The sequence below is a fragment of the Paenibacillus chartarius genome, from assembly GCF_042432825.1.
Lineage (GTDB): Bacteria > Bacillota > Bacilli > Paenibacillales > NBRC-103111 > Gordoniibacillus > Gordoniibacillus chartarius.
The window spans coordinates 1-57,021 of record NZ_JBHLWN010000014.1 but is presented as its reverse complement, the minus strand read 5'-3'; the positions used below and the strand labels follow the sequence as shown (position 1 = coordinate 57,021).

Below are 57,021 nucleotides of genomic sequence, written 5' to 3'. Positions count from 1 at the left end.
CCGTATATGCGAAAGAACTTGGGATGTCGGCCTATGCCAGCTTCTTCTTTATGGTGTTTGCGGCGATGATCGTCGTCTCCCGGCCGTTCACCGGCAAGCTGTACGACCGCCGCGGGCCGCATGTGCTCGTGTATCCGGGCTTCGTCTTGTTCGTGGGCGGGATGATTGTACTCAGCTTGGCAGGTACGCCGGCCGTACTGCTCGCGGCAGGCGGCATTCTCGGCCTTGGATTCGGCGCGCTGCTGCCCAGCTTCCAGACGATGGCGATCGAAGCGTCGCCGCCGCACAGGAGAGGGCTTGCGACAGCGACGTATTTCATGCTGTTCGACACGGGCTACGGAATCGGATCGGCGCTGCTTGGCGTCGTGGCCGCCCACAGCGGCTACAGAACGATGTACGGTACGGCCGGATTGGCGGTTGCGTGCGCAGCGGTATTGTACTATGCGCTTCCGCATCGTATGATGAATCGCAGGAGACGGCAACAGCTTGTATGAAGGAAAGGTGTGACGGAACGGGAGAATGGGGACGATACTGCTTAACGATTGGAGGCCGCTGCTCGAAGATCAGTTCGAGGAGCCGTATTATGTGCGCTTGCGGGAGTTTTTGAAGGAGGAGTACCGGACACGGCAAATTTATCCGGGGATGCACGATATTTTTAATGCGCTGCACTTGACCCCGTACGATAGCGTGAAAGCTGTCATTCTGGGCCAGGACCCTTATCACGGAGCGGGTCAGGCGCACGGGCTGAGCTTCTCGGTGAAGCCGGGCGTCGATGTGCCGCCGTCCCTGCAAAACATGTACAAGGAGCTGCAAAGCGATCTCGGTGTGGAACCGGCGCGGCATGGGCATTTGGTCAGTTGGGCGGAGCAGGGCGTGCTGCTCCTGAATGCGGTGCTGACCGTGCGCGAGGGGGAGCCGAATTCGCATAAAGGCCAAGGCTGGGAACGATTCACGGACCGCATCATCGGTTTGCTGAGCGAAAGGGAACGGCCGATCGTCTTCCTGCTGTGGGGAGCCAACGCCCAGGCGAAGGCGGGGCTAATCGACGGCACGCGCCACCACATCATTCGCTCGCCGCATCCGAGCCCGCTGTCCGCACACCGAGGCTTCTTCGGATCGCGCCCGTTCTCGCGGACGAATGCGTTCCTGCGCAGCATCGGAAGCGAGCCGATCGACTGGAGGCTGCCTGAGAGGTAGCAGCGCTTTCAAATTTGTTACACAAATGAAATAATTCTGTTATACAATCCTAACGAACGCTGTGTATTATAATAACCAAGACCCCCTTTTAATATAAACACCTTAGGACCACCGCCCCGAAGGCGATGGTCCACTTTTTTTGTTTGGGGAAGGAGGGGGAGCCGTTGACCAAAAAAACAACGGTATTACTTGTTATCGTCGTTGTTTTACTTGTTGTAGGGTTATTAACTTTTCGCGGTCCAAAGCCATTATACGGTAACGACAAAGAGTCCATCGTGAAAGTCATTCGCTCCCTTAAAGGATATGAAGATAAATGGATCGAGGTTGTCGATTATAAAGATGTTGATGACGGAAGAATGGTCGGATTTTTATCTAACCAAAGTCCCGGCTACATACACTTTCAGAAAAACGAGGATGGAAACTATTTGTGGCGACATATGGAAGTGGCGGATGGCAAAAGATTCGGTGTCTTCACCGCGGAGCTGCCTATGTTCATCATTGTTACGAATCATAAAAGTAAAGTGGCGAGAATGCAGTTAAGTGTAAATGGACAAATCGTAGAGCAAGATTTTACGCCTGATCAAGCGAGCGTTACCTGGGTCGAGTTTCCGAAATCTGAGAATAACGAATATACGTTCCGAAACTATTCCTATTACGATCAAGATGGAAATATCATGAATGAATAGTAAGAATGAGAAGCATCTTCCTCACGGCAAAATCCCCTGAAGGGCGAGGCTTTCGGCGATGCTCGTCCAACCATCCGCAGCGCCATTCCCCTACTTATACCGCTCCTTAATGTGCTTCTACGGCAAGCCGAATAAAAAAATTCCTCGACCGCAGTGCTTGCAGGCGAGGAGGGATTTCGATTTGAGATAGGCTTTTACGACAATTCCTTCTTCATCTCCATCGGCTTACCCGAAAAAAGCTGGGCGATGCGCAGCAACAGAGCCGTCCGTTCCATCCATCCGATGAACCAGATCGGAACGAGCAGCCCGATCAGTGAGGCGAGCACGGCTAGAGGCAGCGCCCACATTGTCACGGGATGCGCAAAGAAAGGGATCAGCGATACGGCCAAGATCGGGGCGGCGTTCCACTTGAAAAATTGGATGAGCAGAATCGTACAGAATGCCGTAAAGAAGAAGGATGCCGCTCCGGGGCTGATAGCGTACATGACGCTTCCGATCGTTACGGAGATGGCGGCTCCCATAATGATTCTCCCGACTTCGCCGATGCGGTCCGCCCGATGCATGAACAAGAAGCTGAATGCGCCGAGCGTCGGATAGAACACCATCTTCAGCGAAGGATACTGGACGGATACCCAGTAAGCCATCATCAGATAACAGCAAACGATCACAGAACGCAAAAACATGAGCTTACCATCCTTTATGTACACGAAAATACGGTCTGGCCAACCGGACCCTACTTATTGTACATAAGGTACAATCCGCAGGTCAAACGAAATTATTTCATTGTCCCGCTTCCGTTCCCATAGAGAGAGAGGGGGGGAGTAACGTATAAAAATGTTGCCAATCTTGGAAGTTTCTCATGTATAATAGCACATGGGAAACCCATCTTGGCCTATTGGAGGAATGGATGTGCACAAAGCGATATGGAGGCCGCTGAGTGTCGGTCGTGTGATCGACCGCGGCTTTCAGTTGTATCGAACTTACTTTGTTAAGCTGATGATGATTGTTTTGATGACGTACGGACCGTTCTACTTGCTCAGCCTGCTGGTGCAAGGAGGCGGCCAGGAAGCGCAGGGCAGTCTGCTCGGTTCGCTGGGTGATACCGATTCCTTGATGGAATGGGTCGAGAGCTTCAACAATCAGAATGCGTCGATGTTCGAGGGCTGGCGCGGAATCGTATATGTACTTGTCATTATTCCAATCGGCGTGTTCTTCTTGTTTCCATTAGCGACGGGAGCCGTCGTAGGGCTGGTTCATCATGCCGTTCACGGCGAGGACATTCCGTCGGCCTGGACGCTCGTGAAACGCTCGCTGAAGCGGATCGGGCTGCTGGCCGGCAGTACGTTTCTGTTTTCGCTGATGTTTATCGCCGTGTATGCTGCGGCGGCCGGCGGGATCATCGGTCTCATGATTGCCGTGTTTGCCGGAGGAGGCTTGGCGGGAGGTGGAGCGGGCTCCAACGTCGCTCTGGGCATCGTGCTGATGCTGCTGTTCTTTTTATTCTTGTTCGCTCTCGTTATCGTGCTGGTATGGCTGGCCGTCCGCTGGGGCTATTTTCTCCCGTTCGTGGCGCTTGGCGAAGAGAAGATCGGGTTTCGGCGCAGCTGGCGGCTGACGAAGCGGAATTTTTGGCGGATGCTGCTGATGTGGATCGTTGTCGGCGGCATTTTGAATGTGATCACGATGGTTTTTCAGCTTCTGATCATCGCTGTGCTTGGCGGGTCGATCTTCGGGTCGCTGCTCGAGGCGATTGTGAGTATGCTGGCTATGCCGATTTACATGCTGCCGTATGTCGTCAGCTTCTACGATTTGCGGGCGCGTAATGAAGGGTACGGGCTGGAGGAGCTGATTCGGCGCACGCTGTCGGCGAATCAGGTACCGCAGGATCCGCAGCAAGACATGCGGACGGAATCGCAGGAGCTGCCTGGATTGCAGCCGGAAGAATGGCGGCCGAAGTATGAGTAGCCCGGGTTCCGAAAGCACTGCTGTACAGGAGGAGCTGGAGCAGCTGGAAAGCATCTTGTCGCGGGAGGAGTATACCGTATATTTGCGGCAAGCGAAAGGGGACGGCTTCGATCTGTTCGAATGGATCGGCCGCCAGCTCAGCAAGCTGTTTCCTACATTTGAATTGCCTCCCGGTACGGGCAAAGCTTTCGAATATGCGGTATATATCGCGCTTCTTGCTATTATCGTCATCGCGATCGTATGGCTGTCCCGCCAGCTTGTGCGGCGGGGCCGCATTCGTGCCTGGGCGGAGCTGCAGGAGGAAGCGGCCGGCCGTTCGCCGCAGCAGTATTTGGAGCTGGCGCAGCAGCTGGCGGCGGACGGCAAGCTTCGCGAAGCGGTGCGCAGCGGCTTTCTCGCCTTGCTGCTCGAGCTGGAGCGCCAGACGCGGCTGAAGATCGAAGGCTGGAAAACGAACTGGGACTATGCGGAGGAGCTGCGCCGCTCCGATGCGGAGGCGGAAGTCCGGTTCCGCGAGGCTGCGGCTTTGTTCGATCGAAGCTGGTACGGCTACGGGGCTGTAACGGCCGGGGAATACGAGGAGCTGTATAAGCTGGTGACCGAGCTGATGCGGAGCGGAGAGGAGGCTCGCCATGCGCAGATGGAATAGAGGGGCGCTCGGGCTGGCGCTCTGCATCGCCGCTTTCATCGGGCTCGCCTTGTGGATGCTGAGGCCTCAGCCCGTCGACCAGCCGGCTTACCTGTCGGTCTCCGCCGATACCGACGGGACGAAGGCGGTCACGGAACTGCTGGAGCGGAGGCGGGAGGGCGGCGTAAAGCGCTGGGAGCGAAGCTGGGATGAGCTGCCGGGCGAAGCGAACCAGACGCTGCTCATCGTCGAGCCCGGTACGGTGTCGGACAAAGAGCGCGGTCAGCTTCGTCAGTGGCTGGAGCGCGGGAACGAGGTGCTGCTGTTCGTTCGCCGCCCGACGGAGTGGCAATCGTTCCTCGGGGACAAGAGCGAATTTGTGCGAATAACGCCGGAAGCCCCTCCTCTTATCGGCCCCCGTGCGCCGGTTGCGCTTAAACGCTTTGGGGAGCAAGGTCAACAGGCAGGCGAGGAGCTGAAGGGCGTCGTCTCCTCCGACCTTCGCCTGCCTTCGGGCAGCGGGGTCGTACCTATGCTGGCGGATGACAAAGGGGTGTTGGCCGGACGGATCGCCGTAGGCCAAGGGGCGCTCGTCATGGTGCTGGAGCCGGACTGGCTGACGAATACCTGGATTGCGAAGCACGACCATTATGCGCTGGTGCGCGACCTGCTGCTGGCCAGCGGCCGAGGATTGTGGATCGACGAGTTCCACCACGGGCTGCGCGCGCAGCCGGGCTTCCTGGCGGTGTATCCCGCCTGGTTTGTCTTGGGCTGCGTGCAGCTGTCGCTGGCGCTGCTGCTGTGGGTGTGGCAGCACGGCAAGCGGCTCGGCCCGGTATACACGCCGCGGGCCTGGGTGCGCCGGCGCGGCGACGAGACGCTGCTCGCCGTCGCCGGCTGGTACGAGCGCCGCCGCTTCGCGGCCGAGGCGCTCGGGCACCAGCGGCAGCAGCTGCGGCTGCTGCTGCAGGAGCGGCTGGGCGTGCGGCCGGAGGCCACGCCCGAAGAGGCGGCCGCCGCCGTGCGCGGCCGCTGGCCGGCGGAGCAGGAGGCGAAGCTGGCCCGCCTGCTCCGCGAGGAGCTTCCGGCGCCGCAAGGCAAGGCGTTCGTGACGCGTTCGCGCGAGATGAGCGAAATGACCGACCGACTGGAGAAGGAGTGAGCGTTCGATGAAAGCGATATTGGAAGCGATGGAGAGCAGGCTGTACGGGCAAAGCGTGAATGTGCGCCTGCTGCTGGCCGGATTGCTCGCCGGAGGGCATGTGCTGCTCGAAGGAGCGCCGGGACTCGGCAAGACGAAGATGGCCCGCACGCTCGCGGAGCTGACCGGCGGCGATTACAGGCGCGTGCAGTTTACGCCGGATTTGATGCCCGGCGACATTACGGGCGGCGTTATATTCAATATGCGCGAGAATGATTTCAAAACCGTGCTCGGCCCGGTGTTTACGAACGTGCTGCTGGCCGACGAAATCAACAGGGCCGGACCGAAGACGCAAGCGGCGCTGCTGGAGGCGATGGAGGAGCGGCAGGTGACGATTCAAGGCGTGACGCATCCGCTCCCGGACCCGTTCTTCGTCATTGCGACGCAGAATCCGGTTGATTATGAAGGAACGTATCCGCTGCCGGAGGCGCAGCTGGACCGGTTCCTGTTCAAGCTGAAGCTCGACTACCCGGCGCAGGCGGATGAAGATACGATGCTGAAGGCGCATGTGCCGCATACGGCGCAGCAGGAGCAGACGCTCGCCGCGCTACTGACGCCAGAGCTTGTCCGGGAGGAGCGGCGCCGCGTAGCCGGCATCGTCGTTGAAGATTCCCTTATCCATTACATTACGACGCTGATCCGCAAAACGCGGGAATCGAACCGCATTCAGCTCGGAGCGAGCCCCCGTGCGGGTATCGCCGTACTGATGGCAAGCAAGGCATGGGCGCATCTCGAGGGGCGAAGCTACGTAACGCCGGACGATATCAAGCTCGTGGCGCGGCCGGCGCTGCGTCACAGGCTGCTGTTGTCGCCGCAGGCGGAATTGGAGGGCGCTACGAGTGACCACCTCATCCAAGAGACGTTGGCCGCTGTTCCGGTTCCTCGCTGACCGGCTCGTCCATCAGTTTGCTGCACCGACGAACCGGCTGCTGGGGCTTGCCGCCGCGGGCGTCGTGCCGCTAGGCATCGGCTATGCGCTTGGCGCCGGAATGGCTGCGTTCTGGGGCTGGAACGCTTTGCTTCTGGCACTTAGTATCGCCGACCTGGCGATGCTGCCCCGCCGCAAGGACGTACAGGTGCGGCGGACGCTGCCGGAGCGGGCCGATTTGCAGCAGCCGTTCACAGTCGGACTGGAAGTGAGCAGCTCCGATCTGCGTCCGCTGCACGTGGAGCTTGCCGACGACTTGCCGATTACGTTTGCGGGAGCGCTGCACTGGAGGAAGAGCTTCGATGAGGTGCCGGGGACGCCGGTGCATCGCATTCATCTCAAACAGGGAAAAGCGAGTGTGACGTACGAAGCGAAAGGGATGGAACGCGGCAGCTACGCGCTTCGGTACGTGTGGATGCGTTACTGGGGCGGCCTGGGATTGTGGAAACGGCAGACTCGTATCGAGTGCCTTGGCGGCGTGCGAATCTATCCGGATATGTCGCGGGTACGGGGCATCCTGGGCTCGATGCAGTCGACGCTGCTGCTCGACGGCCGCAAGCTGGCCCGTAAGCCACGAAGCGGCTCGGAGTTTGAATCGATCCGGGATTATCAGCAGGGAGACGACGTACGCCACATTCATTGGCAGGCGACTGCCCGGACCGGAAAGCTGATGACCAGCGTGCGGCAGCCGGAGCGGGGCAAGACGGTAACGATATTGCTGGATTGCGGAAGAATGATGGGCGCGGAGCTGGAGGGACAGACGAAGCTGGACCGGACGCTGGAGGCGGCGCTGACGCTCGCGGCTGTCGCTTTAAAGCAGGGGGATCAAGTGTCGCTGATCGCCTTCTCGGGCAGCGTGCTCAAGGCGGTTCCGGCCGGCAAAGGACTGCCGCATCTGCACGACTTGACGGAGGCGGTGTTCGACCTGCAGCACGAGCCGGCGGAAGTCAATTACGGAGCCGGATTCGCACAGGTCATGCAATCGCAGAAGAAGCGGTCCCTGCTCGTACTATTCTCAGATATGGAAAGCTATCTTCACGACCGCGAGCTGCCGGCGTACGCCCTCCGGATGCGGCGCAGCCATTCGCTGCTGCTGCTGTCGCTGAACGATCCGCTCGTGCACGAATGGTCCCGCAAGCGGCCGGACGATACGCGAACGGCGTTCATCCGCAGCGCGGCGAACCACTTTGAAGCGGATCGCCGCAGCTACGTGCGCCGGATGAGCGCGCAGGGCGTGCCGGTGCTCGATGTGCCGGCCGGCCAGCTGGCGCTCAGTGCGGTCAATGCATATTTGGAGCTGAAGGCGCGTGACGCGCTTTAAAGCTGCCGTAGTAGAAATACAAGACAACGAGCACGAGCGTCGCCCCGGCAAAAGCGTATTTGGCGCCCAGCGGCAAAGTCGACGGGGTGATGTAGCCTTCGATCACGCCGGCGATGACGAACAGCGGAATCGTTCCGATCAGCAGCATGACCGACTCCTTCGCCGAGCGGAGAAATTGCGCCTTGCGCGGATACGGGCCGGGTACGAAGAAGCGGTAGCCCATATAAAGTCCGGCGCCGCCTGCGATGAAAATCGCGGTAAGCTCAATAATACCGTGCGGTAGGATGTAGGCCCAGAACACGTAGCTGCGTCCGGAATGCCAGAAGACAGCAGCCAACGCCCCGACGAGCAGTCCATTGTATATCATGAGATAGACGGTGCCGATGCCGAGCGTGGCGCCGCTGATGAAGGCAAGCATAGCGACCCGGATATTGTTGGTCATAATGGCGGTAGAGACGAGCGGGCTATTCCAGTTATCCCGGGGCAGATCGGTTTTGGACGGATCGACGGCAGCGGCGATGTCGCCGGGAAGGACGATGTGGGCGTTAAGCGGGTTCGCGAGCACGGCAAGGAAGCCCGAAACGCCGCCGATCAGCATCAGCAGCATCGCCAATCCGACGAACAGCTGCCTGCGCCTCAGCATATCCGGGAAGATACGGCCGAAAAATTCGCGCAGCTGCATGGAGCTTTTGTTATTTTCCTGATACATGAGATGGTGTGCCCGGGATACGAGGTGGTTCAGGTAGACGGCCGTTTCGCCGGGGTTTCGGGCCGAACGGATGGCCGACAGATGGGCCGAGGCCGCCCTATACAGCGCAGCCAGCCGGTCGATATCGGCGGCCTGCAGCGAGCTTCGCCGCTTGGCAAATCGGCTGAGCAGCTCTTCAAGCTCTGTCCAAATCGGTTTGTTCGTCTTAATGAAACGGGCCATATCCATGATGGCGGCTTCCCTCCTTTGTCCTTCATCGATCATACCATTAAATCGTTAGTTCGAGGAGTATGATTATGTACGATACGTTAAACAAAGAGCTCGTTGTAACGACGCCCGAGCAGGTGCAGCTGCGGTTTCAAACCGCAGGGATCGGAAGCCGTGCGGTAGCCGGCATTCTGGATTTGCTTATTCTCGGAGCGGTCAATATGATCCTCTACCTGGCAATTATCTTTATTGCAATTCCTATGCAAGCGGCCGGCAACGTCCCCGCGGAATCGTTTGCTTACGGCATTGCCGCTATTCTGGTCGTCTTCGTGCTGCTGAATGCCGGATATTATGTCGGCACCGAATATTATATGGGCGGCCGTACGATCGGCAAACGCATTATGGGACTGCGCGTTCTGCGCGACAACGGCCAGCCGGCTACGCTGCTGTCCGTCATTATCCGCAACATCTTCCGCTTGCTCGACATGCTGCCGTCGTACTATATGCTCGGTGCCATTACGATGATGTTCAGCGCCAAGGATAAGCGGATCGGCGATATGGTCGCCGGTACGGTCGTTATCGTCGAGCAGCAGCGCGAGCGGCAGAAGCGCCGCCAGCGCATCGACAACGCGCTGTGGCGCTGGGCGCAGGTCGCGCCGCCGTTCCAGCTCGGCGAGGAGCAGCGCAGCCGAATCAGCACCGAGGAATGGGAGCTTCTGTCCGCGTGGGTGGACTACGTTCCCGTCATGCCGCAAGAACGGCTTGGGGCGCTCGCCGAGCCGATGGTCGAACATTTGGAGCGTAAGCTGGAACAGCCGCGCGGTACGGTCGATGCTGTTTCTTACCTCGTCATCGTATACTTGCAGATAAGGACGGAATGGGACGTGTAAACGTCCCGTTTTTGTTTGCCGCCGGAAAATTATACTTTTTGTGTATACCCAACCGCTGTCCCTACGCATCTATTGCGTCCCCGCGTACAAAAAAGGCGCACCTCCATGAAGGCGGTGCGCCAAGAAGCTATTTCTTCAAATGATACGGCACCGTCGTGACGATGACGTCTTTCCGGTACAGCAAGTAAGCCCGAATCATGAGACTCGTCTGGTTATGGAGCAAATGGTGCCAGCCCTTCTTCGGGATAAATTGGGGAATGATGACGGTGACTTGATAATGGGCTTCGTTGGCTTTCCGCTGCACCGTGTCGATAAACTTGCTAAGCGGGTGGATGATGCTGCGGTAAGGAGAGTGCAGCGTGACGAGACGAACATCGGGACGCCACTGGTTCCACTTCTTCTCGAAAGCGGCTTCCTCATCCCGCTCAAATGGAATATATACCGCTATGATCTGGTCGGGCTTCAACGACTTTGCGTAATCGACGGAATGCTCCACAACATGCGTTATGCCGGATACCGGCAGCACGATTACATTGCCTTCGATGGGGACGTTCGGCTCGCACGTTGTAAGTCGAAGCTGATCGCCTACGGCGACGTAATGCTTCTTAATTCGATGGAACAGAAGCACAATGCAGGGCAGGAACACCAGCACCGGCCACACCTGTGCGAACTTGGTCACAAAGAACATAAGCGTGACGACGAGACAAATGACCGCCCCGATCGTGTTAATGACCAGCTTCGGCAGCCAGCCTTCGGGCTTTTCGCGGAGCCACTTGAGCATCATGCCGGTTTGCGCCAGCGTAAATGGGATAAATACGCCTACCGCATAAAGCGGGATAAGCTGTTCCGTTTGTCCTTTGAACGCCACGATCAGCAGGATGGACAGTATGCCCAATGAGATAATGCCGTTGGAGTAGCCGAGCCGGTCGCCGCGAACCGTGAACATGCGCGGTATGAATTTGTCCTTGGCCAAATTGACCGCCAGCAATGGGAAGGCCGAATAACCCGTATTGGCCGCCAAAATCAAGATGAGCGCTGTCGTGCCTTGAATAAAGTAATACATGAAGCTCCGCCCGAACGTCATTTCCGCGATTTGCGAGACGACCGTCTCCTCCGCCTTCGGCACAATGCCGTAGGAATAAGCCAGCAGCACGATGCCGGCAAACAGGATCGCGAGCAAAATCCCCATGGCGATTAACGTCTTCGAGGCGTTGTTCGGAGCCGGGGCCTTGAAGTTCGGAATCGCGTTGGAAATCGCTTCGACACCGGTGAGCGCCGAGCTGCCCGAAGCGAATGCCCGAAGCAGAAGAAATAAGCTGATGCCTGCCATCGGTGTGCTTAACGGTACATGTACCGTTCCGTGCACGCCGCCGGTAACGGCGTTGTACAAGCCTACCCCGATCATGATGAACAGCGCCAGTACGAATAAATAGACCGGATAGGCGAGGATTGAGGCGGATTCGGTCACGCCCCGGAGATTGAGAATCGTAATGAATACTACGAACGCAATCGATATGGCTACCGTATGCTCATGCAGAGCCGGAAAGGCCGACGTTATGGCGTCGGTGCCGGCCGAAACGCTGACGGCGACGGTCAAAATGTAGTCGACGAGCAGGGAACCGCCGGATACGAGACCCGCATAAGTCCCCAGATTCGTCTTCGACACCACGTAGGCCCCGCCGCCTTGAGGATAAGCGAAAATAATTTGCCGGTACGATAAAATTAAAGCGAGCAGCAATATGAGCACACCGGCGGCAATCGGTAAGGAATACCAGAAGGCCGCGGTGCCTACCGTTATCAAGACGAGAAGGATTTGCTCCGGACCGTACGCGACGGATGACAGAGCATCCGACGACAATATCGCCAGCGCCTTCTTCTTGTTCAGCTTCTGCTCGCCAAGCTCCGTCGATTTTAAGGGCCGTCCGAGAAGCAAACGTTTGAATGTGACCACCGGGTTCACCGCCTTGTAGGAGTTTCGACGTCACCAGCATCTGTTACTATTCCCCGTTGTCGGCGGTTTTGTTCACATTCGGCCATTTTCATGGCTTACGCAACGTCAATGAAACGATCATAGCTAGATGCAAACAGGAAGTAAAACGTTGAATTTGTGCAAAATGCGGCGTTTTCCGGAGTTATTAAACATGTATGCGGATACATAACGATCAATCATATCGTAGGGAACAGAGGTTCCCCGCCTCCCCAAAAACCAACGGCGAGCCGCTCTAAAGAGCGACGCGCCGCTGCTGCTTCTCCTTATAGTAGACCCATTCCCTGTAGCCGATTTCCTTGAGCTTCTGCCGCACCTTGTCGAAGTCTTCGCCGATCCGGCTCGGCTTGTGGGAGTCGGAGCCGAACGTAATGTCCACCCCGTAATGATGCGCCCGCTCGAGAATATCGTCCGACGGATACCAGCCGCCGACATCCTTCGTTCCTCCGGACGTATTTACTTCAATCGAAACCCCGCACTCCGCGATCACTTTAAGCGTCTCGTCCACCTTCGGTGTCGGAATTGCCGAGAATGCCGGGAAAAATCCTTTCATCGCATCGATATGGCCGAGAATGTGGAACATGCCGCTGCGCGCCGACTGCTGAATCAAATCGTAATATTCCTCTTTCGCCGCGATTTTCTGCTTATCGTTCAGGCCGTTCCAGCGCCGCTTGTTGAAGATGCTGACGCCCCCCGATTGATGTACGGAGCCGATAATATAATCGAACGGATATTTCTTGTATTCCTCTCGGTACAGCTCCGCATGCTCCGGGAAAAAATCCGACTCCACCCCGAGCAGCACGTCGATGCGCCCTTCGTATTCGCGCTTCAGCTCCAGCACTTCGGCGACATAACGCGGAAATTCGCTCTTGGCCATCGCGATGCCGGGATGCAGCCGGTCGACGCTGCTGTAAAAGTAAGGCGAATGGTCGGAAATCCCGATGACGTCAAGCCCCCCCTGAATCGCCGCTTCAATATATGCACGGATCATACCGTCTGCGTGACCGCACCGTTCGTGATGCGTATGCAGATCAAATTTCATGTTCATGTCCTCCTTATTCCGAGCCGAGGAACTGCGTCTCCGGCATCCCCTTCAAATCGCGCAAAAACTGCTGCATGGCCGAGCTCAAATATCTCCCTGACTTATAGACGACGCCGACCGGGTGCGTAATATCGAGCTCCGTCACATTGAGCACTTTTAGCGTACCCAGCCGCAGCTCGTTTGACGCCGACATTTTGGAAATGATCGCCGCTCCCAGGTTCAGCTCGACCATCCGCTTCACTTCCTCGCTCGAGGACAGCTCCATGACGATATTCGGCGTAATATCGAGGTCCTTAAACAGCTGATCGACGAACCTGCGTCCGGCTGTTTCGGGAGACAGCATAATGAACGGGATATTGCGCAGCTTGTCTAGCGTCAGATGCGAGAACTTGGCCAGCGGATGCCGGGGCGAGACGATGAGCTGGAACGTGTCGTAGTACAGCGTTGACGTTTCCAGCGCCGGGTTCTTGTCCGGCAAATACGTAATGCCGAGATCGACGTTGCCATTCTCCACCGCCGCCATAATTTGCGAGGAGGTCATGGAATGAATCGTCGTCTTGATTTTCGGAAACGAGTCTTGAAAATAAAACAGCACCCGCGGCAATATTTGCATCGCGATCGATGTGGTCGTGCCGATATGAATATGTCCCTGCGGCGTCTGCTGCAGATCGGCGAGCCGCTGCTTCAGATCGTCGACGGTGCGCAAAATGAGTTCGGCATGCTCGAGAAACACGCGGCCGCTGTCGGTCAGCGTAACCGGCTGATTGCGGTCGACGAGCGTTACGCTGAATTCATCCTCAAGGCTTTTGATTTGCGCCGATACGGCCGGTTGGGTCAGATTGAGCAGTTCGCCCGCCTTGCGGAAGCTCATCGTTTTCGAAATGGTGAGCAGCGTCTCCAATTGGTTCAGGTTCAGACAATCCACCTCCATTTACAGCATATTTATAGATAAATTTTATCAATCGGCGCATTCTGTCTATATTTCTATTATAGGCGCTTGGAGAGGGTGGGGCAACCGGTTCACCGGGAGAAAGGCGTAAAGAAGAACCTTCACATCCATGTGGAGCATGGAGATGAAGGTTCTGTGGGGACGCGCTATTCCGAATTCTACATGGCGAGCGGAAGATCGACCCAGAACCGGATTTCGCCGTGCTCCGATTCGGCCCAAATACGGCCCTCGTGAGCTTCGACGATGCTCTTCGCTATAGCGAGGCCAAGGCCGGAGCCGCCGGTTTCCGAGGAGCGGGACGAGTCGAGCCGGTAAAACCGGTCGAACAGCCGCTCCAGCTGCTCGCCGGTCAGCGCCCCGCCGCGGTTCGTGACGCAGACGCGGACGCGGCTCCCCTCCCTCGTCATCCGTACGCGCACTTCGCCGGGCTTAAGGCTGTATTTGATCGCGTTGGTCAGCAGGTTCTCGAAGACGCGAATCATTTTATCGGGATCCATGTGTACATACAGCCGGTCCTGCGTCAGCTGGCGCGACAAGTACAGCCGCTCGCTTTCGGCAGTGGTGACAAGCTCCTCGGACAGCTGATCGAGCATCTCGTTCAGACAGACGGTCTCCATCCGCATCGGAACGCCGTGATTGGACAGCTTCGTATAATCGAACAAGTCCTCGATCAGCTTCTTCAGCTTCTCCGCCTTGCTGTACGAAATATTGAGATATTGCGCCGCCTGCTCGTTGTCTTCATAATTGCGGTCCTTCAGCAGGCGCAGGTAGCCCATGATGAGCGTAAGCGGCGTACGCAGGTCGTGCGATACGTTCGTAATCAGCTCGCTCTTCGTCCGCTCGGCGCGCCGCTCCTCTTCGATAGTTCGCTGCAGCTCCTCGGCCATCAGGTTAATGTGCGAAGCGAGAGAGCCCAGCTCGTCCTTGGATTGCTGCGGAACCCGGTAATCGAGACGGCCGCGCGAAATTTCAACGAGCCCGGCGGCGAGCTCCTCCAGAGAGCGCATCTTCTTGCGTGTCATCCAGTAGAACAGGGCGACGAAGGTGATGAGCGCGGCGAGGAAGGCGAACGGGCTTTCGCCCCGCCGGGTGACGATAGTCGGTTCCTCATAGCCGGAAGCGACGAGCAGCAGCTTGCGTCCGCCAAGCTCGACCGGGCGAATCGCCGTGACTTCGCTTTGCTCGCCTCGATCCGTATCCAGCTTGCCGAGCAGGGCGAATGTATCGACTTTCGTTTCGCTGGCAAGTCGGTTTTTGTACAGCACGGTTCCGTTCATATCGGTCAGCAGCAGCTTGACGTCCGAGCTGTAATTGTCGAACCTTTCCCGGATCCGTTCGTCAAGCGAAGCGCCGATCGGCGCTTCGGACGTGCCGGAGTAAGCGTCCTGGTTCACCGTGGCTGGCAGCGCGGGAGGGCTCGCGATTTCGGCTGCCTGGGCGGGAGCGAACGGTCCGCTGCCGTCAGTTCTGACGGCTTGCGTGTTCTCCCCGTTTCGGCGTAAGACGCTGCGGCTCTCTTCTTCCAGAGCGCTCGCCATGTTGTTGGCTGTGATCGGAATTTCTCGCGAACGGTTGGAATAGTCGAGATAAGCAGTCTTCGTCACTTCGCCGAACATTTCATCAGCGACGGCAAAGGAGGCCATGGATGCGACCGTACAAACGGCAAACGTCAGGATGAGCTGAATGCGGATGCTGCGGGCGACGTTCGTTTTGATCAGCATCAGCACATCGACTACAAAATGAATAAGGCCGCCGATCATATGAAACGGAAAACGCTGGGACAGCTTCTTTTTCGGCTTTTTCGGCGGCGGGCCGAAAGGCTGCGGCGGCTGTTCATAGTTACGCATCGACTTTATACCCTACTCCCCATACGGTTTTGATATATTTCGGCTGGCGCGGATTCGTCTCCAGCTTCTCGCGGATTTTGCGGATATGCACCATCACGGTGTTGTCGGCTTCGAAGAAAGGCTCGTTCCATACTTTCTCGTAAATGTTCTGGGCGCTGAAAACAATTCCCTTGTTGCGGGCAAGCAGCTCCAGGATGGCGAACTCGCGCGGTGTCAGCTTGATTTCGCGGCCGTCGATTTTGATCTCGTGGGTTGCGGTGTTCACCGTCAGGTCGTCGACCTCCAGCACATTGTCGGAGGCAGGCTGAGCTACGTTAAGCCGCTTGTAGCGGCGCAGCTGGGATTTGACGCGGGCGAGCAGCTCCAGCGGGTTGAACGGCTTCGTGACATAATCGTCGGCTCCGGTGCTGAGCCCCCAGATTTTATCCATGTCCTCGCTCTTTGCCGACAGCATGACGATCGGTACGTTGCTGATTTTGCGCATTTCGAGACAGGCGGCGATCCCGTCGAGCGTCGGCATCATGATGTCCAGCACGATCAGATCGATTTCGTTGGACTTCAGCATGTGCAGCGCCTCGGCTCCGTTGTAGGCGTGAAGGGTGGCGTAGCCGTCGTTCTTCAGATAAATATCCAGCATATCGACAATTTCTTTCTCGTCATCGACGAGCAGGATCGTTTCTAGCGCCATAAAGCTTGTGTTCTCCTCTCGATAAGTTGACAGACGTCCGGACGGCGATGCGGGCCAGCTCGACGACGATAACGGCGCCGACGGCGTCCATAAAGACGTGCTGCTTCAGGAAAAATGTCGACGCTATGATCAGCAGCGCAAAGGTGGTTACAGCTGTTCGAATGGCCGGGCCTATTGTGGCTTTGCTTTCCGAGTAGGCTCTAAGCAATAGGTAGGACGACGCGGCATGTATGCTGGGGAAGCAGTTGTACGGCGCGTCGTTCACTTGCATGAAGCGGACCAGCCTTGCGAACACGTCTTCGCCGAGTACGGGCGGACGCGGGACAGTCGTTTGATAGCCAAAATATATAACGTAACATGTAAGCAGCGTTACGGCTAGTGCGGCTATGGTTTTGCCGTAGAGGGGCAGGTCGCGATAAGCCAGAAGGGCAAGTCCGCCGAACAGGAAGCCGTACCACAGCAAATACGGGACGATAAACGCCGGGATGAACGGCAGCGCCTTGTCAAGGTCGGTGAGCAAGCTGTGGACGCCGCGGTCGTCGTTGTTCAGCTGGACGTAAATCGTATTGAGAAGAGGAAAGATGAGCATCCACAGCATGGCGAAGACGGCTCGCCGCCGGGAAGACGGGCCGGGTTGTTTCGGAAGAGACCTCACGGATGCTGTGCCGTTCGAGGTGTTGGGAATGGGACTCATTGGGGAACGCTCCTTCGATTCGATGATGCTCCCCAGTATATCGTGAAGATCTTAAATCCGTAGTGGCTGAAATCTTAACAAAATCTGAAGAAACGGTGAAGAGAGGTTAGCCCTTCGTCAGCTCGTAGTTCAGCTTGTTGATGAAGATCCGCTCCGCTTTGGAAAACCTCTTCTCCTCCGCACGTACATACCCCAAATAGATCGGCTCCGGGTCGGCCACCTCCAGATCCAGTACGACAAGGTCGGCTTCGGCGGCTTCCTGGTTCATCACCAGAGAGAAATCGAGGCCGACGGTCGCCACGTTCTGCTCTTTCAAGACGCGAAAGATGGCCTCGATGCTATTCGTTGTGAACAAAATGTTCACCTTGCCGTAAGTTTCCTGGAACTGCTCCATATACCTTTTGACATATTCGTCGTTGTATAAGACGAGCGATTGCTTGCGCAGCTCCGCAGGGGTGATCGATCGCTTGAGAGAAAGCGGCGACGTCTTGCCGACGCAAGCGACCATCTTCCCCTCCAGGAGCTTGCCGGTTGTGAGCCCGTTCAGATTTCCAATCAGCTGCTCGGATAAAATGATGACGCCCAGATCGATTTTGTTGTGCCGAATGTCGTCAATGATCTCCTGCGTCCCTTTTTCGACAACTTCTACGTTAATATGCGGATATTCTTTCTTGAAGCTGATCAGGGCGTCCAGATACAGAGACAGCGGGCCCGGAATGGTCGCAAGCCGAAGCTCGCCGGTCTGCGTATTCGAGAAGCCGGACGCTTCGTCCCGCAGCTCCTGAACTTTGGATACGACCTCATAGGCTTTGCGAATGATCACCAGACCTTCCGCCGTGGGAGCGGCACCCTGCCGGGAGCGGGTAAACAAAGTGACGCCCAGCTCCGTCTCCAAGCCGGAGATGGACTGGCTGACGGCGGACAGAGTGACGTGGAGATTTCGCGAGGCTTGCGTGAGCGAGCCCGTCTTGGCGACTTCAATGATCGTTTCCAGCTGTTCGATTTGCATAGGATCCCCCAACGATAGTTAAGTTTTACTTAAGATACAATTAGGTTAATTAAATTTACGTTAATGATATCAAATTGTACAATACATTTCATGCAAAGGATTCCGGATAACAAGAAAAGCGGAGGTTCGAAAACATGAAGTGGGTAAGACCGGTTATGTATGTGGCTATGGCGGGAATTATCGGAAGCAGCGGGTACTTGCTGAGCACGCAAACGGCGGCCAGCTCCGCAGAAGCAGTCCAATCGATACATCCGACGGCATATATCGAGTCCGATACGGCAAGCGCCAGCTTCAAGGTAGGAGGGCGCATCACGGAGATTCTGGTGAAGGAAGGCGATGTTGTCAAGAAAGGCCAGGTGCTGGCGCGGCTTCAGAACGCCGAGCTGGAAGCGAAGGTGCTGCAGGCGAAGGCGGCCGTAGCCTTGACGGAGGGGCGGATCGCCGAAGCGAAGGGCGCTGCCGCGACGGCGCAGGCGAAGAAGCAGCAAGCCGCTGCGGGCGTACAGGTTACGGCGGACACGGCCGATCAGCAAATCGCGGGGGCGCAAGCGGCGGTCGATGCGGCGCAAGCGAAAGTAGACGCGCTGCGCAGCGGGGCAAGGCCGGAGGAGCGCAAGCAAGCTGAGATCCAGCTGCAGGCGGCGCAGGAGGTATTGAGCATTGCCGAACGGAACTTGAGCCGGATGACGTCGATGCTGGAGCAGGGCCTTGTTGCCCAAGCGGATGTCGATAAGAGCAAGGTGAGCTATCAGGAAGCGAAGACGAAGTATGACCTGGCCGAGCAGCAGATGAAGCTGGTTCAGCAAGGGCCGCGCGATGAAGAGGTGCGAGGTGCCGAAGCTCAATTGGCGCAGGCGAAAGCCGCGCTGCAGCTGGCCATTGCGAACAAGGAGCAGGTGAAAGTGCGGCAAGGAGACGTAGCGGCGGCGGACGCTGCGCTGCAGCAGGCAAGCGGCGCCGTCCTGTCGGCTCAGTCCGGAGAACAGCAGGCGAAGGCGGCGCAGCAGGAGGCCGAAGCGTACTTGAGCTACACGGAGCTGACGGCGCCGAGCGACGGCGTCGTGCTGTCGCAGTCCGCGCAAGCCGGCGAAATCGTCGGAACCGGATTTCCGGTATTTACGCTGCAGGACGCCGGGACGCATTGGGCCAAATTTTACATGCCGGAAGGTGCGGCAGCGGGACTGAAGCCGGGCGATAAAGTATCACTGGTGCTGGCGGCTACGCAGGAGCCGGTCGAAGGCAGCGTGAGCATGGTGGCACCGGCCCCCGATTTTGCCGTAAAAAAGGCGACGCAGAGCTCCGGTGAAACGGATATTCGTTCTTTCGGCGTCAAGGTGACGCTGCCGGCGCTGCCGCCCTCGGCTCTGAACGGGATGACGCTGCGCTGGAACGGTAAGGCGGGGTGAACGCGATGAAACCGACCGTCCGCTCGACCATTGCCGAGGAATGGGCCCACATTGTTAAGGATAAGCGATTGTTCGCGATGCTGTTCTTCATACCGATCGTATACACGTTCCTGTTCGGCTCGATTTATTCCCATCATAAGGTGACGGAGCTCGATACGGTCGTCGTCGACCAAGACCGAAGCCCGCTCAGCCGTCAAATTGTGCAGGCGTTCGAAGAGAGCGAATCGTTTCGAATTGCGGGGGAGGCGTACAGCGAGGAGGATGCGCGGGCGGAGCTTGCCGATGGCAGAGCGAAGGTTGCGCTGATCGTGCCGTTCCGCTTCGAAACGAGCCTGAAGCAAGGGCAGACGCTGCCGCTCGTTACGCTCGTTGACGGCAGCAATATGATTGTCGCCAATACGGCGACCAAAGGTGCGAACGAGGTCATCACGACGTTCAGTATGGGCCTCTCCGCCAAAAAGCTGCAGCTGCAGCAAGGTCTTCAAGAGGAGCAGGTAGCGAATGTGCTGTCGCCGATTCCGTTTCGATACAGGACGCTCTATAATCCAACGTTCAATTACAACGAATTTATGCTGTTCGGCTTGACGGGAGCCATTCTTCAGCAGGTGCTGTTTCTGGGAGTGGCGCTAACGGTTACGCGGGAGAAGGAGAACGGGACGTGGGCCCGGTTTCACGTGTGGAAGCGGGATCCGTGGCTGCTGGCCGCCGCCAAGACCGTGCCGTATTTCCTGATCAACCTGACCAATACGATGATCGCCTACGTGATTTGCGCCTTCGTGTTCGACATTCCGATACATGGACAATTGACGGCTGTGCTGTCGCTGGTGGCGTCGTTCACATTGGCGGTAAGCGGTTATGGCTACCTGATTTCGATGTTTTCGGGAAATCAGCTGGGTGCAACGCAGATTGCCATGCTGATCGCCGTTCCGTCGTTCATGCTGTCGGGCTACACCTGGCCGCTGGAATCGATGCCGCAGGCGCTCCAGACGCTGAGCCACGGGCTGCCCTTGACGTATTATCTCGACGGCTTGCGCAATGTTCTGGTCAAGGGCAACGATCTGCAGGCGATTTGGCGGGACTGCGTGTCGCTCGTGCTGATGGCTGGAATCACTTATGCTGCAGCCATGCTGCTGACCCGGTTTGTCATGTTCCGCAAGATGGCCGATGCGGACGATGCGATGCTGCCGGACGGGCTGCCGGAGGGGGCGGCGGCGCCGGTGGTGCCGGCGGTGCGTACCGGCGGTTCCGGCATGACCATATAATTCAGGATTCAGGGGGATATGTATGCGTAATGTGAAAATATTTAGCTTCATGACGGCGGTGTCGATTGCGTTCAGCGTGCCGGCTTCCGCGACGACGCTCGACCCGGTCACCGGCAATCGCGTTCAGAACATGTATGTCAACGATGCAGAGCCGGATCATCTCGATACGCTTGATCTGGATACGGTGCTGGAACGGGCCATGAATAACACGTATAACTTGAACCTGCTTCTTCTGAAAGCCGCGGCGCAGGACAGCAAGCAGAAGGATCTGGATCAGCAGAGAGCAGACATGCCCGGCGTATCCGTACCGAGCGGCCATCTGCCGGCGACGCCGGCGGAAATTGCCTCCGTTCCGGGCATGCCAGTGCTGGATCCGGCGGTTGCTCCGTGGATTATCATGACGAATACGGGCGTCAATCAGCTGACCGGCGGCGCCGGCCAGCTGGCCGGCGGGATGGGGCAGATCCTGTCGGCCCAGCGCAATCAAATGAAGGAGACGGCCCATCAGCTGGGGACCGACAGGGACAATACGTACCTGCAAAGCGACGAGGCGAAGGCCGGGGTGCGGCTGCAGCTGACCGGCCAATACGTTCAATTGCTCGCACAATCCAAGCAAATCGAATTTATGAACAGCTACAAGGCGGTGCTGGAGAAGGAGCTGCTTCGCACAACCCTGCTCCAGGAGCAAGGGCTCGCTTCAGCGGATGACGTGCAGAATGTCGTCCGGGCGATGAACAAGCACAAGGACGACCTGACGATGCTGACCAACAACCACCGGCTGGCTCTGGCGCAGCTCTGTCTGGATATCGGCGTCGCCTACGATCCGGCGATTGTGCTGAAGGAGATCGGCGACATTCCGGTAGAGCCTGTGATGCGGGACGATACCATCGAGCTGCTGAAGAACTCCTACGGGATGAAAATCGCTGCCAACAATATTGACGAAGCGGTGTGGCAGCAGCAATATTCCGTGACGAAGACGACCTACGGCGAAACATACCTCGGAGTCAACGGAGCAATCTCCATGCAGAAAAACAATCAAGCTAGGCTGGAGCTGACCAAGAAAATCGAAACCGCGTATAACGAGCTGGAGAACGCTTATCAGGCATGCCTCGCGGAGAAGCGCGGGCTGAACGAACTGAAGCAGGATCTGGCCAAGATGGAAAGCCGGTACGAGGCAGGGGTGATATCGAAGCACGATGTCCATAAATTCGCCTTGAAAGTGCAGCAGAGCGAGACGTCGACGTATGCCGCGAAGATGAGATACTATGTGCTGCTCCAGAAGGTGAAGGAGATGAAAGCGGGCGCTATTCTGTAGCCGCCGATAGCGCCGAGACGAGCGGCGCGAGCCGAAGCAATGCCCAGCTGCGAGGAGATTCGCGGCTGGGCATTTTTCAGCTGTAGAAAGGTTGGCAGCTGTAACCGGGGCCGCAGCGGGAACTCCGGCTAAGCGTGAGAGGAGTCGGCTAGCGCGCGGAAGGAGGCGGCGGATCCGGCGGATCCGGCGGATCCGGCGGGTAAGCGAGACAAGGGCGACGAGGCAGACGTTGGCTGCCTCGTGGCTGGCGGCGGGCGAGCCGCCGTTACAAGCCGAGCAGGCGCGCGAGCTCGGCCAGGTCGTCCGCGACGACGTCGGCAGAGACGCCGGCCGCGGCGAGCTGCTCGCGATAGTTATCGCGAGTGGCGAGCCCCGTCAGTACGAGCGCCGTGCGGTAGCCGGAGCGGAAGCCCCCGGCGATGTCGGTGGCGGCGTTATCGCCGACCACCCAGACATCGTCTGGGGCCAAGCCCAGCTTGTCGACGGCGTAGCCGAGCAGAATCGGCGACGGCTTGCCGATGACGACGGGGCTGACGCCGGAGGCGGCCTCGAGCGCAGCGCCCAGCGAACCCGCACCCGGCGTCAGCATGCCGTCCTTCGGCAGCAGGCGGTCCGGGTTCGTAAGCACGTAGGCGGCGCCTGCGCGCAAGGCGTGTACGGCACGCTCCAGCTTGCCGTACGTGAACTCGCGGTCGATGCCCTGCACGACCGCGTCGGCGCCGAGGCCGTCTTCGTCCAGCTCGAAGCCGGCCTCGCTCAAGGCGAGGCGCAGTCCCGCCTCGCCAACGCAGTGCACGCGGCTTACGCCGCCGCGGGCCTGCAGCCAGCGCGCTGCCGCCTGTGCGCTGGTCAGCACGTCGCCTGGCCCCGCGTCAATGCCGAAGCCGCGCAGATGCGCCGCCACGTCGTCCGGCGTGCGCGACGAATTGTTCGTCGCCAGCACGTACGGCAGCCCCTTCCGGCGCAGCAAAGCTACAAAATCGGCGGCGTGCGGGATCGGCATCGAACCGCTGTATAACGTACCGTCCAAATCCAATATGAATGCCGGCATCTCCAAAACTCCTTTTCTGTATCCTATCCTGACAATTCCGCTTCAAATGAACGTCTGTGTATGGTTGACTATCACTTACCTTACCACACCTCTCGCCGGCTCACTACCCATTTGGCTCCTTGTTTGCCGGAAAGGTCGACAGATTTGGATCGAACGCCGTCGATTACAAGGAAAAACAGGGCTGGGGACATATTCCATTTTTTCTTATAATCAAACAAGCAGGAAAAAGTGTATACGATGCGCGAAAGATTAGGTATAATGTAGGAAAAGCGACGAACTTCCTGCAGTCATCTTTGTGGCAAAAGGAGACCAACAATGAAGGCTGAATATATTAATCCATTCCTAGAATCCGCGAGGATCGTTATCGAGCAGGTCGCATGCATCCGTCCTGCAACGGGGCAAATGGGCATTAAGGAAATTCAATTTGTTTCCGATTACATTTGGATTCAGATCGGGATGACGGGCCAGATGCAGGGAGATATTTTATTCGGCCTGCACCAGGAGGTTGCCCTGAAGGTCGTGTCAGCCATGATGGGCGGGTTTGTCCTTACGGAGATGGACGAGATCGGACGAAGCGCCATATCGGAGCTCGGCAACATGATCAGCGGCAATGCCAGCACGATGCTGTACAACCAAGGTGTACGGGTCGACATTACGCCGCCGAAGCTATATGCGCCGGAGGACGGGGTCATGCGCAAGGCGCTGACGATCCCGCTTATTATGGAAGGAATCGGCGAGCTGGATATTCAAGTGCTAATCGCGCAAAATGACATCATTGTCGAAGACGAAAGTGGAGCTCGGCAACGGGCATCCACTTTTTTGTGCATGTACAAGAACCGGATAGAAGGGACGAGGGCTCGTGCAGCTTAGCGGAAAAATCGTACTGATTACCGGTGCTTCCTCCGGCATCGGAGCGCTGACCGCCCTGCGGCTGGCGGAGAGAGGGGCGGTACCGATTCTGACGGCCCGTTCCGAGAGCAAGCTTCATGCCGTGGCGGCAAAGCTTCCCGGCCGACATGCGGTGCGGCGGCTTGATGTAACCGATGCCCGGCAAATCGAAGAGACAGTACTGGACATCACGGCGGAATTCGGCGGCATCGACATACTCGTTAACAACGCCGGATACGGCGTGTTCGACTATGTTGCCGAAGCGTCTTTGGAAGAATACGAAAGCATGATGGACGTCAACTATATGGGTACGGTCCGCTGTACGAAGGCGGTTTTACCGCAAATGCTGGCTCGGGGCAGCGGACATATCGTTAACGTCGCTTCGCTTGCCGGCAAATTCGGCTCCGCCAAATCGGCGGGATACAGCGCGACGAAGCACGCCGTGCTCGGCTTTACAAGCTCGCTGCGGCAGGAGCTGTTCGGCACGGGAGTCGGCCTTACCGCCATAAACCCGGGGCCGATCGATACGCCGTTCTTCGATAAGGCCGATCCGAGCGGCAATTACGTGAAGAACGTATCCTGGCTCTTGCTGAAGCCGGAAACTGTCGTAGCTGCGATGCTGCGGGCGATCGAACGGGGCACCGCCGACGTCATTTTGCCGGGCTATGCCGGGATTGGCGTGAAGCTGGCCCAGATGTTCCCGCGCTCGTTCGACCGGTTTGCGCACAAGCTGCTGAACAAGAAGTAGCGAAGGCAGGGCGGTCCGGCGGCGGCTGCAAGAGGACTTCAGCTGTAGAAGGGTTACAGCGATGGTCATCGGCCAGAAGGTAGACAGCGAAATGGTGGCCATGTTCGGTGGAGAGACGACAGAAGCGGACGCGAGAATAGGCTCACTCTCTCTCCCGCTGGACCAAAGGCCGGCGCCCCGCCCTCCCGCCAAATGCAAAACGACGGACCCGCTCAGGATCCGCCGTTTCGGCAAGATGCACTGCTTACCTTTATTGCGCTGCGTTGACGCGGCTGCTGACCTGGCGGACAACTTCGTCCGGAGACAAGCCTTCGCAATTGATGACCGACGCCTGCGTGTACGTGTCGGCAATACCCATGACGTTCTTGTCCTGCCCGCTGATGACGCAGCATGCCGCGTTGCCGGCGTTTTCCATGCCGACGACTTCGAAGCCGTTTTGCTGCAGCGCTTCCTTAAAAGTGCCCAAACCGTTCTCCACTGCCACTTTAGCCATTGTGATCCATCTCCTTGTAGGTTCAATTGATCCTGGCTTATTTTGGCTGGCGGCGGACCGTTTTATTCGCTTTCTTTGCCCGCGGCCGAAGCTTGGCGCAGCGCTTGGTTTTTGTCGCGGATTTCCTCGAACAAAGCGCGCACCTCGGCTCTTGCTTCCGGGTGCGACTGCGACCAGTGGGAGGCAAGCGCCGGCATCGTTTTGTGAATATGGTTGTAGATCGCCCATACTTTGATTTTTTCGATCATGTCCTCGGAAGTGTCGCCCGTTGTGAGCTCGGCGAGCTTCTCGACCAGTGCGTGAAATTGGGTATGGAATTCGGAATTCATACAATCCGCCTTTCTAGTCAAAATAAGGTTATTCCCCAGTGTAACGGAAGGCGGCTTCCAGTGTCAAAATCGATTGCAGACCTAGCGGAGGTGAGCGGATGGCGGACATGACGACGATCGAATACAAACCGGGAGGCGAGCCGATGGAGACAATGATGCCTCCGCAGCTGCTCGGGCCGGGGGGTGACGTGGGGGAGCAGACGCCTGGCGGCGGGCCGGAAGAGCGGGGGATCGGCTGCAAGGATGACGACGATACGGCTGCTCAGCCGGAAGCGTTCGAAGTGAAGCTGCCTGACGGCGCTCTGGTGGAGCGGGTACGGACGCGATGCTTTGCCCGCAATGTGGCGCTGTATGTGGTCACGTATATGAGTCAAGGGCTGAAGGTGAAGGGATACTTGGTCGTGCCGGAGGAATGCTCGCCGTGTCCGGCGCTGATTTACTGCCGGGGCGGGATCCGGAAGGTAGGCATGGTGCGGATCCGCCGGATCGTGTCGATGGCCCGCCGGGGGTTTGTCGTGTTTGCGCCGTTCTACCGGGGGAACGAAGGCGGGGAAGGGCGCGAGGACTTCGGCGGCGAGGACCGGTTCGATGTGCATCATGCAGTGACTCTGGTGCGTTCGCTGCCGGAGGTGGAGCCGAAGCCGGTGTCGCTGATCGGGTTTTCGCGGGGCGCCGTCAATGCGCTGCTGACCGCCAAGGAGTGCGAGGGAGTCGGTCCCGTCGTCATCTGGGGCGGCGTAAGCGACTTGTTCCAGACGTATGAGGAGCGCGTCGATTTGCGGCGCATGCTGAAGCGCGTCGTCGGTCATCCGAAGAAGAACGAGCAGGAATATGTGAAGCGTTCGGCGATCTATTGGGCGGATCAGCTGCGAAGCCCGATCATGATCGTGCACGGCTCGGCCGACCCGCAGGTCGGCGTGGAGCAGGCCCGCAAGCTCGCCCGGGCTCTGGAGGCCGCAGGCAAGGAGTACGCGATGGAGCTTTACGACGGGCTTCCGCACCGGTTCCCGAAGGAGGAAGACGAGCGGGCGCTCGACTCGGTGTTCGGCTGGATTAAAGGCAAGCTGAAAGACATCGGTCCTATGTCGAAATAAGACTTTTTTCCTGTTTCGACCATTTTTTTTGTTGTTCTATTGTTTACCATGCGGCAATGCCCTAATATGGAAATAGACTGTCAAAAGCCATTCGATGGCAAGGCGGAGGTCATACCATTGAGCGCATTGCCTTTGCTGGTGACGCACGAGTTTCGGAAGCTGGAAAGCTCTGTACAGGAGCAGGTGTACAAGGAATTTTACATGCTGGTGTATCGTCAAGTGTTTTTTATTTTGCGCGATCATGCCGCTGTTGAAGATATTATTCAGGACGCTTTCTTGAGAGCTCTGGAGAAGGCGCCGTTGCTGGAAGAGCTGGAGCGGCTCGAGCCGTGGCTGCGGAAGCTGACCCGGAATGTCACGCTGAACTATTTGCGCAAGCATCGCCGCAACCGCGACGAGCTGGATGTCCATTCGCAGCTGATGGTCAATGAGACGGCCGCCGCCCTGGAGCTGCCCGCAAGGACGGAGCAGGAGGTAGAGCTCAAGTTCGTCCGGGATGCGATCATTCGGTACGTGAACGACATGATTCCGGGCTATCGGCAAATTTTGGCGATGAAGTGGCTGTACCATATGTCCTATAAGGAAATGGCCGAGGAGCTGGAAATGTCCGAAGGAGCTGTCCGCCAGAAGCTGTACCGCGCCCGGGAAACGATCCGCAAGCGGCTCGAGCAAGATTGGGGTTACGTATTTGACAGGGAAGACGACGAGAAGAGGGGCAAGTCATGACGGAAAGCAACGAAGAGAAAGTACGGCTCGGGCAAAATGAAGACGCCGCAGCAGAAGCGGCGTCCACAAAGGCGGCAGAAACGGCCGCGACCGGCGGAGGTTCTGCCGCTGCGGGAGATGTGGCGGGGGGTTCGAATGCTGTGGGATATACAGCGGGCGAAGCTGCCGCTTCGGGTGATGACGCAACCGGTTCGACCGCCGCAACGGAAGACGGCCCGGATGTGGAAGCGGGGGACGGCAGTTTCGAGTCTTTCGGTATTGACGAACGTTACGTGGCGGTACTGAAGGAACAGGATATCCGGGAGCCTTCCCTGGTTCAGGAGAAGGTCATTCCGCTGGCTTTGACAGGTAAAGATTTGGTGGCGCAGTCCGTTACGGGCAGCGGCAAGACGCTGGCTTATGTACTGCCTGCGCTGCAGCGGCTCGATCCGGCTCGTAAGGATGTGCAGGTCATCGTACTGGTGCCTACGCGCGAACTGGGCATGCAAATTGTACAAGTCGCCGAGGAGCTGGGCAAGGCGACCGGCGTAACGGTGCAGCAGCTGATCGGCGGGGCGTCGCTGCAGCGTCAGATCGATAAGCTGAAGCTGAAGCCGCAGGTTGTCGTCGGTACGCCGGGACGGGTGCTCGAGCTCATCAAGCTGCGCAAGCTGAACGTTCAGCAAACGAGGACGCTCGTGATCGACGAAGCGGATCAGGTGTTTGCGCTCGGTTCGGCCGGCGATGTGGATTTGATTCTGAAGAGTGTGCCGCGCTCGGCGCAGCGGATGTTCTTCTCCGCGACCGTGCCGCCGGAGCTGGAGCAGACGGCCCGACGCTGGATGGCGCAGCCGGAGCTCGTCCGCATTCATCCGGGACAGCGGACGTCCCCGACGCTTACGCATGTGTATGTCGTCTGTGAGGAGCGGGACAAGATCGAGACGCTGCGCAAGCTCGTGCACGCTTATAAGCCGAAGTCGGCGATTGTGTTCGTGAATGCGACCGCAGATTTGGCGGAGGTCGTGCAGAAGCTGCAGTACGTGGGCTTGTCGATTGAAGCGCTGTATAGCGAGGCCGGGAAGCAGGAGAGGGCGAACGTGCTGAGCGGCTTCCGTGCCGGCAATTTCCAGCTGCTCCTGGCGACGGACGTTGCCGCGCGGGGACTTGACGTGGCCGGAGTGACGCACGTCTTTAATCTGGACCCTGCGCCGGGACCCGATCATTACGTGCACCGCGTCGGCCGCACGGGCCGGATGGGACGACACGGCACGGCCGTGTCGATCGTGACGCCGCAGCAAACGTTCATCATCGGCAAGTTTGCGAAGGCGCTCGGTGTGGACATCGCCCAGAAGGCGATGTATGAAGGCCGGATCGTCGACCCGGTCGACGATCGGAGCGCCGCGGCGCAGCGCCAGCGCCGCGAGGAGAGCCGCGCGGCCGGAAGGCGCGCGGGTGCAAGCGCTGCGGCGGACGGCCGCGCAGTGCGGCTGGCGGCGCAGCCGCCGGGCGCGGGCGGCTCCGCCGCAGCGGCGGGGCGCACGGGCGAAGCCGGCGCCCCTGGCGGGAGACCCGCTCGCGCAGCGGCGGGTACAGGCGCAGCGGCTAGGCGCCCGGACGGGGCGCCGAAGCCGGCGGGACGCGCCGCGGGGGCGGGCGCCGCTGCAGGCGCGCGTAAGGCGGCGCCTGCGCATGGTGCAGCGCCCTTGCGCGGAGCAGCCGGGGGACGCCGGGACGCAGCGGCAGTCAGCGGCTTGGAGTCACGCGAAACGGCGACGGAACGCGGCAATATGGTAGCTCGCGGAAACCCATCGGCTCGCGGAGACATGCCAGCACGCGGCAGCGCATCAACTCGTGGTGACCTTCCCGCACGCGGAAATGCAGCTGATGGTAAACAAGCTCGCCGTTCGGAGGAAATCCGCGGAGCGATGCCCGGCCGTGGCGGAGCGGGTCCGCGCGGCACGGCTTCGGCTCGCGGTGCTGCACCGGCGCGCGGAACTGCGCCAGTCCGTAAAGGAGCGGCCGTCTCCGCTTCGGGGAAAGCACAGCCGAGCAAAGCGGAGCGGGAACGCGACCGCAAGAATAAAGGCGCGCCGAAATGGCTGAAAGCGAAGCAGTCGGAGGAACGCGAAAGAACTTAATACATGCACATGAGGATGAAGTCCCGACAGTAAAAACTGCAGCATGAGGGGACAGTCTCTCAAGTATACAAAAGCCGGTCAGGGAATAGCCCTGACCGGCTTTTATGCCATCTGCTTTTCTTGCTATTCATTTCAAGCAAATCCGTCAAACAACCTGTGGTATGCGGAAACCCATAATATAACGGTTTCCGAAACCGTTATTTGGCTCAAGACATGATCTATTACAAGTTTAGCGGATTTTGGTGGCGCTATTTTCCAGCTATCGGGAAAAATCAAGCCCAATTTCATCAATTGACATTCGATAGCGCCACCAAAGTCTGCTATTTTGAATGCAAAGTGCGATAGCGGTAAAATAAGGCCCTCAAAATCCGTTCACGAACCGCATGATATTCATGGCCTCAACCAAAACCGCAAAACACAGCACACGGCATCATCTTCACAACCGAATAGGTCAATCGGGTAAAAGCTTGGGACAATTCGGAAAATTAATGTAAATATGTGTTGAAATATGCCATTTTGCTTAGTATAATGGGACTATGACATTAATAATACATAATATTACCATATATGATAATCCAAAGGAGGGTTATTGTGCATTTGGATCAACTCCCGCTCTCGAAACAGGTCGAGCTTGTCTTCCGCACGATGAAGGAGGAATTGTCGTATCTGCCTTCCGGTACGGTATTCATTCAAATTAGGAATAACGTCGTTGGAAAGTTCGGGATCCGGCACAATCCGTTGGAGCTTGAAGGGGATACGATACGACCCAACGGATCGGGATTAACGGAGACGCAAATCCAATCGTTTCGGAATATGGCGGTGGAAGCGCTGAAATACAAGAAGTGGACGCACGGGGAAATTTGTTACGATTTTGCGGTTCGCGAGGGCAAGCTGGGAGCCAGTATCTCGTTTGAGTCGAATTACAATTTTTCCAGTCTCCCGGAGAAGTTCGGTTAACTTAACATTCCACTGCACACGAAAAACCTCTACGCCGCAATCGCGAAGTAGAGGTTTGTTGTATTCCAAATTCTACTGCGTTAAGTATTTACGAAAGACTTGCTTATCGGGAGAACTTGTTGCCGGCGAGCTGCTGCTCGGCGATTTGAACAAGGCGGCGAGTGATGTGACCACCGATTGCACCGGTATCACGGGTTGCCATATAGCCGTAGTAGCCATCTTGCGGAATTTGGATACCGAGCTCTTGAGCAACTTCATACTTCAGTTGGTCCAGAGCCTGGTTTGCTTGAGGAACTACCAGCTGGTTGCTGCTGCGGGATTGTCCTGCACCCATCGTTATCACCTCCTGTGATAGGTAGTATGAACCGTTATTTCGAAAATACTCAAAGAACCAATTGGAAATAGTGTCCAATGCGCAGGAAAACGATTGTCGGACCGTCCCAACCGGACTATAATGGGCAGTAACGATGCGGAAGGTGCGGAGGTGCTGTCTGATGTTGGAATGGACTTACCGGAATTACTCGTTTGACGCTGATCTTCAGATTATCCATGCGGATGTTCGCATTGCCGTTAAAGGGGATGTATGGGTGGAAGAGCCGCTTTGCATTGATGTGGGTCTGCCGGCGCTGCTGCTCAGCGTTTCCGATAATACGGCCCCGAACCGGTTCGCAGACCCGGCCAGCGAATGGAGGTCTATGCCGTTTCTCGTCTGCGGCTGCGGCGATCCGGAATGCCGGGGCTTCTCGTTTGCCGTCGAGCATAGGAACGGTGCGCCGGGCAGCATCCGGCTGATGCTGCTCGAGGAGCGGCCGGGCAAAGAGCCGAGGCTTCTGTCCGAGGAAGAGATTGGTTTGGAGGAGTGGCGGGCTGCCATCCTGCCGATTGCCGAAGAGTATTTGCAGTTTGTCGCCGATCTGCCCTATACCCCGATGCAGAAGGACGCTGTTGCGATCGTACGGGGGTTGCTGAAAGGTGCGGCCGCCGTATGAAGCAGAATAACCGATCCGCCTCGCCGACGTTCTTGAACATGCTGTGGTTTTTCATCCCGCTTGGCGTATCGGCCAGCTTGGTCACGCTGTCCCATGTCATTATTAACGGTACGCTGGCTCGTTCGGCGAATCCTGAGCGGATTATTTCCGGCTATGCGATCGCCATGAGCTTGCTTTCGATTACGGAACGCCCGGCGGTGCTGCTGCGCCAAACATGCTCCGCCCTCGTCCGCGACCGCATCTCGTTCCGTGCTATGCGAGTCGTAGCGTTCTGCGTATTCGGGGCGATTATGGCCGTCGGCTTGACCATCTCTTACTTGCCGCTGGGCCGCTGGTTGTTCGGGATCATGTTCGGTTTGCAGGGCGAGCCCCTGGACAATGTGCTGAACGTATACCGCATCCTGATGTTCGTCAGCATTTTTTCCGGGCTTCGCTGTTTATATCACGGCTTGATCATCCGCAACGGGCGAACGATGTGGCTGACGATCGGGATGATGATTCGACTGATTGGGATGTATGCGCTGTCACAATATTTCCTGATGACAGGGCAAGTCACAAGCTCCACCGGAGCGATCATTTTCTTGGCCGGGATGATGATTGAAGCGGCCGTCGCCGTGTGGGAAGGGACGATGCTGCTGAAGAAATCGACTCCGGAATCGTCGCCGGAAGCGACGGTAACGAAGCCGGCGGGCATTTTCAAATTTTATCGGCCTCTGCTCTTGTCCTCCTTCATTGCGATTATTATCGGCCCTTCCCTGAATGCGGTGCTCGGCAAGACGAGCAATCCGGAGACGGCGATCGCCGCGTTCGCGATTGCGACCTCCGTGATGAACCTGGTGATCAGCTTCTTCTCGTACCTGCACCAGATTGTGCTGAATTATTATCAGACGAGTCCGGAGCGGGCGAATCGTTTCGTGCTGGTGATGTCCTTCATTCCGACGCTGCTCTTAGCGGTGCTTTCGTATACGGAAGCGGGACCTTGGTTTCTGACTCATGTGATCGGCGCGAACGAAAGACTGCTGGATGAAAGTCTGGCTGCTCTGCGGGTATTTATGCTGCTTACGTTGTCGTTTACATGGCTCGACTACTGCAACGGTATCCTGATGCTGCGCCGCCAGACGAAAGTGATGATGGGCTCGCAGGCGGCGAACGTTTCGGTTACCGTGCTGGCGCTGGGGATTTTCATCATAGCGGCGCCGGGCTGGAACGCAACCGTCGGCGCCCTGGCGCAGTCGCTGGGCACGATGGCGGAGCTGGCGGTTGTAGCGATCGCCGTGAGGCGGGGCAGGTCCGAAGTGAAGTTCGGCTCTTCCGCCGCGTTGTAAACGGTCCACGATAGAACCCCCGTCTGCTGCCGTTATAGGCAGCGGCGGGGGTTTGCCGCGTGTAACCGGCTGCCCGCCGAACATTCGGAAATCATGAGTGCATTTGCCGAAAAAATGAGACTTCCTCGAGTGCACGTTTCTCTACAATGAAGGTAAAAGAGGCGAGCTAGAACGAATTCAGCTCGGGAGGAGTCTACGATCATGCAAACGCAATCATTAAACGGTGTATGGCAGTTTAAAGAGACGCAAGCGACGGAATGGTTACCCGCAACGGTTCCCGGTTCGGCGGTCGGCGAGCTCTACAAGCAAGGCTTGATCGAGGACCCGTACTGGCGGTGCAACGAAGACGTAACGACGGAGCTGGGCAAGCGGGATTTCGAATTCCGCCGCACGTTCGAAACGGATGAGACGCTGCTCGCCCGCGACCGGGTGCTGCTTGTGTGCGAAGGGCTGGATACGCTGGCCGACGTTACTCTGAACGGCGTAAAGCTCGCGTCCACCGACAACATGCACCGTACCTACGAGTGGGATGTGAAGCACCTGCTTCGAAAGGAAGGCAACGAGCTGCACATCGTGTTTCGGGCGCCGGTAACGTTCATCACCGAACAGCAGGCGAAGCGGACGCTGTGGAATACGAAGGAAACCGTCGACGGCTTCCCTCATTTGCGCAAGGCGCATTACATGTTCGGCTGGGACTGGGGGCCGGTCGTTCCGGATGCGGGCATTTGGAAGCCGATTTCCCTTGTCGGCATCGATACGGCCCGGCTGCGGGATGTGTACGTTACCCAGCGGCATGGGGACGGTACGGTTAGCCTTGACGTAAAGCTGGAGCTGGACAGAACTCAAGGCGGCGACGTTCAGGCGGAAGTGACCGTTACGGCACCGGATGGAACGAAGCTGAACGCCGATGTCGTCTCGTTCTCCGGAGCCGAGACGGCAGGCCGTGCGGCGCTTGTCGTTACGGAGCCCCGGCTGTGGTGGCCGAACGGTTACGGCGCGCAGCCGCTGTACACCGTCGAAGCAAGGCTGGTGAAAGTGGGGAGCGGCGAACAGCTCGATGCGACAACGTTCCGCATCGGTCTGCGCACTTTGACCGTACGGCGCGAGCCGGATCAGTGGGGGGAGTCGTTCGAGTTTGTCGTGAACGGCGTGCCGATTTTTGCCATGGGGGCTAACTACATCCCCGAGGACAACATCCTGTCGCGGCTAAGCCGGGAACGGACGGAGCGAGTCATTCGGGACTGCGTGGAGGCGAACTTTAATTCCATTCGCGTGTGGGGCGGAGCTTTCTACCCGTTCGATTGGTTTTACGACCTATGCGACGAATATGGCCTGATCGTATGGCAGGACTTTATGTTCGGCTGCGCCGTTTACGAGATGACGCCTTCATTTGCCGAAACCGTACGCCGCGAGTTTGAAGATAACGTGCGCCGCATTCGCCATCATGCATCGCTCGGCCTATGGTGCGGCAACAACGAAATGGAGTGGGCTTGGGTCGATTGGAACATGACGAAGGAGCCGAAGCTGCGGACCGATTACTTGAAGCTGTTCGAGATGCTTATTCCGGAAGTGCTCGCCGAGCTTGATCCGAATACGTTCTATTGGCCGGCTTCGCCGTCGAGCGGCGGTTCGTTCGACAATCCGAACGACGAGAACCGCGGAGATGTGCACTACTGGCAAGTGTGGCACGGTCAGAGCAAGTTTACGGATTACCGGCAATTTTACTTCCGCTTCTGCTCGGAGTTCGGTTTCCAGTCGTTCCCGGAGCTGAAGACGGTGGAGAGCTTTACGCTGCCGGAAGACCGCAACATTTTCTCGTATGTGATGGAGAAGCACCAGAAGAGCCCGTCGGGCAATTCGAAAATATTGGCGCACATCGCTGACAATTTCCTGTATCCGAAGGACCTCGATTCGCTGCTATATACGTCGCAGCTGCTGCAAGCGGAGGCGATCAAATATGGCGTCGAGCATTGGCGCAGACACCGCGGGCGGTGCATGGGCGCGATTTACTGGCAGCTCAACGATTGCTGGCCTGTCGCTTCGTGGGCGAGCATCGATTACTTCGGGCGCTGGAAGGCGCTGCATTATGCGGCAAAACGATTTTTCGCGCCGCTGCTCGTATCGGCTTGCGAGGATGGGACGAAGGTGTCGCTGCATGTCACAAATGATTCGCTGAACCGTATCGGCGGCAAAGTGGTGTGGAAGCTTCGCGACCCGTTGTCGACCGTGCTGGAGGAAGGGGAAGCGGACGCCCAAGTCGGTGCTTTACAAGCGGTGCAGGCGGCTGAACTGGACTTCGGCGATGTTTTGAACACCGGGGAGAAGCGGCGAAACGCCTATTTGGAGTACGCGCTGGTGGTCGATGACGAACCGGTAAGCGGCGGGACGGTGCTGTTTGTGAAGCCGAAGCATTTTGCCTTCGCGGCTCCTTCGATTACAGCCGAAATAGCGGAGGAAGAGGATTCGTACAAAGTAACGCTCGTCTCCGGGGCATTCGCCAAGTATGTGGAATTGGGCTTAACGGAGGCCGACGGTCACTTCTCCGATAATTTCTTCGATTTGTCGGCGGGCGAACCGAAGACGGTTATCGTAGCGAAATCACGTTTAAGCGCGCCGCTGACCGCCGCCGAGCTAAGCGGCCGGCTGCGGGTGCGGAGCTTGATCGATACGTACCTTCAATAGTATGGTAGAGGACAACGTCCCGAAGGCTGGAGCTTTCGGGACGTTATGCATGCGGCCGAGAGTGGACGTGTGGAGATGAGAGCGTGCCGCTTACATTTACGGCGCAGCGTTCTTATGCAAATAATGCTTAAGCTTCTGTTGGGAAACGGATAACACGTCCGTAAGGTCGGCTTCCACGCTCTTCAGGGCTTCATCCGGCGATATATTTTTGCTTAAGGACAGTTCAATCGAAGACTTCCATACTTGGAACGCTTTATCGTCGAGAGGAGTGGGTACCGACTGTACAGGCTGATCCAGTATCAGTCTAAGGTAAAGCTCTCCCGCATTTTGGCCGCCAAGGAACTCGCTCGGCTGTCTGTCCTTGTACCATCTTAACGTGCCCGATTCGTTAAACACGTATTGCAGAAACTCGGCTGCAACCGCCTTGTTTTTACTCTGTGCGGTGATCGCGATCGACTTGCTGCTCTCCTGCGAAATCCCGGTCGCTCCGAACGGCAGGGGCGCAGCACTCCATAACCCGGCTTGCTCCGGCAGCCAGCCGCTGAGTACGTCTTCGCCCCAGGCCGGAAAGATCGCCATCGCCAGCTTGCCTTGCTTAAGCAGCTCCAAGCCGTTCGATGTCCAGATCGATACGTTGGCTGTGTTCATCTTGGACATGAGCGAAGCGGCGTACGCTTTCTTGAATATGTCCGAGGAACGTTCGTAGTCCAAATTGCGGTTGTACATAAATTGTCCGATATGTGCCATATAAATCAAATCGTTATCGAACTGCGTAAGCCAAATTTTCCGCTCGGCCAGCGTTTTGGATAATTGATTCCAGTTGGCCGGCTCTTTCAGGAACGAGGCCAGATTGTCCGGGGTATAGGGAAATCCGGCATCCTTCAAGATGTCTTGTCTGTAATAGAGAACTTGAGGAAACGCCTCGAACGGCAAAGCGACAAGCCGCTTTCCATCCAGCGAAAGATGAGCATTCCATAAATATTCTCCCATTCTCTGGCGCATATCCGGTACATTCATCGGACTGGCGGTGAGATCCGCCAACTTGTCCGAGGAGCTGAAGGCGCCCAGCATCGGATACGGAATCATCATAATGTCGGGAGCTGTTCCTTCGGCAAGTGCGTTCAAATAAAGCTCTTTCAGCCGCAATTCATTATCCCAGTTTTTCACTTCGATATGTACGTGCGGATGGGACTTTTGAAAGGTATCCACTTCATATTGGAGCGAGCCCCCGATAGTCCAGATCGCAAGCGTTCCTGTTCCAGCTTCTTTGTAAGCATCGGATGCGGATGCCTGCGCGGTGCCGTAGCCGTTCGCCAGAGCGTTTTGTTTACCGGAAAATACTTGCATCACGGCTGCAATCAGTACGATGCAGGCCAGTACATAATACAGCCAACTGCTGCGCATAGTCATCGAGACGGCTCTCCTTTCCGTGCTTCCTCTTGTGGGGCGCTGCGAACCGTCACCCGATTGCGGCCGGAAATTTTCGAATGATACATGGCCTGGTCGGCGCTGCGCAGCAAGCCCTCCGCATCGTGACCGTGGTCGGGAAACAAGGCGATGCCCGCGCTGAATTGCAAAGGGATGAAGGTTGACTGAAACGGTACGTTCCTGTCGCTTAGCGACTGCTGCACGGCGGACGCCCATTCTTCCAAGCTATCGGGAAGCGGCTCGCGCAAGACAACGACGAATTCGTCTCCCGCCAATCGGAACGCTTTAACCTGCTGATCGTTCCAATCCATCAGCCGCTGACCGACAGCCTGGAGCACCGCGTCCCCGGCTTCGTGGCCGTACGAATCGTTGATGGCCTTGAATTGATCGAGATCGATGAACAGGCAAGCGGCCCTCTCGCCCTTCTCCTTTGCTTCTTGAATGAGGGCGGGCAAATAGTGACTGAAGCTGTATCGGTTGGCGAGCCCGGTCAAGCTGTCGTAATGGACAAGCTGGCGGAGCTTTTCTTCGCTATCGTTGATGTCTTGGAACATACGGAATAATTCTTTGGACATCTCGACAAGATTGTTTTTGATCAGCGCGACTTCATATATGGAATAATCCTTCCAGTCGATGTCCGAACGAAGCCTAATTTTCCGCGGCAAATCCGTCGAGAACTCGGCAAGCTCCGCGAACCCTTTGGAGAACCGGCTCGTCATCCAGAGAGCTAGCAGTCCGACGCCGATGGTCAACGATAAGACGAGTATCAGTACGGCCGTATAGATATGGAATGCCAATTGCTGAAACGATGTGATCGGCTGTTTGACAATAACTTCGTACGGCAGACGATCCAGCGAATATACGGCTGCAAAATAACTTTGTTCCCAACGGGAAATCGGATTGTACACGGAAGTTTGCAGCGGCTGCCATAAATAAAGAGACTGCTCGACGCGGCTGATTTGTCCGCCTTCTCTCCAGTCGTACGGTCCGTCTCTTCCTTTCAGCTCGGGATCCGAGCTGGCGATGATGTTGCGCCCGGAATCGACGAGCACGATTCTGACATCCGTGTTCATCGTCAAGCTCTCCAGAGTGCTGTCAATGGTTGCCTTCTGCAAAGCGGATTCCGCCTTTAAATCGCGCAAATCGGTTTCCGACAGCTGACTCACACTATCGTTGAGATGGACGAACATGGAGTGCAAGGCAATGGACCGCGACTTGATGGTTTGCGTGTATAAATAATTGCCGCTAATGAAGAGAAACATCGAAAACGGTGCAATCAGCAGAACGATGCAGAGATGAAAGGAAATTCGTTGAATGCGCCATTTACCTAATGAGCCAGGCGACGCTCTATTGGAATAGTCCGATGCCATCTCGCCGATCAATGCATTGATTAATCCGCTGCCGAGCTGAATGAGCAGGAACAGCCCCAAATACGGAGCGTCAAAATCTTCGATCCATGCATAGAAGAAACCATGCATCGCGAGTCCTAAAGGTATCCAGTAGCACAGGTCGCCAATGATTAAAGGTAAATTCCATTTGCGCGTCAGTTGGCTGACAATAACAAGCTCGAGGGGCGTTAGTGCAAGCAGCGGAGAATGTCCCCATACGAATATGCCGCTAAGTGCACCGGCAACGGCGACAGCCATGGACGCCCGCAGAGAAAATTTACGGAATGCGAACCAAACTAAAGCGTTCATCCAATAAAACTCTATACCGTACAAGAACGGAATCGGAAATTGGGCTGCCCCTATCGTTAACATCATCAGAATGCCGATAGGCAGGAAGGCGAGGACGCTGCGACGGTTGATGTAGTTCATACTCTAAAGCCTCCGAAGTGACAACATGATAACGTTGTCATTCGACAGGCTCCAGCAGTTTCCCTGTAAATCACGACACAACGCAGCAAACAGCCGGAAATGACTTCATGTTGAATATGCGCCCGGTCCATGCGACATGCTTTGATTGCCTGCTCCTGTCCGAACTGCGGCTTGCGAGCTTCCGGGTTTTGGCGTGGCGCTGTTTACAGCGCTTCCGGTTACTTTCCGTTCGTACCCGCTTCTGTCTTCCCCTCCGTTAACATCGGTTCGTACATCATGATCGCGTGGTTGTCGGTAATCCATTCGTCATGCAGGACCGTTCCGGCTTCATCCATCGTCTGGCGCCAGATCGAATTGGAGCGGGTATACCCGCCCCACGGCTCCATGCGGATCCGATGCTCCTTCTCGTAAACGCGATACCGGACCCCGCGGCGGGAGGCCGACCTCCATTCTCCGCACAAATACCCGTCCTCCATCCACACCTTCAGCTGATAGGGTTCCGATGTCGGATTCCGAATTTGCAGGTCGATATAATTGTAATAGCAGGTGGCGCCGCTTCCGAACGGCTGCGTCCGGGATACGTCGGGAAACACGTCGTAGCTGTGCCGATGGCGCTCCGTCACCTGAAGCGGCGTATGCAGCGCCATCCAATAGATCAGATTGGACAGCTGGCATAAGCCGCCGCCGATGCCGGCGCGAAAGCTGCCGGATGACAGCACCATTCCCGGCACGTAGCCTTTGCGTTTCGTCGGCTTGCCGATGAGCCTCCAGTATGAGAACGTCTCGCCCGGCATAACGACGATCCCGTTCAGACGGGGAAGCGCCAGGCTGAGATTGACGACTTTATTGTGCTGAAGCCACATATCGACATCCTTCAGCTTGCGGTAAAGCGGCGTCCGGTGCTCAAAGGCGACGTAAGACAGCGGCTCGCTGCGCATAGTACGGGCAAACGCTCGGCTGCTTGCCGCCCACCGGCCGTAACGCCGCATGCGGTACCACCACGCTCCGAGCGCCAATCGAAGCGCTGACCGGCGCTTCGGCTTCGCTACCGTCTGGAACATGCTCCGTTCCTCCCCGATCCATTTTTTATTGATGACGCGATCGGCGGGGCTGAAGTTGCAGCCGCTGCAAGTGTGCGTGGAACGCCCGATTTGTGCTAGACTAAGGAAGCTTATTCTTATCGGATTGGGGATGTCACGGTTTATGGCGCAAGCAAAATCCAAATATTATGTCGTATGGGTCGGCAAGCAAACCGGAATTTTCCGCACTTGGCCGGAATGCCAGGAGCAGGTCAAAGGAATACAGGACGCCAAATACAAATCGTACGAGTCGCTTGCGGAGGCGGAGGCGGCGCTCGCTGCCGGCTGGCAAAAGTCGCTGCGCTTATCCGCCAAAGCGAAAGCGGCCGCCGCCGCCGGCGGAGGGGAAGCGAATTTCAACCCCGACAGCTTGTCCGTCGATGTCGGGTGCAGCGGCAATCCCGGGATCGTCGAATACAAGGGCGTCGATACGCAAACGGGCGAGGTGCTGTTCTATCAAGGGCCGATCGCCAAAGGGACGAACAATCTCGGCGAGTTTCTGGCGATCGTCCACGCGCTTGCCTACTTAAAGAAGCGCGGCTCGAACAAAACGATTTACACCGACTCCATGACGGCGCTTAGCTGGATACGCAAGAAGGAAGTGGCTACGAATTTGCCGCGCGACAAGTCGACAGAGGAAATATGGGCGCTCGTCGACAGGGCGCTGCAGTGGCTGCGGACGAATACATACGAGAACGCTATCGTCAAATGGGATACGAAACGATGGGGCGAAATTAAAGCCGATTTCGGGCGCAAATAACGTCGACGACGGACGCTGCAAAGCGGATCGCTGTTTAATCTAGTTTCCGGGACAAGCTGAAGGAGAGTGAGCTGATGAATTCCGTTTCTTCCGCCGCCAGTCCGTCCGTTCCGAACGCTCTTGTGCGGGTATTAAGTCTGACATTGTTTTTCTCCGTTATGAACGCGACGATGTTCAACATCGCCGTGCCCGATATTGCCAAACAGTTCTCCCTGCTGCCCTCGCAGGTCGGCTGGGTCGTGACCGGCTACTCGATCATCTATGCGGTCGGCTCGCTGACCTACGGCAAGCTGGCCGACATGTACCCGCTGCGCAGGCTCATCACCGTCGGCATGACGCTGTTTGCGCTGGGCTCCGTCGTCGGCTTCCTGTCGCAGGGCTACGCCATGGTTATTATCGCGAGGGTGCTCCAATCGGCGGGAGCATCCTGCGTGCCGGCACTCGCCATGCTGATTCCGACCCGTTACTTTCCCCCGGAAGGCAGGGGGCGCGTGCTCGGCATCGTCGCTTCGACGATCGCCTTCTCGGCTGGCATCGGACCGATCGTCGGCGGGCTCGTTACCGGGACGCTCGGCTGGCGCTACTTGTTCCTGCTGTCCGTCCTGCCGGTCGTCACCATTCCGTTATATCGCAGGTATTTGCCTCCGGAAACAGCCAAACCAGGTAAAATCGATGTCTTCGGCGCCATGCTGATCGGCGGAGCGGTCGCAACGCTGCTGCTGGTCATTACCCGCTTCTCCTGGCCGCTGCTGATCATTCAGCTCCTGCTCGATGCCGCCGCGGTATTTTGGATGCTGCGCAGCCCGGATCCGTTCGTACAGGCGAAGCTGCTGCGCAACAACAGCTATCGAAGCGGGCTGCTCACGGCCTTCCTCGCTAACGGCGCCGTATTTGGAGTTTCCTTTACGACGCCGCTTATGCTGGAAGGGGTCAACCATCTGCGGAGCGAGCTCGTTGGACTGGTGATGTTTCCGGGAGCGATGAGTGCGGCCGTAATGGGATGGCTCGGCGGGCAGTGGGCGGACCGGAAAGGCACGACGCCGATGATATTGACCGCGCTGAGTATGCTGATCGGCGGGTACTTCCTGCTGTCGACCTTCACGGGCATTTCGCCGTGGCTGATTGCCGTTTGTCTGATTGTCGTCAATGTCGGGTATTCGTTTATCCAGGCTTCGCTTGCCAAAGTGATCGGCAGTACGCTGCCGCGCGAGCAAACCGGGGTAGGGATGGGGATGTACAATTTGACGACGTTCCTTGCGGGGGCGGTCAGCGGCGCCGCTGTCAGCCGTATCCTGGATGCGGGTACAGCCGGCTTTCACTTGAATCCGGCCGCTCTTTCGGGGGATGGGGCGATTTTCAGCAACGTATATGTCGGGCTTTGTCTTGTTACGGTTATCAATTTGGCGTTGTTTTATCGCAGCTTCAGAGGGAGGGCGCCGGGGGCTTCCGCTATTGAAAAATAAAAATTTTTGCCGATAAACATATTGACGGTTCTTGTCGACGATGGTATTATTGCATATAATTCCAAGTGACAAACTTGGTATTGACTATGGAATGATAATCGGGGGAGGAACCAGACAAGATGAAGAAATGGGCAGTTAGCATTCTCACGTTTACTTTGGTCGGAGGGTTATTGGCAGGCTGCGGCGGCGCGAAGACGGAGCCGGCCGGCGGAAGCGCCCCGGCGGCATCGAACGGTACCGCGGCAAGCGGCGGCAGCGGCGCGTCGGCATCGCTAAGCGGCAAGAAAATCGCGCTCGTCACGCAGCTGAACATCGGTACTTTCTCGGCACAATACATAGACGGCGTTAAAGAGCAGACGGAGAAGCTCGGCGGCAAGGTGACCGTATTCAACTCCGAGAACGATCTGGCGAAGATGTCTTCCAATCTGGATGCGGCGATTAACCAGAAGTTCGACGGCATTCTGATCGACCACGGCACGGCGGAAGCGCTCGAAGCGGGCGTAAAGAAGGCGCTGGAGAAAAAAATTCCGGTCGTCGCGTTCGACGCCACACTGCAAGTGCCGGGCGTAACGAATCTCGAGCAGGGCGATCAGAAGATGGCCGAGCAGACCCTGGAGCAGCTGGCCAAGGACGCCGGCGGCAAAGGCAATATCGTCAAAATCTGGGTAGCCGGCTTCGCGCCGATGGAGCGCCGTCAGCTCGCTTACAAAGCGTTCCAGGATAAGTACAAGGACATTAAAGAAGTGGCGGCGTTCGGTGCGGCGACGAACAATACGGCGCTCGATACGCAGGCGCAGATGGAAGCGATTCTGAAGAAATATCCGAACAAGGGCGACATTACCGCCGTTTGGGCCGCATGGGACGAATTCGCGAAAGGCGCCTCCCGTGCGATTCAGCAAGCGGGCCGCACGGAAATTAAAGTGTACGGCATCGATATGAGCGATGAGGAGCTGCAGCTGATTCAAGATCCGAATAGCCCATGGGTGGCTTCGGCCGCCGTCGATCCGAAGGATATCGGCCGCATACAAGTGCGTTACCTGTATCAGAAGCTGCACGGCGATACGACGCCGGATACGGTCGTGCTCGAGCCGGTGTTCGTATCTCGCGAGGCTCTGCCGAAGGATAAGGCGGTTTCGACCGATCAGCTGTCGCAATATGTGAAGGGTTGGGGCGGCAGCCAGCAAGGCTATACGGATTGGCTGAAGGAACTCGAGAATTCCGCGAAGAAATAAGATGATGTCAGGTCAAGTCCCATCGTAGCAGTGACGATGGGATTTTGGTTTCTAGGGCTTACGGCAGGGGGGAAGGGAAAGTGAAGGCAGCGGCAGGGACTGGACGACTGGAGCTGACGATGCGCGGCATTGTCAAGAGCTTTGCCGGCGTGCAAGCGCTTCGTGGTGTCGATTTGACGATTTACGGGGGAGAAATTCATGCGCTGCTTGGGGCGAACGGTGCCGGGAAGAGTACACTGATGAAAATATTAACCGGCGCCTACACGGCCGACGAAGGCGTTCTGACGGCGGACGGCCGGGCGCTGACGGTCCGTTCGCCCCGCGAGGCGATGGATCTGGGCATTGCTTGCGTCTACCAAGAGGTGGATACCGCGCTCATTCCTGAGCTCACGGTTACGGAAAACGTCATGCTGGACCGAATCTCCCGGGGAACGGGAGCCGGCTGGGTGAATTGGGCGGAGCTGCATCGGGAGGCTGAACGCATCCTTGCTTCCATAGGCGCCGATGGCATACAGGTACGGCGCAAGGCGGACGAGCTCAGCATCGCTCAGAAGCAGCTTGTGCTGATTGCCCGGGCAGCGGCGCTGCGGGCGAAGGTCATGATCTTCGACGAACCGACGGCTCCGCTCAGTCTGGAGGAAGCCGGGCAGCTGTTCGGCGTCATGCGCCGGCTGAAGGCGGAGGGAGTTGCGCTCGTCTTCATCTCCCACCGGCTGAACGAAGTATTCGAGCTATGCGACCGCATTACGATTATGCGCGACGGCCGGCGGGTGGAGACGACGGCGACGGCCGAGACGAATCCGCAGCTCGTCATTGAAGCGATGCTTGGCAAGCCGTTCGAAGAAGAGTTTCCGAAGGCGGCCGTTGACATCGGCGAGACGGTGCTGGAGGTCCACGGGCTTTCCCGCGGCATGAAGGTTAGGGACGCCGGATTTACGGTGCGGCGCGGCGAGATCGTTGCCGTAGCGGGACTCGTCGGCGCAGGCAAAACCGAGCTGTCGCGCCTGATCGCCGGCGCCGACCGGGCGGATAGCGGCGACATCGTCCTGCACGGCCGCAAGCTGCGGATCAGCGAACCGAGCGATGCGATCCGCGAAGGGATCGTGCTTGTGCCGGAGGAACGGCGCAAGCAGGGCGTGCTCGTGGAGGAGTCGGTACGGACGAACTTATCGCTGCCGAGCCTCCGCGCACTGAGCTCTCCGCTCGGCTTCATCAAGGCGGCGGCCGAACGCCGCCACGCGGAGCGGACGATTGCCGATTTGCGTATCGTCCCGCCGCATCCTGCGCAGCAGGTGAAGCTGCTCAGCGGCGGCAATCAGCAGAAGGTCGCCGTCGGCAAGTGGCTGCCGACCGATGCCGACGTGTATTTGTTCGACGAGCCGACGAAAGGCGTCGACGTCGGAGCGAAGAGCGACATGTTCCGGTTGATCGGCGAATTGGCTGCTCAAGGCAAAGCCATCGTCTATTTCTCCTGCGAGCTTGCCGAGGTGCTCGGCATTGCCGACCGCATTCTCGTCATGAGCTACGGACAAATTGTGAAGGAGCTGTCCCGCGAGGAAGCGACTCAGGAACTGATCTTGTATTACGCCAGCGCCGGGGAGGACCGAATATCTTGAACTCGAATTCGAATTTGAAACTGAACGACCGCCATCGACTGCTTGATTTTTCTTTCAAATATGGAGCGCTGCTCGTGATCGCCCTTGTCATCGTCGTATTTTCGATCGTCAACGAGGCTTTCCTGACTTATGATAATCTTTCCGACATCTTAAGGGCGATTTCGATTACGATGTTCGTGGCGATCGGCGTTACGTTGTCGCAAATCGTGGACGGCTTCGACTTGTCCGTCGGGTCTACGGTTTCGCTCACCACCGTCGTCACGGCGACGCTCATGGTTTGGTTTCAGATGCCGCTTTTCGTCGTCATCGTCGTTCCGCTGCTGATCGGGGTCGTCATCGGGCTGCTCAACGCGCTGCTGATCGTACGGATCCGCATTCCGGATTTGCTTGCGACGCTAGCGATGATGTATGTTGTGGCCGGCATTCACAAGACGTATACGAAGGGCTATTCCATTTATAACAACATGCAGATGACGGACGGCACGAAGGCGCCGGGGAAGTTTTTGCCTGATTTTCTGTGGATCGGCCAGGGCAAGCTGCTCGGCGTACCGGTTCCGGTCATCCTGATGATCGGCGCCGTTGCATTGGTGCATATTTTCCTGACATACACGCGATGGGGGCGGCAGCTGTACATAACCGGAGGCAACCGGGAAGCGGCGCGTCTGTCCGGCATTTCCGTGAATCGCGTGCGGCTGGCGGCCTATGTGCTGTCCGGGCTGTTCGCGGCGATCGGCGGCATTCTGTATGCGGCGCGGATCGGTTCGGGGCAGGTGGACGCCGGTGCGGGCCTCTTGATGGACTCCGTCGCTGCCGTGTTCGTCGGCTACTCGGTGTTTGGCGCAGGCAAGCCGAATGTGATCGGAACGTTCTTCGGCGCCGTGCTGATCGGGGTGCTGATTAACGGGCTGACGATGCTCAATTTGCCGTATTATGCGTTCGATATCGTGAAAGGGGCCGTGCTTGTGCTCGCTTTGGCGATTACATTCGTCCATCTCAACCGAAGGAAGGCATAAACGTTCGACTGCGTAAAAAAGCAAATCTGCAGGACGCTCCTCCAAAGGAACGTTGCTGCAGCTTTTTTATGAAAGAACGTAGTAAATCCGCGTTGCGAATTATAGTCCGAACTCCGGGTTAGCGTAAACGTATTGATTTTCCTTCGGCGTATCAAGCTTCGATACCTTGTCGACCTTCAGTACCATAATTTCTTCACCGAGATACGTCGTTTTTTGGATGATGCCGGAGACCCGCACCCACGTATCGTCGGCCCACTGCCGGGCACGGTCGTATTCCATCAGCATGCCGAACGGGGCGGCATCCGCCGAGCAGCACTGCATGGCGAAGCGGCCGACGACGAACTGGTTATCGCTCATTTCATCCTGACGGTAAACAAACCCCACGAGCTCCATCCGGCGGCCGACGAAGCTGTCTTTGTACAAATCGACGGTGTTGAGCGTTTCGACGTACCACTCCTCTTTCACCTCAATGACGGGGAGCTGGTACAGCTTTTTAGCGAAGTCGGCATAAGGCTGTGTAAATTTGTCGGCGGGGAACAGCTGGTTCAGCCTGTCCTCCTCCGCATTGTTCGCGGCAGTGTAGGACGTCGGCGCCACTGCCTCCATCCCTGTCCCTGTCGTGCCGTTCGTTCCGGCTGCAGCCTGAGGCGCTTCGCGGCGGATAGAGGAAGCACCGCTGAGGTTCATCCCTTTTTTCTCCGCCATTGAGCTGCCGAGCGTCGTATTCGGGAGCAGGAAGCCCAGCAGCAGCGGCAGCGCGAACAGGCCGTAAACCGCCGTATTTCTGAAGATGGAGCGCGATGGCGTGTGGTCGTGTCCGCATTCGCAGTCGGAGCTTCGTCCCCACCATGCGCGCAGCGAGGCGAACAGCTCATACATACCGACCGCATACAGAGCGACAGCCGACCAGGTGACGTAGTCCGCCATGCGCGGGGCGATATACAGCATCAAATTGTCCGTCTTGACCAAATAAACAATGAGCATTGCGAATCCAAGTACGATGACCGCTTTAAGGGCGTGGTGGAAGGAAAGGCGATTGGAGCTATGCATGTTCAGGGGTACTCCTTTCTCAGCGTAAATACAACGAGCCGGCTAACAGCGAGCCGATCAGCACAAGCGCCGACGTCGCCAAACCGAGCAGCAGGACGAATCGCCCTTTAAAGACGGACAGCATCATGAACGTGCTCTTGATATCGAACATCGGTCCGAAAACAAGGAAAGCGAGCAGCGAGCCCGAAGAGAACGTAGTCGCAAACGACGAGGCGACGAAGGCGTCGGAGGTCGAGCAGAGCGACAGCAAGTACGCGAACGCCATCATGAACATATTCGATACGACCGGCCCTTGTCCGACGGAAACGAGCAGCTCGCGGGCGACGAGGGTTTGGATCAGTCCCGTTAGCAGCGCGCCGAGAATCAAATATTTGCCCATGTCGAAAAATTCCTCGGAAGCGTGGCTCAGCACCGAGCTTATTTTGGCCCCGAACCGCTGTGCCGGTGAATGACGGCGTTCGTTCCCGTGTTCGTACGCATGACTATGTACATGGTTATGTGCGTGGTCGTGTACATGATGATGGTTATGATGATGATCGTGATGATGATCGTGATGATGGTGGCGATGTTCCGACATCTCCAGTTGATGCCCCGGATCCGCTTCATCGCGCACGACCCTTGCCCCGCGTACAAGACGAGCGAGAGCAAGTCCGATTACGAGCGCAATCGCAAACGCCAGCCCCATCCGTGCATAAGCCATCTCCGGGTGCGAGCGGAACGCCATGTAGGTGGAGGCGTACACGACCGGGTTCAAAATCGGCCCGACGAGGATGAACACAACCGCGATGTATACGGGCATGCCTTTGCGCATGAGCCGGCGAACGACCGGGATCATCCCGCATTCGCATAACGGAAACATAATACCGAGCACGCAGGCGAACAACACGCCGAGCACCGGATGGCGCGGAATGAGCCGCTGTACCGTCCGCTCCGACACGAACGTCTGCAGCAATGCGGATACCGCTACGCCGAGCAGGATAAACGGAAGCGCCTCGAGAATAATGCTGAGGAACATCACTTTAAAATTTTGCAGCGTATCGTTGTTCAGAAAGCTGAGGTCCGGCGGCATACGCGACGTGAATATCAAAAACAACAGCACGAGACAGGCTGCTGCCGTGACGTTGATTGTCACGCGAAGTATAGAGGCGGGCATGCGCGTCAGCTCCTTTATCCGTTGAAATTATTATACAATTATTATAGTTTATGCCTTGTTATCGGTATATAGGACAAGCTGAATCCGCAATGGAGCGTATATTGGAAGCATATGGAACGGTTGACAATTCGGCAAAACGACGTATAATAGCAAACAAACGACACAGCAGCGCGATGACAGGAACAAGTAAGCCGTAAAGCCTTAGCGAGCAGAGAGCCGGTGGATGGTGCGAACCGGTGCGGGCGGCGAGCCGAATGGATCCTCGAGCATGAAGGGGAAAGACGGGTGCGGATGACGCGCTTTGCCGAGTATCCGGAACGGGCGCTTCCCGTTATCGAAGCTATCAAGGCTGCAGCCTGCGCAATGGAATCGTTGCTTGCGCATCGTGCAGCGAATTAGGGTGGTACCACGGTCTTTCGTCCCTTGCGGCGAAAGGCCTTTTTTGGCGTTCTACAAGGTCAAGGCGAATTCCGTTATCCATACCCTTAAGGAGGAATCTTCATATGAAACGAGTGCTATCCGGCATTCAACCGAGCGGTCAGCTCACAATCGGCAACTACATCGGCGCCCTGCGCAACTTCGTCAAGCTGCAGCATACGTACGAATGCTTCTTTATGATCGTTGACCTGCATGCCATTACCGTGCCGCAAGAACCGGCAGCGCTGCGGGAGCAGACCGAGTCCGTAGCCGCGCTTTATATCGCGGCCGGCATCGATCCGGCGCGGGCGGCGGTGTTCCTGCAGTCCAACGTCCGGGCGCATGCGGAGCTCGGCTGGCTGCTGACGACGCTCACGTATATGGGCGAGCTGGAGCGGATGACTCAATTCAAAGACAAATCGGCCGGTAAGGAGTCCGTCGGAGCGGGGCTGTTTACCTATCCGTCGCTCATGGCAGCGGACATTCTCATTTATAATGCCGATTTAATTCCGGTAGGCGAAGATCAGAAGCAGCATCTGGAGCTGACGCGCGATCTTGCGGGCCGGTTCAACGGCCGCTTCGGCGACTACTTCCACATGCCGGAGCCGTACATTCCGGAGGTCGGCGCCCGCGTCATGTCGCTTGACGACGCCTCCAAGAAGATGAGCAAGAGCAACCCGAATCCGGGCTCGTATATTGCTATGCTGGATGAGCCTGACGTCATTCGCAAGAAAATCAGCCGAGCCGTCACCGATTCCGGCCGCGAGGTCAAATACGACCCGAAGGAAAAGCCGGAAGTCAGCAACCTGATGGGGATTTACTCGCATTGTGCCGATATGAGCGTTGCGGAAATCGAGGCTAAATACGAAGGACAGGGCTATGGAGCGTTTAAGAAGGATTTGGCGGAAGTCGTCGTGGCGGCGCTGGAGCCGATTCAACAGCGGTATAAGGAAATCCGGAGCTCCGGCGAGCTGCATACGATATTAAAGGACGGTGCCGAGCGCGCTGCGGCTGTTGCCGACGCGACGCTGCGCGATGTGAAGGAACGCATGGGGTTCCTGGTGCTGTAGGGCTGCAGTGCGGCCAAAAGCGGGAATAAGCCAATCTCCGAAAACAGGCTGCCCTTGAGGAAGATTATGTCTTCTTCAGGGGCAGCCTGTTCTTCTTTACCCGCACATGCAATCGGTTGCCCCGCAGCGCGTGGACGTGCTTGCGGCCGCTTTGCTGCGGCCGGTTACCCGATAGTAAATGTCCTCGTACTGGAGGGCGATCGCATCGGCCGAAAACAAACGCTCCGCACGCTGAGCGGCGGCTTCGGAGAAGCGGCTGTACAGCGAGGCGTTACGGAGCAGAGCGAGCGCGTAGGCGGCCATCTGCTCGGTCTGTCCGACGGGCGCAAGGAACCCGGTTTCGCCGTGGGCGATGACTTCCGGAATGCCGCCGGCCTCCGAGCCGATCGTCGGCACACCGGCCGCCATCGCTTCGAGGGCGACGAGCCCGAAGCTTTCCTTCTCCGAAGGGAGCAGCGCCAAATCCGCAATCCGCAATATATCCGTTACATTCTCCTGCTTGCCGAGGAAAAATACCCGCTCTTGCAATCCGAGCTCCGTAACGCGGGCGTTCGCCTTCGCGAGCTCCGGCCCTTCGCCGACGAAAAGCAGCTTGGCAGGCACTTCCGCCTGCACCCGGGCAAAGATGTCGACGACGTCGAGCACCCGCTTCACCGGCCGGAAGTTGGACATATGTACGAGCAGCTTCTCATGCGGCGCCGCGTAATGGCTTCGCAAATCGGGACAGCCGGCTTCGCCGTACGGAACCGGATCGACGAAGTTGTAGACGAGATCGATCGGCGTCTCGACCCCGAGCACGGCAATCGTCTCGAGCAGCAAATCTTTGGACACGGCCGTTACGGCGTCGCTCTGATGAATCGCAAGGCGAATCAAATCCTTAAGCGAAGGGTCGTTGCCGAGTATTGTAATATCCGTTCCGTGCAGCGTCGTCACGACCTTCAGCTGCTCGCCGACCATCTGTTTGGCCAAGTAAGCGCAGATCGCGTGCGGCACGGCGTAGTGAACATGGAGCAAATCGAGACCTTCAAGCTTCGCCACTTGCGCCAGCTTATTGGCCAGAGCGAGGTCGTACGGCGGATAGCGGAATACATGATAATCGATCACTTCAACCTGGTGGAAAAAAATATTTTTGTGAAATTTCCCGAGCCGAAACGGTACGCTCTCCGTAATAAAATGAATTTCATGGCCGCGTTCGGCCAGCAGCTTGCCAAGCTCAGTAGCGACGACACCCGAGCCGCCAAGCGTCGGATAGCAGGCGATTCCAATCTTCAGCACACGGTTCACCACATTTCCGGCGGAATTTTGTTGTGAAAACAATATCATTATGAAATATTACGAAAACGGTAATATTATCGAAACAAAAAAAGTAGGTCGAAGACAGCTACTTTTCCGTTATTTGCTGGAATATAGTTCGAGTATAGCGGGTTCCGTTTGTCCATGTCAAGCGTTCCCATTTTTCAGGATTAACGGTCCTTCCGTTCCTCCTGCTTGCGGCGCAGCCGCGCCTTCAAAGCGAAGCCGAAGCCGACGAACAGCACGGCAGCCAAGCTGAAGCCGAGAACGATCCAGACGGATCCGGCGGCGGAGAAGCCGTAACTAATACCTCCCAGTAATAACACTCCGACGATGGAGAAGAATAGGGCGAGCGGTCGATTCATGTCCGGTACCTGCTTTCGGTGTGATGTTGGAACTGAACTTTATTGTAAAACCTTTTTTTGAAAACGTGTATATTATTTCTCGACGGTCACATACTATGTTTGCAAGCTTGCAAATACATCAAATGAGCCGACTGAAAGGAGTGCTGAACATGGGTGCAGGTCAATCCCGCAGCAGCAACACGCTCGTAGTTCCTCAAGCTAATCAGGCATTGGATCAACTGAAGTATGAGGTCGCGCAAGAACTGGGCATTCAAATTCCGCAAGACGGCTACTACGGCTACATGGCAACTCGCGACACCGGTGCAATCGGGGGTCACATTACCCGTCGTCTGGTGCAAATCGCTGAGCAATCTCTTGCCGGTCAATTCCGTTAATTCACGGACGATCGGACAAGCTATCCATACCTTTCTCAAAGGTCCGGGGGCATGTTGCCTCCGGGCTTTTTACCATTTCCCCATGCCCAGAAGGAAGCGGCCGCCCGCAGGGACAGCCGCTACGATTAATATAAATCGACGCGAAGCTTTTTGCCGAGCCGCGTTTCATTCACCCAGCCGACGTAAGAATCGAGCTCGCGAAGCTGCTTGTCGAGGTGAACGACGGCGACGAACGGATAGTTCTTGCGATGACGGTAACGCACATCGGCCCAGCGCACTTCGTACCCCCAGCTGTGCTCGCGCAGCTCGGCGCAGGCATAGGAGGAATAATACAGCAGCGCGGCGGCGTCGCTGTTCGATTTGGACGCATCGACGGCAGGGTGGTCGTCGCATTTGACTTCATCGATCCAGCGAAGTGCCCCGCTGCGCAGCTCGCCGAGCGCATACGTGCCGTCGGTCCGCTGCTTGACGACGTTCCACGCGTTCAAATGTACGGTTGGAATGAGAATATAGCGGTCTCCATCGCGATGCAGCGGATCCTGCTTGCCGAGCCTGCGTTCCAAGACGCTGTGTACAATTGTCCGCCATATGTAGTACAGTGCGATGATGCCATACAGCAGCGGAAACAGGGTGGCTGGGGGAAACGCATTAACCGACCAAAGAATGATGGCGACGAGATGAGCAAAGAAGATGAACGGGTCAAAAATATGAATGATATTCCACCCGACCCATCGCTCCGAGAACGGCCGCAGCGCTTGCGTCCCGTACGTGTTGAACAGGTCCGTGAAGACGTGGAACCCGACCGCAACCGCCGTCCACAGTACAACGTGCAGCAAATCGATACCGGGGAATATGGCGGCGATTGCCGCTGTCAGCAGCAACGTCCACAGCGCCAGCAGCGGCAAGGAATGCGAGCGTCCGCGATGATTGCGGATGTACGCCGCGTTTCCCTTCATACGGAGGACGGTATCGATATCGGGAATTTGCGAGCCCGCTACGGTGCCGACCAGAACGGCAGCGGCCAGCGTCGAGTCTTGGGCGACGATGGGATCGATATGTGCGAGCCCGGCTAATCCGAGTCCGATCACGAGATGGGTGCCAGTATCCAAGTGCGGTGTCCTCCTACTTACCGTCATTGAGGTGTTGTTTACACAGTGCCTCTTCCTAGTTTACCATGATCGTATCGAAAATAAATCAACGGGTGACGGGGGAATTATGGAGAAAGTTTTTGTAGAATATGCTATTGCGGAAGAAGCGCGGAATGAATATCTGGCATTTATGTCGGGGATATTGGGAGGCCTTGCGTCCGGTGCGGGGGTGCTGAAGCCGGAATGGTACGAAGGGACGGACCAGCCCGGGCTGTTTGTCGAAGTGTGGCCGGGTATGAACTATGCGGATTTCTTAAAATGGAAGGAACGGCGCACGAATTGCGGGGATGCCGAATGGGGCCGTTTCGATCGTTGGGTGCGGGGAGGCTTGCAGAAGCTGCACATTTGGCATTTTTCGGTGCCGGCATTGGAGCCGCGGAGTTGAACCAAAGTGGAAAAACAACCGGACAACAAAGGCGGCCCGCCGTTACAGCGGAGCCGCCCTTGCCTTTGCTTTACGGTTATCTGCCTCCGGACGGTGAGCCGCCGCCGGCGCCGCCTACCGGGCCTGCGCCTCCGCCGAATGGGTAGTGATAGTTCAATTCCTCGTCAAATGTTATGTAATCGAGGTTGACCATCAGCAGCAGAAAGCGCATGCCGGTTTGCGGGTCGGAGATGATAATATGATCGCGTCCGGCAGCCTCCAGTCGCCCTTTAAACACTTTGGCATTCCATTGCGTGTTGTTTTCGAACGTCATGTAGATCGTTGCGATCTTCCCCAGGTTCAGCCGCAAAATGTTCTCGATGTACGACTCTTCGATCGGCAGCAGTCCCGGTACATTCACGCCCCCGGTTCCTGCCGGCGAAGCGGCCGCGGCCCCCGGAACGGTTGAAGCGCCGGGAAATCCCGGCGGATAAGCGGCTCCCGTGAAGCCTCCGCCTCCCGGATAGCCCGCCGTTCCCGGAAAGCCTCCGGCGCTTGGATAAGCGCCAGGACCCGGAGACGAACCCGGATAACCCGGGTACATGCCAGCGCCGGACGGCGCTCCAAAGGCAGAGCCGCTGCCCGACATCTTGTACTGATTCATAAACATACGGTACAACATCCTCCTTATGAATGAGCTTTCCTGCAACCCGAAACGAATCTGCGAACGCCCATCAGGTCATTGACGCTGTATATATATGGGCCAATGGAAAGATTGATTCCAAAATTCGGATAGCAAAAAACAAGAGAGCCGCCGTAGCGACTCTCATCATTCGAGGATAAATTTATAACCGACACCCCATACTGTCTTGATATATTTGGGCTCCTTCGGGTCGGCCTCTACTTTCTTGCGCAGGTTGGCGATGTGCACATCGATCGCGCGCTCCGTTACGAACGAATCGAAGCCGCGGATCCGATTCAGCAGCTCGTCGCGGGAATAAACTTTTCCGGGATTTTGATAGAAAAGCTTGATGATTTCAAATTCCGAGAACGTCGTCTCTACGGCAGCTCCGCGAACGAATAAGGTACGGCGTTCTACGTCGATCGCAATCGGGGAGATGTCCTCCCGTTCCCCGGGCTGCTCCGCTCCGCCGTTCAATTGCGAGCGTCGGAGCAGCGCCTTGATTCGTGCCGCAAATTCGCGCATGGAGAACGGCTTGCATAAGTAATCGTCGGCGCCCACAAGCAGGGCGTTGACCCGTTCCGATACTTCGTGCTTCGCCGATACCATCAGGATCGGTACGGACGACTTGCGGCGAATTTGCTGACAGAGCGAGATGCCGTCAAGACCGGGCAGCATGATGTCGAGTACGATGGCATGGGGCTTGCGCGCCTCAAACATCTCCAGACCTTCCGGTCCCGTTCCCGCCCGTTCGATAATATAACCTTCCTCCGACAAATAGAAGGTCATCATTTCGCTGATGTTATCATCGTCTTCGACAATTAACACGTATGGGTCCATGAGGCCCCTCCTTCAGACTGCCGACACAACAAATCATTTACAATATACTAGATTCAATTTCCAACGTCTAGTCAATGATAAATAATAAATCCTGCCATCGTAGGGTAGGATTTGCCTGTGGACTGGGCCCTATGCAGGAATTTCGGCAGCATTGCTTTGAATAGATTAGCCTATTGACCTGGTGCAGGCGCGAGCAGCATCTCCTGATCGACTCTTTTCTTTGGATAGGTTTCGTTTCCTTTGCTCATAAATAACCTGACCGTCTCCAAACGCTGGAAAATTTGCGCTGCATACGAGCAGATACGACAAATTGTTGACAACTGGCCTCGATCAATTGTCAAACCGGGGTCTGGTTGGTATGATAGGTGAAGTGATTTTCAATCTTAGAGCAGGAGGTACGCATACGGTGAATAATCCCATCAGTATCGATGCGGCCGGATCGCCGGCAGCGGAAACCGCTCATGTCGGAGACCAGGACGCAACTATGACCAAGACACAACAACGTGCAACTCTCCGCGATTATATCCAGCTCACGAAGCCGGGCATCGTGTTTCATAATTTGATTACCGCATTCGGCGGCTTCTGGGTCGCTTCCCGCTGGGAGCTTGACTGGCTGCTGTTGATTCTTACCATGCTGGGTACGGCGTTGATCGTCGCTTCGGGCTGTGCCTTGAACAATTATTTGGACCGCGAGCTCGATGCCAAGATGGCCCGCACCCAGGAGCGGGCGCTTGTCACCGGTAAGCTCACCCCCGGTTTCGTTCTCGGCTTCGGCCTCGTCCTCGGCGCCATCGGAACGGTCGTGCTGGGCATGGTCAATATTTTGACGGCGCTGCTTGGCGTCATCGGCATGATTTTATACGTTTGGGTATATACGATGATGTTCAAACGTACGTCGGTCTGGAGCACGTTCGTAGGCTCGTTCTCGGGCGCCGTTCCTCCGGTGATGGGCTACGTCGCCGTAACGAATACGATGGACGCGGGCGCCTGGATTTTGTTCCTCATCCTGTTTCTGTGGCAGCCCCCGCACTTTTGGGCGCTGGGCATCCGGAGAGTGGAAGAATACCGGGCCGCGGGCTTCCCGCTGCTGCCTGTCGTACGCGGCAGCTTCGTAACGAAAATCAGCATGGTGCGCTACGTCGTGCTGCTTGTGCCGGTATCCATGTTGCTGTATTTCTACGGTTATGTCGGTGAAGTATACATGTTTGCGGCAGCCGGCCTCGGACTCATCTGGGCGCTCATGTGCCTTCAGGGCTTTCAGACGAAAGATACCGAGGAAGAGAATAAATGGGCGAAGAAGATGTTCGTGTACTCCATCAACTACCTGACGATTTTGATTATTCTTATGGTCGTTACGACGACGCACGCGGTTTAATCGTAAGCAAGAAATCCCATGCTGGCCATGGGATTTTTTCATACAAGGAGGTTGCCTCATACAATGAATGCATTCATGAAAAAAAATTGGTTTAATGTCGCTGTAATCGTCATTTTGCTGGCGATGATCGGCTCTTTCGGGTACAAGCTGTGGTTCAGCGACGCCGCAGCGGCGGGTAAAGGCACCCAGCTGGAAAAAATAAAAGCGGCGCCCGATTTTGAACTGCAGGACTTAAGCGGCGCCAAGGTAACCAAAGCGGACGCCGCCGGCAAAGCGGGCTTGTACTATTTCTTCTACTCGTCTTGTCCGGACGTATGCCAGCCGACATCGTTCCTGCTGTCGCAGGTCCAAGAGGAGCTGAAGAAACAAAATCTGTTCGGCTCGAAAGCCCTTATTCATTCGATCACGGTAGATCCGACCGTAGATACGGCGCAGAAGCTGACTCAGTTCAGCGCCCAGTTCAACACCGACCCAAGCGGGTGGAAGTTCCTGCGCGGCGAAGAGAAGCAAACGGCGGAGCTGGCGGAGAAGTTCGGCGTAATGGTCGTCAAGGACAAGGGAGCAGCGACGTTCACGCATTCCAATGTGATTCTCCTTGTTGATAAACACGGTGACCTGCGCACGTATTACAACGCGAGCGACGTGAATCTTACCGCGAAAACAATTGTTAAGGATATGCAGACGCTGATCAAAGAAAAATAAGTTAGTCGACCGTCGGATAAGCAGGGTCGGGAGCGGGATATACGATGAACGCTTCCAGCCCTGCTTTTTCCAATTGCTGTATCAAATATTCCTCCGGAGTGCCTTCGACGCCGGCGTATCCTTTGCGCGTATAAATATGCTCGGCGTCCGGGAACGCATCGCGCAGCATCCCGCGTATGCGCTTCCCGGACGAATCGTTGTCCGTAAACAAAAAGACTTCGCGATCCCCGACCCGATGCCGCAGCGACTCAATGGCGGCGTTGTTCGGCGTCCCGAATGTGCACAACACTTCAATTTCCGAATTCAGTAGCCGGCGCAAACGGCTTCTGTCGTTTTTTCCCTCAACGATGATGACGATCGACACGGACTTCACCTCCCATTATCGATACTTAAGCCTCTCGGAATAAAAATTCCCGCATCGGCTCTGGCCTTTCGGCCAGGGTCTTGTTT

Annotated in this window: 55 protein-coding genes and 1 pseudogene (1 of these 56 only partly in view); 32 read left to right on the top strand and 24 right to left on the bottom strand. The window is 57.0% G+C overall.

Going from position 1 to position 57,021, the window contains the following annotated elements:
* The 3 genes from ACFFK0_RS02220 to ACFFK0_RS02210 form a co-directional block, all read left to right on the top strand.
* Positions 1–494: the end of an MFS transporter gene (locus ACFFK0_RS02220; RefSeq protein ID WP_377468354.1), read on the top strand. Its footprint begins 682 nt before the window's first position; the window shows 494 of its 1,176 coding nt (coding positions 683–1,176); the start codon falls outside the window, past its left edge; the stop codon is at positions 492–494.
* A gap of 25 nt (positions 495–519) precedes the next feature.
* A complete protein-coding gene (locus ACFFK0_RS02215; protein ID WP_377468226.1) occupies positions 520–1,197 on the top strand; it encodes a uracil-DNA glycosylase in 678 nt (225 codons plus the stop codon).
* A gap of 164 nt (positions 1,198–1,361) precedes the next feature.
* The gene (locus ACFFK0_RS02210) at positions 1,362–1,883 is read left to right on the top strand and encodes a hypothetical protein (RefSeq protein ID WP_377468224.1); all 522 of its coding nucleotides are present in this window, start codon (positions 1,362–1,364) and stop codon (positions 1,881–1,883) included.
* 194 nt (positions 1,884–2,077) lie between these two features.
* On the opposite strand, the gene ACFFK0_RS02205 is transcribed toward ACFFK0_RS02210, so the two are convergent.
* Complete coding sequence (locus tag ACFFK0_RS02205; protein WP_377468222.1) at positions 2,078–2,566, bottom strand: hypothetical protein; 489 nt, start codon at positions 2,564–2,566, stop codon at positions 2,078–2,080.
* 226 nt (positions 2,567–2,792) lie between these two features.
* Here ACFFK0_RS02205 and ACFFK0_RS02200 point away from each other — a divergent pair, with 226 nt between their 5' ends.
* Genes ACFFK0_RS02200 through ACFFK0_RS02180 form a run of 5 tightly spaced genes read left to right on the top strand, consistent with a single transcriptional unit; the run spans position 2,793 to position 7,926 of the window.
* Positions 2,793–3,848, top strand: coding sequence for a DUF7847 domain-containing protein (locus ACFFK0_RS02200; protein ID WP_377468220.1), 1,056 nt, complete (start codon positions 2,793–2,795; stop codon positions 3,846–3,848).
* Positions 3,841–4,497: a DUF4129 domain-containing protein gene (locus tag ACFFK0_RS02195; protein ID WP_377468218.1), complete on the top strand. Its 657-nt coding sequence runs from the start codon at positions 3,841–3,843 to the stop codon at positions 4,495–4,497. Before ACFFK0_RS02200 ends, ACFFK0_RS02195 begins: the two co-directional genes overlap by 8 nt.
* The gene (locus ACFFK0_RS02190; RefSeq protein WP_377468216.1) at positions 4,481–5,638 is read left to right on the top strand and encodes a DUF4350 domain-containing protein; all 1,158 of its coding nucleotides are present in this window, start codon (positions 4,481–4,483) and stop codon (positions 5,636–5,638) included. Before ACFFK0_RS02195 ends, ACFFK0_RS02190 begins: the two co-directional genes overlap by 17 nt.
* Positions 5,639–5,645: 7 nt before the next feature.
* Positions 5,646–6,566 carry an AAA family ATPase gene (locus ACFFK0_RS02185; RefSeq protein WP_377468214.1) on the top strand — a complete coding sequence of 307 codons (921 nt, stop codon included), beginning with the start codon at positions 5,646–5,648 and terminating at the stop codon, positions 6,564–6,566.
* The gene (locus ACFFK0_RS02180; protein ID WP_377468212.1) at positions 6,517–7,926 is read left to right on the top strand and encodes a DUF58 domain-containing protein; all 1,410 of its coding nucleotides are present in this window, start codon (positions 6,517–6,519) and stop codon (positions 7,924–7,926) included. Before ACFFK0_RS02185 ends, ACFFK0_RS02180 begins: the two co-directional genes overlap by 50 nt.
* Here the strand turns inward: ACFFK0_RS02180 and ACFFK0_RS02175 are convergent.
* A complete protein-coding gene (locus ACFFK0_RS02175) occupies positions 7,886–8,863 on the bottom strand; it encodes a stage II sporulation protein M (RefSeq protein WP_377468210.1) in 978 nt (325 codons plus the stop codon). The two genes, ACFFK0_RS02180 and ACFFK0_RS02175, sit on opposite strands and share 41 nt — an antisense overlap.
* A gap of 68 nt (positions 8,864–8,931) precedes the next feature.
* Between ACFFK0_RS02175 and ACFFK0_RS02170 the strand changes: the two genes are divergently transcribed.
* Positions 8,932–9,732 (top strand): RDD family protein, encoded by an 801-nt coding sequence (locus tag ACFFK0_RS02170; RefSeq protein ID WP_377468208.1) that lies wholly within the window; start codon positions 8,932–8,934, stop codon positions 9,730–9,732.
* A 127-nt stretch (positions 9,733–9,859) separates the two neighbouring features.
* Here the strand turns inward: ACFFK0_RS02170 and kimA are convergent, their stop codons facing one another.
* From kimA to ACFFK0_RS02135, 7 genes are all read right to left on the bottom strand, one after another.
* A complete protein-coding gene (kimA, locus tag ACFFK0_RS02165; RefSeq protein ID WP_377468206.1) occupies positions 9,860–11,683 on the bottom strand; it encodes a potassium transporter KimA in 1,824 nt (607 codons plus the stop codon).
* Between the two features lie 271 nt (positions 11,684–11,954).
* Positions 11,955–12,761, bottom strand: a complete 807-nt coding sequence (locus tag ACFFK0_RS02160) for a histidinol-phosphatase (RefSeq protein WP_377468204.1) — start codon at positions 12,759–12,761, stop codon at positions 11,955–11,957.
* A 13-nt stretch (positions 12,762–12,774) separates the two neighbouring features.
* Positions 12,775–13,677 carry a LysR family transcriptional regulator gene (locus ACFFK0_RS02155; RefSeq protein WP_377468353.1) on the bottom strand — a complete coding sequence of 301 codons (903 nt, stop codon included), beginning with the start codon at positions 13,675–13,677 and terminating at the stop codon, positions 12,775–12,777.
* A gap of 191 nt (positions 13,678–13,868) precedes the next feature.
* Positions 13,869–15,557, bottom strand: a complete 1,689-nt coding sequence (locus ACFFK0_RS02150; RefSeq protein ID WP_377468202.1) for a sensor histidine kinase — start codon at positions 15,555–15,557, stop codon at positions 13,869–13,871.
* Positions 15,550–16,245 carry a response regulator transcription factor gene (locus ACFFK0_RS02145; protein ID WP_377468200.1) on the bottom strand — a complete coding sequence of 232 codons (696 nt, stop codon included), beginning with the start codon at positions 16,243–16,245 and terminating at the stop codon, positions 15,550–15,552. The genes ACFFK0_RS02150 and ACFFK0_RS02145 overlap by 8 nt, the downstream gene beginning before the upstream one ends.
* On the bottom strand, positions 16,214–16,939 hold the full coding sequence (locus tag ACFFK0_RS02140; protein ID WP_377468198.1) for a phosphatase PAP2 family protein: 726 nt from the start codon (positions 16,937–16,939) through the stop codon (positions 16,214–16,216). The genes ACFFK0_RS02145 and ACFFK0_RS02140 overlap by 32 nt, the downstream gene beginning before the upstream one ends.
* A 106-nt stretch (positions 16,940–17,045) precedes the next feature.
* Positions 17,046–17,948, bottom strand: a complete 903-nt coding sequence (locus ACFFK0_RS02135) for a LysR family transcriptional regulator (RefSeq protein WP_377468196.1) — start codon at positions 17,946–17,948, stop codon at positions 17,046–17,048.
* A 134-nt stretch (positions 17,949–18,082) separates the two neighbouring features.
* Here ACFFK0_RS02135 and ACFFK0_RS02130 point away from each other — a divergent pair, with 134 nt between their 5' ends.
* Genes ACFFK0_RS02130 through ACFFK0_RS02120 form a run of 3 tightly spaced genes read left to right on the top strand, consistent with a single transcriptional unit; the run spans position 18,083 to position 21,931 of the window.
* Positions 18,083–19,354 carry an HlyD family secretion protein gene (locus ACFFK0_RS02130; protein ID WP_377468194.1) on the top strand — a complete coding sequence of 424 codons (1,272 nt, stop codon included), beginning with the start codon at positions 18,083–18,085 and terminating at the stop codon, positions 19,352–19,354.
* Between the two features lie 5 nt (positions 19,355–19,359).
* Positions 19,360–20,616 carry an ABC transporter permease gene (locus tag ACFFK0_RS02125; protein WP_377468192.1) on the top strand — a complete coding sequence of 419 codons (1,257 nt, stop codon included), beginning with the start codon at positions 19,360–19,362 and terminating at the stop codon, positions 20,614–20,616.
* Positions 20,617–20,638: 22 nt separating this feature from the next.
* Entirely contained in the window at positions 20,639–21,931 is a 1,293-nt protein-coding gene (locus ACFFK0_RS02120) for a TolC family protein (protein WP_377468190.1), read from the top strand.
* A gap of 265 nt (positions 21,932–22,196) precedes the next feature.
* Here the strand turns inward: ACFFK0_RS02120 and ACFFK0_RS02115 are convergent, their stop codons facing one another.
* Complete coding sequence (locus ACFFK0_RS02115; protein ID WP_377468188.1) at positions 22,197–22,982, bottom strand: HAD-IIA family hydrolase; 786 nt, start codon at positions 22,980–22,982, stop codon at positions 22,197–22,199.
* Between the two features lie 315 nt (positions 22,983–23,297).
* Here ACFFK0_RS02115 and ACFFK0_RS02110 point away from each other — a divergent pair.
* Positions 23,298–23,744, top strand: a pseudogene (locus ACFFK0_RS02110) (chemotaxis protein CheX); the annotation flags it as partial.
* Positions 23,745–23,841: 97 nt separating this feature from the next.
* Positions 23,842–24,618, top strand: coding sequence for an SDR family NAD(P)-dependent oxidoreductase (locus ACFFK0_RS02105; RefSeq protein ID WP_377468186.1), 777 nt, complete (start codon positions 23,842–23,844; stop codon positions 24,616–24,618).
* 250 nt (positions 24,619–24,868) lie between these two features.
* Here ACFFK0_RS02105 and ACFFK0_RS02100 read toward each other — a convergent pair whose 3' ends face one another.
* Entirely contained in the window at positions 24,869–25,111 is a 243-nt protein-coding gene (locus tag ACFFK0_RS02100) for a YkuS family protein (protein ID WP_377468185.1), read from the bottom strand.
* 62 nt (positions 25,112–25,173) lie between these two features.
* On the bottom strand, positions 25,174–25,440 hold the full coding sequence (locus ACFFK0_RS02095) for a DUF2573 family protein (protein WP_377468182.1): 267 nt from the start codon (positions 25,438–25,440) through the stop codon (positions 25,174–25,176).
* 98 nt (positions 25,441–25,538) lie between these two features.
* On the opposite strand from ACFFK0_RS02095, the gene ACFFK0_RS02090 reads away from it, so the two are divergent.
* The 4 genes from ACFFK0_RS02090 (at position 25,539) to ACFFK0_RS02075 (ending at position 30,334) form a co-directional block, all read left to right on the top strand.
* Positions 25,539–26,534: an alpha/beta hydrolase family protein gene (locus tag ACFFK0_RS02090; protein WP_377468180.1), complete on the top strand. Its 996-nt coding sequence runs from the start codon at positions 25,539–25,541 to the stop codon at positions 26,532–26,534.
* A gap of 117 nt (positions 26,535–26,651) precedes the next feature.
* Positions 26,652–27,260, top strand: coding sequence for an RNA polymerase sigma factor (locus ACFFK0_RS02085; RefSeq protein ID WP_377468178.1), 609 nt, complete (start codon positions 26,652–26,654; stop codon positions 27,258–27,260).
* Entirely contained in the window at positions 27,257–29,377 is a 2,121-nt protein-coding gene (locus tag ACFFK0_RS02080) for a DEAD/DEAH box helicase (RefSeq protein ID WP_377468175.1), read from the top strand. The genes ACFFK0_RS02085 and ACFFK0_RS02080 overlap by 4 nt, the downstream gene beginning before the upstream one ends.
* A 591-nt stretch (positions 29,378–29,968) precedes the next feature.
* Positions 29,969–30,334, top strand: a complete 366-nt coding sequence (locus ACFFK0_RS02075) for an O-methyltransferase (RefSeq protein ID WP_377468173.1) — start codon at positions 29,969–29,971, stop codon at positions 30,332–30,334.
* Positions 30,335–30,437: 103 nt separating this feature from the next.
* Here ACFFK0_RS02075 and ACFFK0_RS02070 read toward each other — a convergent pair whose 3' ends face one another.
* A complete protein-coding gene (locus ACFFK0_RS02070) occupies positions 30,438–30,668 on the bottom strand; it encodes an alpha/beta-type small acid-soluble spore protein (RefSeq protein ID WP_377468171.1) in 231 nt (76 codons plus the stop codon).
* A gap of 160 nt (positions 30,669–30,828) precedes the next feature.
* On the opposite strand from ACFFK0_RS02070, the gene ACFFK0_RS02065 reads away from it, so the two are divergent.
* The 3 genes from ACFFK0_RS02065 (at position 30,829) to ACFFK0_RS02055 (ending at position 35,330) form a co-directional block, all read left to right on the top strand.
* Positions 30,829–31,323 (top strand): hypothetical protein, encoded by a 495-nt coding sequence (locus ACFFK0_RS02065; RefSeq protein ID WP_377468169.1) that lies wholly within the window; start codon positions 30,829–30,831, stop codon positions 31,321–31,323.
* The gene (locus tag ACFFK0_RS02060; RefSeq protein WP_377468167.1) at positions 31,320–32,648 is read left to right on the top strand and encodes a multi antimicrobial extrusion protein MatE; all 1,329 of its coding nucleotides are present in this window, start codon (positions 31,320–31,322) and stop codon (positions 32,646–32,648) included. The genes ACFFK0_RS02065 and ACFFK0_RS02060 overlap by 4 nt, the downstream gene beginning before the upstream one ends.
* A 201-nt stretch (positions 32,649–32,849) precedes the next feature.
* Positions 32,850–35,330 (top strand): beta-mannosidase, encoded by a 2,481-nt coding sequence (locus ACFFK0_RS02055; protein WP_377468164.1) that lies wholly within the window; start codon positions 32,850–32,852, stop codon positions 35,328–35,330.
* 96 nt (positions 35,331–35,426) lie between these two features.
* Here the strand turns inward: ACFFK0_RS02055 and ACFFK0_RS02050 are convergent, their stop codons facing one another.
* The 3 genes from ACFFK0_RS02050 to ACFFK0_RS02040 form a co-directional block, all read right to left on the bottom strand.
* Positions 35,427–36,740, bottom strand: a complete 1,314-nt coding sequence (locus ACFFK0_RS02050) for an ABC transporter substrate-binding protein (RefSeq protein ID WP_377468162.1) — start codon at positions 36,738–36,740, stop codon at positions 35,427–35,429.
* On the bottom strand, positions 36,737–38,575 hold the full coding sequence (locus ACFFK0_RS02045) for a GGDEF domain-containing protein (RefSeq protein ID WP_377468160.1): 1,839 nt from the start codon (positions 38,573–38,575) through the stop codon (positions 36,737–36,739). Before ACFFK0_RS02045 ends, ACFFK0_RS02050 begins: the two co-directional genes overlap by 4 nt.
* Before the next feature lie 218 nt (positions 38,576–38,793).
* Positions 38,794–39,636 (bottom strand): VanW family protein, encoded by an 843-nt coding sequence (locus tag ACFFK0_RS02040; protein ID WP_377468158.1) that lies wholly within the window; start codon positions 39,634–39,636, stop codon positions 38,794–38,796.
* Between the two features lie 142 nt (positions 39,637–39,778).
* Here ACFFK0_RS02040 and rnhA point away from each other — a divergent pair, with 142 nt between their 5' ends.
* From rnhA to ACFFK0_RS02015, 5 genes are all read left to right on the top strand, one after another.
* Positions 39,779–40,414, top strand: a complete 636-nt coding sequence (gene rnhA / locus ACFFK0_RS02035; protein ID WP_377468156.1) for a ribonuclease H — start codon at positions 39,779–39,781, stop codon at positions 40,412–40,414.
* Between the two features lie 74 nt (positions 40,415–40,488).
* Positions 40,489–41,877, top strand: a complete 1,389-nt coding sequence (locus ACFFK0_RS02030; RefSeq protein WP_377468154.1) for an MFS transporter — start codon at positions 40,489–40,491, stop codon at positions 41,875–41,877.
* A 119-nt stretch (positions 41,878–41,996) separates the two neighbouring features.
* Positions 41,997–43,109 carry a sugar ABC transporter substrate-binding protein gene (locus tag ACFFK0_RS02025; protein ID WP_377468152.1) on the top strand — a complete coding sequence of 371 codons (1,113 nt, stop codon included), beginning with the start codon at positions 41,997–41,999 and terminating at the stop codon, positions 43,107–43,109.
* Between the two features lie 119 nt (positions 43,110–43,228).
* Positions 43,229–44,725 carry a sugar ABC transporter ATP-binding protein gene (locus tag ACFFK0_RS02020; protein ID WP_377468352.1) on the top strand — a complete coding sequence of 499 codons (1,497 nt, stop codon included), beginning with the start codon at positions 43,229–43,231 and terminating at the stop codon, positions 44,723–44,725.
* Positions 44,722–45,738: an ABC transporter permease gene (locus tag ACFFK0_RS02015; RefSeq protein WP_377468149.1), complete on the top strand. Its 1,017-nt coding sequence runs from the start codon at positions 44,722–44,724 to the stop codon at positions 45,736–45,738. Before ACFFK0_RS02020 ends, ACFFK0_RS02015 begins: the two co-directional genes overlap by 4 nt.
* Positions 45,739–45,837: 99 nt before the next feature.
* Here the strand turns inward: ACFFK0_RS02015 and ACFFK0_RS02010 are convergent, their stop codons facing one another.
* Positions 45,838–46,788, bottom strand: a complete 951-nt coding sequence (locus ACFFK0_RS02010; RefSeq protein ID WP_377468146.1) for a TIGR03943 family putative permease subunit — start codon at positions 46,786–46,788, stop codon at positions 45,838–45,840.
* Between the two features lie 19 nt (positions 46,789–46,807).
* Positions 46,808–47,941, bottom strand: a complete 1,134-nt coding sequence (locus tag ACFFK0_RS02005; RefSeq protein ID WP_377468144.1) for a permease — start codon at positions 47,939–47,941, stop codon at positions 46,808–46,810.
* A 219-nt stretch (positions 47,942–48,160) separates the two neighbouring features.
* On the opposite strand from ACFFK0_RS02005, the gene ACFFK0_RS02000 reads away from it, so the two are divergent.
* Both ACFFK0_RS02000 and trpS read left to right on the top strand, forming a co-directional pair.
* Positions 48,161–48,340 carry a hypothetical protein gene (locus ACFFK0_RS02000; protein ID WP_377468142.1) on the top strand — a complete coding sequence of 60 codons (180 nt, stop codon included), beginning with the start codon at positions 48,161–48,163 and terminating at the stop codon, positions 48,338–48,340.
* Positions 48,341–48,444: 104 nt separating this feature from the next.
* Complete coding sequence (trpS, locus tag ACFFK0_RS01995; RefSeq protein WP_377468140.1) at positions 48,445–49,428, top strand: tryptophan--tRNA ligase; 984 nt, start codon at positions 48,445–48,447, stop codon at positions 49,426–49,428.
* A gap of 96 nt (positions 49,429–49,524) precedes the next feature.
* On the opposite strand, the gene bshA is transcribed toward trpS, so the two are convergent.
* Entirely contained in the window at positions 49,525–50,712 is a 1,188-nt protein-coding gene (gene bshA / locus ACFFK0_RS01990; RefSeq protein ID WP_377468138.1) for an N-acetyl-alpha-D-glucosaminyl L-malate synthase BshA, read from the bottom strand.
* A 179-nt stretch (positions 50,713–50,891) separates the two neighbouring features.
* Positions 50,892–51,086, bottom strand: a complete 195-nt coding sequence (locus tag ACFFK0_RS01985; RefSeq protein WP_377468136.1) for a hypothetical protein — start codon at positions 51,084–51,086, stop codon at positions 50,892–50,894.
* A 149-nt stretch (positions 51,087–51,235) separates the two neighbouring features.
* Between ACFFK0_RS01985 and ACFFK0_RS01980 the strand changes: the two genes are divergently transcribed.
* Positions 51,236–51,460, top strand: coding sequence for an alpha/beta-type small acid-soluble spore protein (locus ACFFK0_RS01980; protein ID WP_377468133.1), 225 nt, complete (start codon positions 51,236–51,238; stop codon positions 51,458–51,460).
* A 125-nt stretch (positions 51,461–51,585) separates the two neighbouring features.
* On the opposite strand, the gene ACFFK0_RS01975 is transcribed toward ACFFK0_RS01980, so the two are convergent.
* Positions 51,586–52,569 (bottom strand): metal-dependent hydrolase, encoded by a 984-nt coding sequence (locus ACFFK0_RS01975; RefSeq protein WP_377468131.1) that lies wholly within the window; start codon positions 52,567–52,569, stop codon positions 51,586–51,588.
* Between the two features lie 106 nt (positions 52,570–52,675).
* Between ACFFK0_RS01975 and ACFFK0_RS01970 the strand changes: the two genes are divergently transcribed.
* Positions 52,676–52,993 carry a hypothetical protein gene (locus ACFFK0_RS01970; protein ID WP_377468129.1) on the top strand — a complete coding sequence of 106 codons (318 nt, stop codon included), beginning with the start codon at positions 52,676–52,678 and terminating at the stop codon, positions 52,991–52,993.
* Between the two features lie 76 nt (positions 52,994–53,069).
* Here the strand turns inward: ACFFK0_RS01970 and gerQ are convergent, their stop codons facing one another.
* Both gerQ and ACFFK0_RS01960 read right to left on the bottom strand, forming a co-directional pair.
* Positions 53,070–53,642 (bottom strand): spore coat protein GerQ, encoded by a 573-nt coding sequence (gerQ, locus tag ACFFK0_RS01965; RefSeq protein ID WP_377468123.1) that lies wholly within the window; start codon positions 53,640–53,642, stop codon positions 53,070–53,072.
* Positions 53,643–53,801: 159 nt separating this feature from the next.
* Positions 53,802–54,494: a response regulator transcription factor gene (locus ACFFK0_RS01960; protein ID WP_377468121.1), complete on the bottom strand. Its 693-nt coding sequence runs from the start codon at positions 54,492–54,494 to the stop codon at positions 53,802–53,804.
* Between the two features lie 406 nt (positions 54,495–54,900).
* Between ACFFK0_RS01960 and cyoE the strand changes: the two genes are divergently transcribed.
* Positions 54,901–55,869: a heme o synthase gene (cyoE, locus tag ACFFK0_RS01955; RefSeq protein ID WP_377468119.1), complete on the top strand. Its 969-nt coding sequence runs from the start codon at positions 54,901–54,903 to the stop codon at positions 55,867–55,869.
* A 63-nt stretch (positions 55,870–55,932) separates the two neighbouring features.
* Positions 55,933–56,571 (top strand): SCO family protein, encoded by a 639-nt coding sequence (locus tag ACFFK0_RS01950; protein WP_377468117.1) that lies wholly within the window; start codon positions 55,933–55,935, stop codon positions 56,569–56,571.
* A 1-nt stretch (position 56,572) separates the two neighbouring features.
* Here ACFFK0_RS01950 and ACFFK0_RS01945 read toward each other — a convergent pair whose 3' ends face one another.
* Positions 56,573–56,935, bottom strand: a complete 363-nt coding sequence (locus ACFFK0_RS01945) for a ribonuclease M5 (RefSeq protein ID WP_377468115.1) — start codon at positions 56,933–56,935, stop codon at positions 56,573–56,575.
* Positions 56,936–57,021 lie beyond the last annotated feature (86 nt).

Bases quoted from the DNA above. Each gene is read 5' to 3' on its own strand.
- ACFFK0_RS02190 (WP_377468216.1), top strand. From the start codon at position 4,481: ATGCGCAGATGGAATAGAGGGGCGCTCGGGCTGGCGCTCTGCATCGCC.
- ACFFK0_RS01960 (WP_377468121.1), bottom strand. From the start codon at position 54,494: ATGGACCCATACGTGTTAATTGTCGAAGACGATGATAACATCAGCGAA.
- ACFFK0_RS02205 (WP_377468222.1), bottom strand. From the start codon at position 2,566: ATGTTTTTGCGTTCTGTGATCGTTTGCTGTTATCTGATGATGGCTTAC.
- ACFFK0_RS02215 (WP_377468226.1), top strand. From the start codon at position 520: ATGGGGACGATACTGCTTAACGATTGGAGGCCGCTGCTCGAAGATCAG.
- gerQ (WP_377468123.1), bottom strand. From the start codon at position 53,642: ATGTTTATGAATCAGTACAAGATGTCGGGCAGCGGCTCTGCCTTTGGA.
- ACFFK0_RS02100 (WP_377468185.1), bottom strand. From the start codon at position 25,111: ATGGCTAAAGTGGCAGTGGAGAACGGTTTGGGCACTTTTAAGGAAGCG.
- ACFFK0_RS02170 (WP_377468208.1), top strand. From the start codon at position 8,932: ATGTACGATACGTTAAACAAAGAGCTCGTTGTAACGACGCCCGAGCAG.
- ACFFK0_RS02070 (WP_377468171.1), bottom strand. From the start codon at position 30,668: ATGGGTGCAGGACAATCCCGCAGCAGCAACCAGCTGGTAGTTCCTCAA.
- ACFFK0_RS01985 (WP_377468136.1), bottom strand. From the start codon at position 51,086: ATGAATCGACCGCTCGCCCTATTCTTCTCCATCGTCGGAGTGTTATTA.
- ACFFK0_RS02055 (WP_377468164.1), top strand. From the start codon at position 32,850: ATGCAAACGCAATCATTAAACGGTGTATGGCAGTTTAAAGAGACGCAA.
- ACFFK0_RS02095 (WP_377468182.1), bottom strand. From the start codon at position 25,440: ATGAATTCCGAATTCCATACCCAATTTCACGCACTGGTCGAGAAGCTC.
- ACFFK0_RS02130 (WP_377468194.1), top strand. From the start codon at position 18,083: ATGAAGTGGGTAAGACCGGTTATGTATGTGGCTATGGCGGGAATTATC.
- ACFFK0_RS01980 (WP_377468133.1), top strand. From the start codon at position 51,236: ATGGGTGCAGGTCAATCCCGCAGCAGCAACACGCTCGTAGTTCCTCAA.
- ACFFK0_RS02150 (WP_377468202.1), bottom strand. From the start codon at position 15,557: ATGCGTAACTATGAACAGCCGCCGCAGCCTTTCGGCCCGCCGCCGAAA.
- ACFFK0_RS02010 (WP_377468146.1), bottom strand. From the start codon at position 46,788: ATGCATAGCTCCAATCGCCTTTCCTTCCACCACGCCCTTAAAGCGGTC.
- ACFFK0_RS02145 (WP_377468200.1), bottom strand. From the start codon at position 16,245: ATGGCGCTAGAAACGATCCTGCTCGTCGATGACGAGAAAGAAATTGTC.
- ACFFK0_RS02050 (WP_377468162.1), bottom strand. From the start codon at position 36,740: ATGACTATGCGCAGCAGTTGGCTGTATTATGTACTGGCCTGCATCGTA.
- ACFFK0_RS02090 (WP_377468180.1), top strand. From the start codon at position 25,539: ATGGCGGACATGACGACGATCGAATACAAACCGGGAGGCGAGCCGATG.
- ACFFK0_RS02175 (WP_377468210.1), bottom strand. From the start codon at position 8,863: ATGGATATGGCCCGTTTCATTAAGACGAACAAACCGATTTGGACAGAG.
- ACFFK0_RS02005 (WP_377468144.1), bottom strand. From the start codon at position 47,941: ATGCCCGCCTCTATACTTCGCGTGACAATCAACGTCACGGCAGCAGCC.
- ACFFK0_RS01970 (WP_377468129.1), top strand. From the start codon at position 52,676: ATGGAGAAAGTTTTTGTAGAATATGCTATTGCGGAAGAAGCGCGGAAT.
- ACFFK0_RS02135 (WP_377468196.1), bottom strand. From the start codon at position 17,948: ATGCAAATCGAACAGCTGGAAACGATCATTGAAGTCGCCAAGACGGGC.
- trpS (WP_377468140.1), top strand. From the start codon at position 48,445: ATGAAACGAGTGCTATCCGGCATTCAACCGAGCGGTCAGCTCACAATC.
- ACFFK0_RS02115 (WP_377468188.1), bottom strand. From the start codon at position 22,982: ATGCCGGCATTCATATTGGATTTGGACGGTACGTTATACAGCGGTTCG.
- ACFFK0_RS02080 (WP_377468175.1), top strand. From the start codon at position 27,257: ATGACGGAAAGCAACGAAGAGAAAGTACGGCTCGGGCAAAATGAAGAC.
- ACFFK0_RS02030 (WP_377468154.1), top strand. From the start codon at position 40,489: ATGAATTCCGTTTCTTCCGCCGCCAGTCCGTCCGTTCCGAACGCTCTT.
- ACFFK0_RS02060 (WP_377468167.1), top strand. From the start codon at position 31,320: ATGAAGCAGAATAACCGATCCGCCTCGCCGACGTTCTTGAACATGCTG.
- ACFFK0_RS02040 (WP_377468158.1), bottom strand. From the start codon at position 39,636: ATGTTCCAGACGGTAGCGAAGCCGAAGCGCCGGTCAGCGCTTCGATTG.
- ACFFK0_RS02125 (WP_377468192.1), top strand. From the start codon at position 19,360: ATGAAACCGACCGTCCGCTCGACCATTGCCGAGGAATGGGCCCACATT.
- ACFFK0_RS02025 (WP_377468152.1), top strand. From the start codon at position 41,997: ATGAAGAAATGGGCAGTTAGCATTCTCACGTTTACTTTGGTCGGAGGG.
- ACFFK0_RS01950 (WP_377468117.1), top strand. From the start codon at position 55,933: ATGAATGCATTCATGAAAAAAAATTGGTTTAATGTCGCTGTAATCGTC.
- ACFFK0_RS02195 (WP_377468218.1), top strand. From the start codon at position 3,841: ATGAGTAGCCCGGGTTCCGAAAGCACTGCTGTACAGGAGGAGCTGGAG.
- ACFFK0_RS02160 (WP_377468204.1), bottom strand. From the start codon at position 12,761: ATGAAATTTGATCTGCATACGCATCACGAACGGTGCGGTCACGCAGAC.
- ACFFK0_RS02045 (WP_377468160.1), bottom strand. From the start codon at position 38,575: ATGAACTACATCAACCGTCGCAGCGTCCTCGCCTTCCTGCCTATCGGC.
- ACFFK0_RS02140 (WP_377468198.1), bottom strand. From the start codon at position 16,939: ATGAGTCCCATTCCCAACACCTCGAACGGCACAGCATCCGTGAGGTCT.
- ACFFK0_RS02120 (WP_377468190.1), top strand. From the start codon at position 20,639: ATGCGTAATGTGAAAATATTTAGCTTCATGACGGCGGTGTCGATTGCG.
- ACFFK0_RS02020 (WP_377468352.1), top strand. From the start codon at position 43,229: ATGCGCGGCATTGTCAAGAGCTTTGCCGGCGTGCAAGCGCTTCGTGGT.
- rnhA (WP_377468156.1), top strand. From the start codon at position 39,779: ATGGCGCAAGCAAAATCCAAATATTATGTCGTATGGGTCGGCAAGCAA.
- ACFFK0_RS02185 (WP_377468214.1), top strand. From the start codon at position 5,646: ATGAAAGCGATATTGGAAGCGATGGAGAGCAGGCTGTACGGGCAAAGC.
- ACFFK0_RS02065 (WP_377468169.1), top strand. From the start codon at position 30,829: ATGTTGGAATGGACTTACCGGAATTACTCGTTTGACGCTGATCTTCAG.